The organism is Candidatus Binatia bacterium, assembly GCA_036504975.1.
In the GTDB taxonomy this organism is placed as follows: Bacteria; Desulfobacterota; Binatia; order UBA9968; family UBA9968; genus JAJPJQ01.
In genome coordinates this window covers 1-57104 of sequence record DASXUF010000012.1, presented here as the reverse complement: position 1 = coordinate 57104, position 57104 = coordinate 1, and the positions used below count along the sequence as shown (strand labels likewise).

Below are 57104 nucleotides of genomic sequence, written 5' to 3'. Positions count from 1 at the left end.
CGAGCACGTCGGGCCGGTTGGTCGCGGCGATAAGAATGACCCCTTCGTTGGCCTCGAAGCCGTCCATCTCGACAAGCAACTGGTTCAGCGTCTGCTCGCGCTCGTCGTGGCCGCCGCCGAGGCCTGCGCCTCTGTGGCGCCCGACCGCGTCGATCTCGTCGATGAAGATGATGCAAGGCGCGTTCTTCTTTCCCTGGACGAACAGGTCGCGCACCCGCGAGGCGCCGACGCCGACGAACATCTCGACGAAGTCCGAGCCGCTGATGCTGAAGAAGGGCACGCCCGCCTCGCCGGCGATGGCGCGCGCCAGCAGCGTCTTGCCGGTGCCCGGCGGGCCGACGAGGATGCAGCCCTTGGGAATTCTGCCGCCGAGCTTGGTGAACTTCTTCGGATCTTTCAAAAACGCGATGATCTCTTGCAGCTCTTCCTTCGCTTCTTCGACTCCGGCAACGTCGTTGAACGTCACCCGATGCTGGTTTTCCGTGAGGAGCTTCGCCCGGCTCTTGCCGAAGGACATCGCCTTGCCGCCGCCCACCTGCATCTGGCGCATGAAAAAGATCCACACGCCGATCAAGAGCAGCATCGGAAACCAGTTGACTAACAGCACCATGTACCAGGGAGATTCGTCCTCGGGCTTGGCGGCAATTTTGATTTTTTTGTCGCGCAGCATCTTGACGAGGTCAGGATCGTTGGGCGCAAACGACCTGAAGCGCTCGCCGTTGCGGTACTTTCCCTGGATATTGTGCCCCTGAATGGTCACTTCCTGAATCTCGCCCCGATCGACCGCGGCGATAAACTCGCTGAAAATGATCTCCGGCTCGCGTCCGTGCTGCTTGCTGAAAATGTTGAAGAGAAAAAGGAAAATCAGCACCAGGACCAGCCACAGGGCCAGGTTTTTAGACATCTGATTCAAACTTAGGCCTCCTTAGAAGACAAAGCAAAAAAAGTGTAACATACACAATACCTTAGTTCAATCTTTAGCCGTCAGCCTTTAGCTCTCCGCTTGCAGCGAAGTTCTTGTCGGATTTACCGGGCGCTGATCGCTGAAAGTTTTACTTTTACGACCTCTTTCGTCGCCGCTCCGACCTTGGCGATCTCGCTCCGGCCGTAGCCGGGAATCCAGAGAATGTCTTCGCCGGCGATGAGCAGCGGCAGTGTTGCGCGTACCTCCAGGGGAACTTTCTTTTCAATGAATAGCTCTTTGACTTTCTTGTGGCCGCGCATCCCCAGCGGCTGGAAACGATCGCCGTCGCGAAAATTGCGCACGGTCAGCGTTTGCCGCAGAGCGCTCGAATCGAACACGGCTTCGAGATCGTCATTCGGCCGCGCTTCGGATAAGACGCCGCGCGCGCTTGCCATCTTTACGCCGGCCTCCGAGATGGCTAACTCTCCTTCGAACGGCAGCTCATAGCTGTAGCACGCAGCGCGGCGCCCTCGACTTTTTTTCTCCAGGCGTAGCTTATCGTAGTTGCGGACGGCTTCCCGTCCTCTCGGAATCGCCACGCGCCCTTGCGGCGGGCCGTCGCAGATCAAACTCAAGATCGCTTCGACGTGATCGAACTCGACGGCTCTAAGACTCCCCAAATTTTCTTCGAGCCAGAGACGGACCAAGCGGCGCTGCATCGCCACGGGTTGCCCGAGCAGCGGCGCGCGCAGCAAGTCACCCTTTTGCGCAACCTGCGGCAGGAGCTCTTGCGCAAGTTCCTGCAAAAAGTTCTCCTCGTCGCGCATCACGTCGGCCGTGCATGCCAACCGCTCGTCGAGGCGGGCATCGATTCTTTCTTTGAGCCTTGGAAGCAGATCCAGGCGGACCCAGTTGCGCAGGAGCGCTGCGTCGCGATTCGTGCGGTCCGTCCGGTACTCCAGCTTCTCGGCCGCGAGATAGTTTTCGATCTCGCGTCTTGAATTTTCGATGAGGGGCCGAACCAACACCGGGCTTCCTTCGACTTCTTTCAGCTTTGTAACCGGGTCCATGCCGCTCAAACCCTTTCTTCCGCTCCCCCGGAGAAGCCGCATCAAAAACGTCTCCGCTTGATCGTCGCGCGTGTGACCCAGAGCGATTTTCTGAATGCCCCGTTCACGGGCGAGCGCAGCAAAATAATCACGCCTCGCTTCTCTGGCCATCTCTTCGAGATTGCCTTTTCCGCGCTCGACTTTGACTTTCGGCAGGTCTACTTGCCTCAGATGAAACGGAAGAGCGAGGCCGTCAGCCATCTCGGCGACAAAGCGCGCGTCTTCATGCGCCTCCTCGCCGCGAATGCCGTGCTCGAGGTGGGCGACCTCTAAGCGGAGGCGGAACTCATCCTTCAACTTCCACAATACGTGCAGCAACGCGACCGAATCCGGCCCGCCCGAAACGGCGGCCAACACGCCGTCTCCGGGAGACAGCATGCGGTATTTTTGGCAGGTTTGTTTGACTTTAGCTGCAAGACGCACAGGAGAGATTCTGTGCGTTTTAGAGTGACAAATCAAGGAGCGAAAATAGCGTCGAGAACTACCAAAGCAGGAGCGGCGTTAACGCGATTTTCCCTTGTTGCCTTTGACAAGCGACAGGGATCTGCCTTTTCTGCTCTTAGCTTCGTCCGAAAGGCATTCCCAGTCGATGAGCGTGAGGTAATCCTCGGGCGGGCTGGACTCGCAGTCATAAGTTTTCAAGAACCTGGAATAGCTGCCGTATTTCTTCTCGTAGGCCTTGATTCTTTTCTGGATCTCCTTGAGGGACAGAGAGGAATAGTCCACTTCCCTTTCTCCCTCCGTCCCTCTTATAGCCAGTATGCGACTCACTGCGTGATCTCCTTTAACTCCGGTAATACTTCGTCGATTATCCGCCTCAGTTCCTCTTCGCCCCGCTTTGGATCTTTAATCGGCGTAGCGAGTTTGACATGCAGGTGCGGCGCAAGAATTTTCCTTCCCCTTTTGATCTCATGGCTGTCATACCGAACCTCATCGTACCATCCGTTTGTCTTGCGATAAAAGTGGACTTTGTATTCGATGACCGCCTTGGATTCCTTGTTGCTAACGGTAACATTCAGACATTTCCAATCTTCATATCCCGTTGTGACCACGGCGGCAGTATCTCAAACTTCGCTGAAACCCACAACTTGGCACGTCATACCCTCAACTTTCCCGCATATCCCGTCATCTCGACGTATCCCAGTCCCTGCACTGGCTGCTTTTGAAAAGTTCCGCGCGCATGGACGCCGCCTTCCCAGTAAGTAACCTTGGTGCTTTTGCGCGTGTCGAGCTCCTGGTCGGGGAAGAAAGGAATGATGTCGAGCTCGATTCCTTCGGCAGGAATAGTGACTTTCCACCGCATGGGGTAGTTCCCGCCGCTCTTGGGGCTTTTCCATTTCTCCAGCGCCTGGAGCTGAAAGTCGCGCAGCGCGAGATGCCGCGTCGCGCCATTTGCCGAGACCAGCGTGCCGCTGGAATACGGATCGATCGAGCCGTCTTTCCGCCGCATGAGATACAGCATCAACTCCGTATTGTTGTCGAGCTGAATGCTGAACCAATCCCAGCCGAGCTGATCCTCCGCCAACTGATTGCTGCCGAACTCATGGTCCATCCAGCTCTGGCCGCGGATCTTTTCGGTTTTTCCCGCGATCTCCAGCTCGCCCTCCGTCTTGAGCCGCGTCAACGAATAGTAGTAGGAGGCCCTGCCTCTTCCCTCGGCCTTTTGACTGAGGCCATTGTCACCATGGAGAACCGGCGTTTTGAGCCACGTCAGTCTCAGCTTCAAGGTCACATCCTTATCTTTCACCTCGATGACGTGGCCTTCGCCTTGTCCTTCTACTTTCCAATCCTCGTTCCAGACGAGATACCTGTCCGTGGCGGCGCCGGCCTTGTCGTTGTAGCCGCGATTGGCGCGCTCGGCGACGCGGAATTTTTTCTTCTGCTTATCCGAGAGCGCGAAATGCGCCATGTAGAGATCGGTGAACAATGGCGGCGCTTTTTCCTCTTTCTGCCGGTCGCGCAGCCCGAAGCGAAAAAAAGTCACCTGATAGCCATAGCTCTTCCCGGACTCCGTCTCGAAATGGCCGGTGTAGTACCACCACTCGGTTTTAAAGTCGGGATGAGAGAAGTGATCTTGAGGAAATCGCAGCGCCCGTCCGGGAACGGCGAGCTGATAGGTAAACGACGAAGCTAGCAGACCCAACGCCAGAATTGTGATGGCGCGAAGGCCTGATTTGAGCGATCGGTTGAGCGGTGTTATATAGCCTTCCATGGAAAAGAAAAAATACACCCGCCAGGAGCTGCTCACAACCCCGGAAGAGTTGAGAGCGAAATCAGGCGACGCCGACCTGCGTCTGATCGACGTGCGCCAGGCGGAGGTCTACGCTCAAGGACACATTCCGGGCGCGATCCATTTCGATTTGTTCGGCGTGAGCCTGATCGACACGAGCCCCGCGCCGCTGAAGGCGTTTCTGTCGATGATCGCGCACCTGTTCGAGCTCCGCGGCGTGAGCCTCGACACCGAAGTCGTTTTCTACGAGGAAAATTCCGGCATGCGCGCGGCGCGCGGCCTGTGGTTTCTGGAATACTTCGGCCACCGGCGCGTCGCCGTCCTCGACGGCGGCATCCTGGCGTGGAAAAAAGCCGGATATCCCGTAACGACCGAAGCCGTGCCGCCGAAGAACACGCGCTTCGACGTCGCGGAGCAAAGAGATCTCCTGGCGACGTACGAAGATGTTCTGAACTCTTTGGACGACAAGCGGGCGCGCATCGTCGATACCCGGAGCGACGACGAATACATGGGACGGAACATCCGCGCGGCGCGCGGCGGCGCAATTCCAGGCGCCGTCCATCTCGAATGGACCCACAACCTCGACGCAGAGGGAAGATACAAATCGGAGAGCGAGCTCAGGCAAATGTACGGGAAGCTCGGCGTCACGCCGGACAAAGAGGCCATCCCTTACTGTCAGGGCGGCTACCGCTCGGCGCACACCTATCTAGCCTTGAGGCTCATCGGCTTCCCGCAGGTCCGCAACTACATCGGCTCGTGGAAGGAATGGGGCGACCGCCTGGAGCTGCCGATCGAGAAGCCGTGGGAGAAAAGCGGCGGATCAAGCTGACGCGCCGCGAATAGCCCCGCGCAATGCCGCCAACGCCAAGAGCGCGCATTTAACGCGCGCGCTGCCGATCGAGAGCCAAGGGAGAGAATGCGTCATGGATATCACCGGACAAGCTGCCGTAGTCACGGGCGCGGGAAGCGGCTTGGGCCGCGCCATCGCGCTCGGCTTGGCGCGCGAGGGAGCGAAGGTTCTGGTCGCCGACGTCCGAGCCGTCGAGGGACAGACCGTTCTACGGGAAATTCGCTCGTCGGGAGGCGCGGGGGAGTTTTTCGCCGGCGACCTCAGCCAGGAGACCGCCGCGCGTGCGATGATCCAATTCTGCATCGACCGCCTCGGCGGCCTGGATATTCTGGTGAACAACGCGGGGCTCCGAATGGAACAACACGACGACGGCTTCTACGAGCCGTGGCGCTGCATCCAGATGTGCCCCGCGCACGAGCTTTCCGTGGCGACCTGGGACCTGGTTCTCGGCGTGAACCTGAGAGCGGTGTTTCTTTGCACGCATTTCGCCCTGCCGCACATGATGCAAAGGCGGAGAGGCGTGATCATCAGCCTGTCGTCCAACGCCGGAAGCCACGGAGTTCCGGGCAAGAGCCCCTATTGCGCGTCGAAGCACGCCGTCGAAGGCTTGATGAAAACGGTGGCGGAAGAAATGCGCGAGCACGGTATCAGCGCCAACGCGATTCACCCGGGCGGCCGAGTCGACGTCGATGGGCGCGGCGGAAATTCGCCGGAGATCGTCGTCCCGCTGGTGCTGTCCCTCTGCCGCCAGGAAGAGCCGCTCGTCACGGGTCAAACGATCAAAGCCAAAGACTGGAATGAGAAAACATCCAACGCATCGACCGGGATCGCTCGCTGAGACCAATCGGCGCTTCGGTCACGCTCCTTTCATCGCGATCCTGTCGCTGTGCGTCGCGGTTGCCCTGACGGCGACGACCGAAGCGGCGGCGCCGGCGCCGAGAAAGATCACCCTGTCTTACTCGGCCGTGAGCATGACCTGGCTGCCGGTGAAGGTCGCAGTGGACAAAGCCTTCTTTCGCCAGCAAGGGCTCGAGCCGGAGTTGATTCAGATGCGCGGGAATATCGCCACGGCGGCGCTCGCCACCGGCGATCTGGATTTCTCGCTGAACATTTCTCCCGTCCTTAACGGCGCCATTCAAGGCTTGGGATTGAAGCTCGTCGCGGGTCTCAACACGCGCCCGCTTTTCTCTCTCGTCGTCCGGCCCGAGATCAAAACCGCCGCCGACCTCAAGGGCAAGGTGTTGGCCGTCAGCTCCTTCGGCAACACGCAGGCGATCCTCACGGAGAAGCACCTCCAGCACCTGGGCCTTAAAAAAGGCGAGTATCAATTGCTCGCGATGGGCGCGACCGGGGCGCGCATCGCCGCGCTGGAAAAAAATCTTGTGCAGGGTAGTTTGATGCCGCCGCCTGCCAACGTCGTCTTGGAAAATCAGGGCTATCGTCTTTTGGGCAACACGGCGGAGATCATTGCCCATCCTATCGCCGGGCTCGGCACGCATGAGAGCAAAATCAAAAGCCAGCCGGAAATGATCAAACGCGTGCTGCGCGCGACCTTGAGGGGTCTTCAATTTGTCCGGAGCAACCGGAGCGACACGGTCAAAATCATCATGGCCCTGGCGCACATCGGCGAAAGAGACGCCGCCCAGGTCTACGATCTCTCGAAAGCGGGATTCAGTCCCAACGGGCTGCTCACCGACGACGACCTCGGCATCGAGTGGGGCTTCATCCAGCAGGAGACCAGGAAAACCAACGTACCCGTCTCAGTGGCTTACGACATGGCGCTGCTGAGAGAAGTTCAGAGGGAGTTGGGGATACAATAAAAACGCGCCGCCGCGAGGCGGCTTGACTCCTTTTTCCCGCCACAATCTTTTTTACGTTGTGCCATTATGATATGGGCACCTCGACGCTATTGCTGGAACCTGTGCTATGGCCCTTCGACTGTATCTAGATACCAACGTCCTTTGCCGGCCGTTCGACGATCAGACAATCGGGAGGATTCGTCGGGAGACGGAAGCCTTTGAAAGAATCTTGGACAAGATAATCCAGGATGAGGTTGCCTTAGTCGTTTCCGAAATCCTGGTTTTCGAGCTTCGAGGGATCGTATCGCCGGATAAAAGAGCGAAGGCATCCGGCTATCTCCATTTAGCCAAGGACCATCACGACATGACGGAAGAAACACTTGGTCTAGCCAGACGCGTTGTGGAGAGATTCAAGCTACAACCGCGCGACGCATTGCACGTGGCAAGTGCGCTACTTGCAGAGAGCAGTTATTTTCTGACGTGTGACGATGGAATAACAAAGAGGTTTAAGAAGCGGTCCCTTTCTGCTAGTATTGGAATCCAACGCCGCACCTTAAGGGTTCTGAATCCAGTGGACTTCATCGGCGAAATGCAGTGGTGATTTATGAGTAAACCCGCCAGGAAAGTCGAAGAAGCAGTGATTCGAGAAGGCTGGAACACCCTTGTGAAAAAAATGGGTGCCGCTAAAGCGACCCGCTTCCTCGTAGCCTTCGAGCGCGGCGAAGGAGACTCGGTCAAAGAGATCAAACGCTTTTGGCGCGGAAAATCGCTCGACGAGATCTACCGCTTGGTCAAGCGCGCGAAGATCATCCCCTAGGTTTCCCGCCATCAATGGCCAGCGAATCTGGCAAACTGTTTCCGTTCCACAATTCAGGCCTCTTTTCTGAATATTACCTTTCGAACATTCTCAAGGAGCAGGAAGATTGGAAAGCCGATGTTTCCAAATTATTCCTCAAGCTGAAGGATGTTTACGATTCGCAGAAGAAGGAACTACCGCTCCTCAACGAAAACTCACTCGAAGATAACTTTATCCGGCCGATCCTGAAAGAACTTGGCTATGTTCTAGAACCTCAGCCCTCCCTTCCTCCCGCTATGGAACAAAGAAGCCCGATCTGGCTCTTTTCCCTGACTCGGCTTCCAGAAAAACCGCTCTCCCATACCAAGGAAAGGAAAAGTTTTTCAAACTAACTTCCGCCATCTGTGAGTGTCACCGGATTCGTAGACCAGTGTTTAAAGGAGAAACCAGAGCAGGCAGATGTGGTGCACGATTTGCTCGCATTTCTCGCTGAGCGAATGATTGAGATGAATAGGGAGAAGCAAGGTGAGACAAAAGGATTCTTAGAGTGGCTGGAATTCGCTATCGGGGCAAAGATAGAAAATCTGAAGAACAAAACAAGAATCAGGGCTTATGACGAAGACAGTTTCAAAGAGTTGCTGGAGGTTCTGAAGGAAAATAGCAAGGCTCTCAAACAAAATCCCAGCAGTAAGGATTTTTATGAAGTCCTCAAAGACGCCTTTCAAAAGAGCGTCACCAAACTCTCACCGCTTAAGAGCCAACTCGCCATTACCGACCGCCTCATCGATCTCATCGTGTACCACCTCTATGGATTGAATGAAGAGGAGATCAAGGTCGTTGAGCGCAGCTAAGAACCTGCACCCCTCCGTGACTTGCGTCCAGCCGCCGGTATAATAGAATCGGTCTTGCCGCGCGACATCCGGACAAGAAAGGCATCTATGCTTCGAACTCTAGAGCTTCTCGCCAGCGACTCGTCCCACCTGCCGCTGCTCACGGTTTTCAAGGAATCGCGGGTGATGGAAAAATACGGCTTCGAGCTGGAACTGGAAGTCGTGGGCGGCGCCAAAGCGCCGACGATGGCGCATCGCGCCAAGCTCGTTCTGTCCGGAGAGATCGACTTCGTCAGCGGGCTGCACCACGATACCTACCGCGAGCGAGCGCGCGGGGAGAAGCGGCTCGTCTATCTGGCGCAGGCGCAGAACAATTGGGACGACCGCCTCATGGCCGATCCGAAGTTTGGCGGCGTCCAGGACTTGAAAGGCAAGAAGATTATCTGTCACACCAAGGCGCCTTGCGTCGCCGGCAATCTGCACGCGGTCTTGGAAACTTGCGGCCTCAAACCGGATGAGATTCATATCGAAGCCACCGAAACCATGTCGGGAAAACATTTGCAGTTCGTCGATCGCGTCATTTCCGGCGAGGCGGCCGCGGCCCTGGTGGATATGCCGTTCGATCTTTACGGTGAGAAAAAAGGACTGCATCAGGTTGAGCTGCCGGACCGGCCGGTTATCCACAATACGACGCTGCTTGCTACGAGCGACTACATCAAGGCCAACGACGACACGGTCACGAGCTTCCTCAAGGGCTTCATCGAGGCGATTCATTTCTTCAAGACAAAGCCGGAGGAAGTAGCGCGGATTCTGAAAAAGAACTTATCCCGCCGCTACGGCCTCGGCGAGGACGAATACTACGTTCATCTCCAGCGCGAATGGGCCAAGCTGCTTTCGAAAAAGCCCTATCCGCTGCCGAGCGCGATCCAGAACGTCTACGACTTGGACGTGGGAAAAGACCCCGCGATGAAATCGGTCGGACCGATGGAGACCTGGGATCTGCACCACCTGCGCGCCATCGACGACAGCGGCTTTATCGACCGCCTCTACGCAGCCCGGCCATAAAGGCTCAGCGCAAAAAAGATGAAGGGTGAAGGCGGAAGGATGAATCCTCCTCTTTTTATCCTTCAACCCTCAGCCCTCATCCTTTTGACACACGCCTTAAGTTTGTATCTTTCGCAGCACCGGCACGCGCCATGAGATCAACAGCGCGAGCACGATCACGACTCCGCCCATAGCCGCCACGGTCGCCGGCGCGCCGATGACGTGGGCGGCGACTCCGGCCGCGAGCGCCCCGGCCGGCATCAGCCCGCGGTCCAGCATGTAGAGACTCATCACCCTCCCGCGCAATGCGTCGGGCACGAGCAGTTGCAACAGCGTGTTGGTCGTCGCCATAAAGGCGATCTGAAAGCTTCCCACGCCGACCAGCATGAAGAGCGCCAGGAGAAACGAGGTCATGCGGGAGAACAGGATCAAAAAAGTTCCGAGGAAAATCAGGCTCCACAACAGCAACAGCCCTTTGCGCCTCGTTCGGTTGCCGGCCGAGGCCAGCAGCAGAACCGCGAGCACGGCGCCCGCGCCCGGCGCGGCCATCAGGAGACCCAGTCCTTCCGGCCCGACGCCGAGCACGTCTTTTTGAAAGACCGGCATCAGCGTCTGGTAAGGAACCGCAAAGACGCGCGGCACATAGGCCAGCGCCATGATCGCCAGGACCGTGGGATTGGACCAGACGTAGGCGAATCCTTCCTTGAGATTGGCCAGCGCGGATGACTTCCGCGCTTCCCCCGACGCCGGCGGGACGCGCATCCAGTAGATCATCAACAGCACGCCCGCGTAGGCGGCGCTCTGAACGAAGAAATTGCCGGCGGCGCCGAACGCGGCGATGAGCACGCCGCCGAGAGCCGGGCCGAGGACCTTGTTGAGATTGAAGCCGATCGAATTGAGCGCCACCGCGTTCATCAATTCATGCTTGGGCACCATGGCGGGGACGAGACTCTGGCGCACCGGCTCGTTGAAGGCCCAGGCCATGCCGGTCAACAGCGTGAAGACAAACAGATGCCAGGACTCGAGATATCCGGAAGCGACCAGGGTTCCCATGCCGATCGCGGTCGCGATCAAGACGTATTGCGTGTTGAGCATCAGCTTCTTCCGCTCCAGGCGGTCGGCGGCCACCCCGGCGATCGGCCCCGCCACCAGGAAAGGCAGCGCGCGCACGCCGTTCAGCGCGCCGAGCAGCACCGCAGACCCGGTGAGATCGTAGAGCAGCCATCCCAGAGTCACCTGCTGGATCCACTGGCCGGCGCTCATCAACACCGTGCTGGTCCAAAGATAGCGGTAATTGAGGTGACGGAGTGAGGAGAAGGTGCCGTGTCTGAATCGCGAAGCGGCGGCTTTCTCCGCCGCTTCTTCCCGGGTCGTGTGACGCGCTTCCAAAGATTGCTTTCTTAGCGATACGTAGATGAGCGCAACAAAACCAGTATTAGCAGGAAGGGATTTTCCTTTCTAGAAAATATTCGCGCAGCGAAGGCGGTTAAACGCTTATGCGCAACCGCACGCACGGGGGTTTCTCGAAGGGCCGATGCGTGGGACGAGGAGCATCAAGCGTACTTCTGAATTTTTCTTAAAACTCTCGTGCCGCGTAACACAGACGTATCGCAACGGCCCGGAGAGAGACTCGCGGGCGGGCGGTTGCGCATATCAGCCTTTATGGCCTGCTGATTATTTTGGCTTTTCGAACTTAAGCACAAACCGGTCGGTCTTCCCCCGCGCCTCTTTGAGCGAGTTTCCCGTGCGCGGGTCGTCCGGATTCCTCAGCATCTCCCCTTCTTTGCCGGATTTGAAACCCGCCGCCGTCACTTCCTTCACGACCAGCGCTTTTTCGATGCGGTGAAGCGTCTTCGCCGCCGTATCCCCCGCGCCGTCCTGCGCCGAATGGTCCACGACTCCGTAGGCTCCGCCGGGCTTTAGCGCGGCAAAAACTCTCTTGTTCATCGCCTCGCGGTCGGCCCGGTCCACCTCGTGATAGTCGAGGTTGATGAGAACAAAATCGAGCGAGCCGTCCGCAGGCAAAGCGACCGTTCCCATGCCGCCTTCGACGAGCTTCACGTTGGCGTAGAGCGGATTTTTGAAACGCTCCTTGGTTTCGTCGCGAAACGTGGGCGTCGCCGAATGGACGATGCCCTTCGGGCCGACCGCCTGCGAGAGAATAGCGGTGTAGTAGCCGCGGCTCGCCATGAGATCGGCCACCTTGTCGCCCGGCTTGACGCCGTAGAACTTGAGCATCTCTTCGGGCTTGCGGATCGCGTCCAACGCCCGCTCGTTCTCCGGCCGCTCCGGATTGGCGAGGATCGCCTTATAGTCTTGAGCCGCAGCGGGGGCCGCCAAAAACAACAGACCGCCCAGAATGCCGTAAATCACGGATAGTTTTTTCATCGCTGTTCCTCCTTTGATGGTCTGGTGATGGTTTGGGTCATCTGATAACTTCCCCCCGCGCCTGCCTGAACATGGCGTCCTCGCGGCGGATATACCCGGGCGGCTTGCCGTGCTTGGAGCGCACTTCGAGCCATTCCCCCTGCGACCCGACGACGTTCACCGTCGTCCCTTGTTGGATCAGCGCCACTTCGCGCGAAGAGATCGACGGTTTTTCCAGAACGGCGGTGTCGCGGATGACTTCGTACGTGCCCGCCTCCGCCGGCCGCCTCGCGCTCGGCGGCGGCGCCGGCGCCGCGCTCTTCGCCGCGGTTCTCTCTCTCGCCTGAGACGGGACGGGCTCGACGCTGCGGGCCGCGCTTCGCGTCGAAGACGGAGCCGCGGCGACGCGCTCGGCTTGCTTCTGCGCCAGTTTGAGTTTTTGCTGCGCCGCGACAAGCGCCTTCTTGGTTTCGTCGAGCTTGGCCTCCAATTCTTTCGCCTTCTTGGCATTCGCCTCCGCCTCTTTGCGCAACCCGGCGATTTCGCTTCTGAGCTCCCGAACTTGCCCTTCCTTGCCGGACAAATCTTTATCGCCTGAAGTCTTCGCGCTCTGCTCCGCCGGCGGCTCGACGACGGCGGCGCTTTTTTTCCGGACGACGGCCCTAGCGGCCAGCACAACGACGATAATCAGCAGCGCGAAGATGACGACGTAGGTCCACCTTGGATATTTATCTCCCATACCGCCTCTTTCGACGGTTCTCCCGCTCACACTTAAAATCTGCAACGTATTATGCACTTCCTTCCGCCGCTTTCCAAGATAGGTGGGCTGTGTTAAGTGAGTTATCGCGAGGAAAAGAAGGAAATGGCTGCGATCATCGGTGAGAAGGAAACTCGACAACTGATCGACATGCGGCAGGCGATCAAAGCCGTCGAGGAGATTTTTCGACATCGCGCGGCGGGCAAAGTGCAAAGCCTGCCGCGCCGCCGGCTGAAGGGCAGCCAAAAGCAGCTCAACATTATGGCGGCGTGGCACGCCGGCGCGGACCTGCTTTGTCTCCGCGCCTACGCCGGCGCGTCGAATACGATCTCTCTTTACAGCGGCCGCACGGGCGAGATTCGCGCGATCTTGAACGCCAAGTATCTCAGCAGTCTCCGCACCGGCGCCGCCAGCGGCGTCGCGGCAAAATATCTCGCGCCGCCGAAGACCGACGTGGTGGGAATCGCCGGCCCGGGATGGCAGGCGACTTTTCAAGTCGAAGCGATCGTGCATGCGTGCCGCGTCCGGCACGTTCTGATCTACGGGCGCAATCCAAACAAGACTCGGGCGTTCATCAAGGAGATGAGAAGGAAGATTTCCGTCGAACTCCGGGAGTCTTCGTCGCTCGAAGAGCTGGAGGCGGAATCGGACGTTCTCGTCCTGGCCACCGACGCGGCCTCGCCTCTCATCGACGGCGACCGCCTCAAGCCGGAAGTCCTGGTAATCTCGATGGGCGCGAATCAGCCGGTGAAGCACGAGGTCTCCGGCGCGCTGATCAAGCGGATGGATTTGATCGTCACCGACGATCTTCCCACGGCGCAGACGGACAGCGGCGACTTGATCGCCGCATGCGCGAAAGGAATTATTCAGTGGGAGAATGTGATCCCGCTGGAAAAACTCGTCGCCGACGGCTGCCCCGCGCCGCGTCCGGCTAGGATACTCTTTCAATCCAACGGCATCGCCGACGAAGACCTGGCGGTAGGGCGGTACGTTCTACAGCGGGCGCAGAAGAAAAAGGCCAAGGTAAAAAAAGTTTCAGAGATCTGAGCATGATCCCTTCCAGGTTTAGTATGGATAATAATATCTTGATCACCCCTTCGACCCCGTTCGTCCTGAGCCCGTCGAAGGACGAACACCTCTAGCGTTAGGCTCTACCGCTCGCGAAGGGCGAACTCGGTGAGCTAATCGAGATATCTCGTTCCAATCTCCCCGCATCGGTGCTTCCTTTTTCTTCCGACTCCAACCTTTAATCTGCCGCTCACAGGCTAAGGCTTCTTCCCGTGTCTCGAATTGCTCTGAAAACAGCAACCTTACGAGAAGTCTAGCCGAGGTATAACCCTCAATTTCACCAGCCTGATGTTTTGCCAGGCGCTGCTCAAGATTATCCGTATGCCCAGTATAGTAGGAATTATCGGCACAGCGCAGAATGTAAACGCTAAAACTCATGACTCTCGTTGCTCTAGCTTTGCAGTTAATTTGTGCCAGCCCTACCTTTCCTACACTGAGGTTCGCGAAGGACGCCCTTCGACAAGCTCAGGGCGAACGGAATTTAACTGCCGCTGAGAACTAAAAAATAAAAGAAACTTATCTCACCGCCACACGGGACAACTAAGATCGCCCTCTTTACAAGTCGCTAATCTTTGAAGCTGTTTTGTTCGTTCCTTTGTCATACGAGTTAGACAACCTGATATAGCGACCCATACGCACTGCCGCCCTCTACCCCAGAACTCTCAAACCTACACGTCAGGTCACAGAATCTCATCCACGCATGTTGCACTTCCTGAATGCCCTCCTTCTGTTCTTTGTTAAGTCGATCTCGGTATTTATTATAGATTTCGTTGAGTTCTCTCGTCGCTGCCTCGTGATCTTTAGTCGCACACTGATTCATCTCGGCTTGCGTCTGCGGGTTATTACAATCTTGAGCATGAACGAGCGCCACCACCACAAAGAAAGCGGCGACCAAGGCAAAGACCGTGAATCTCATCATACACCTCACTGGATCTGCTTTCTGATGATGATGTCCTCGATGAGTTTGTAGCCTTTGTCTTTGACCACCGGCATCTTGTCGGGACCGATCAGGATCATGCGGATTCCCTTCTCATCCAAGTTGGAAACTTCTTCGTACGCCCCTTTCACGCCCTTTCTCGCGGGCAGACCGCCGTTCTTCGCCAAAGCCGAGGCGCCCTCCGCGCTCAAAATATAGTCGAGATAAAGCGCGGCGGCATGCGGGTGCGCGGCGCCCTTGGCGATTCCCGAATGACTTCCTAAAGAGCCCGGCGTCGGATCGGGAAAGACCATTTCGAGCGGGCATCCCTTCTCGTGCTTCATCTGGGCGATCCTCGCGGGATAGACTTCGACCGCGATCTTGGTCTCGCCGCTGCACAGGAGCTGCACTTGCAGCGTGTGGCCCCGGCGCGGCACGGCGCCGTTTCGCATCAGCGCTTTCATATACTCGACGGTCTTGGCCTCGCCCCAATCGAGCAGCCAGGCGAAGACCGCCTGTTCGGGCTCGGTGTCGATCGAGATGTCGTTCTTCCACTTCGGGTTCAACAGATCGGCGTAACTCTTCGGCGCCTCGCTCGGCTTCACGAGCTTGCTGTTGTAACCGATCACCACGAGCGTGTAATCCGTCACATACCAGCGTCCGTCCTTGTCCCAAAACTGGCCCGCGTAAGCCTTTTTCTCCGGCGAATCGTAACGTCCGAGAACCCCGCCTTTGAGCAACTCGGTGATGTTGTCGAAATCCACGCCGGCGACGTCGGCCTGAAACTTGCCGATCCTGTGCTCCAGCAGCATCCGCTCCATCCCTTTGGCGCCCTGAAGACGGGTCGAGTCGACTTTGATGAAGGGATATTTCTTGCCGAAGCCCTCCGAGTAGGCCCGGATCGTATCTAGTCCCTGGTTGGAATAGACCGTGAGAGTCCCTTCTTTTTTCGCACCCTCCTCCAGCCGTTTTTGTCTCTCGCTCGCGGGAAGCTTATTGATCTCGGCGAGCAGATCCTCGGCGCTCGCGGCGAAAACCGGTGAAAAGGACAGCGCGATCAAACATGCCGTGGTTAAAATCACGGCTGTACCGTAGTTTATTTTCATAACGAGACTCCTTTGGTTGATGTTCGTGAATCTTCAATCCGACGTCGGGCTCTGATGCGCGAGAAAAATCTCGCGTCGCTCGCGCGCCGACTGCATGATCGCCAAGCAGACCTCCAGCGTCGCCATGCCCCACCGTCCGTCGTGATAAACCGGACGGTCCTGAGTCACGGCCTCGTAAAGCTCGTTCAACTCGGAAAACCGCGACGCGCTCCGTCCGGTGACGGGAATCTCTCTCCGGCCTTCGTCGCCGTAGAGATAAATCCCGTCGGGCGATTGGCGGATGTCGCCGCGCTCGCAGGTGGCCAAAGTGATGCCGAAAAAATGGCCGCCGCCTTGAATCCCGTGCGTCGCCCGATCCGCCTGAACCGCAGCGTCGTGCGAAAACTCGCCTTCCCTCTTGCCGCCGAAGCGCATCGCCTCCTTGGCCTTTTCTTCGTCCAGCGTTTTGTTTCTGAGCTGGCTTCTGACGCGCGCTCTTTCTTCCTGGTTGTAGTGGCGTTCGCCGATTCCCCACGTCAGCTCGGAGGTATCGAAATAGCCGTAACCGTTATAGACGACGCTGGCCGGCGTGCCGTCTTCAAACTCGAGAAACGCGGAGTAATATCCCGGCGCCGGCCGCTCGCTCATCCACTGCCCCGTCACGGCGCGCACGCTCCTGACCATGCCGGCACCGAGAAGGCGGATCGTGTCGATCTGGTGCGGTCCCTGCCGGTAAACGACGCCGCCGCCGAGCTTGTGATCGAGCTCGGCCGGCATGCGCGGACGCAGCATCCAGTCGGTGTACATCCAGGTATGCAGCGCGCGAAGACCGCCCAGCTCGCCGGAGGCGATGGCCTTCCTCATGGCGCGGATGGCGGGATTGAAGCTCTGCGTGTGGCCGCAGAGGAGCTTCACTTTGTTCTTCTCCACCGCGGCGACCATGCTCTCGCACTCTTCGATCGTGAGCGCCATCGGCTTTTCGACGACAGCGTGCTTGCCGCGCTCGGCGGCCGCGATCACGTGCTCGCAATGAAATTGATTCGGCGTCGAGATCCAAACGGCCTCGACTTTCGGGTCGGCGCAGAGTTTTTCCACGCTGTCGTAAACCCGGCCGCCGTACTTTTGCTTGAACGCCTCGAGCGCATCCTTGCGCAAATCCGCCGCGGCGACGAGCTTCATGCCGGGCATCTTCTCCAACGCAGGAATAATCTGCGTGCTGCCGACGCCGAGGCCGGCGACGCCGACTTTCAGGGTTCTAAAAGTGTCCGCCATTTTTTCATCTCCCGGTTCATTCACGAGCAATCCGTACGAAGTACAAAAAGTTTGTTGGGTTCATTGGGTTATTTGGGTTCATTGAGTTCTTTGGGTTCATTGAGTTCATTGGGTAACTCAATAAACCCAAGAAACACAAAAAACTCTTCGTCTTTCTTCTCAATGTTTACCACCACCAATCGTGCTTTTTCTTCGGGGCCGGCGGCTGCTCGGCTTTCGACGGGTGGTTTTCCCTCATCGCGCGATCGACTTCGTTGCGCAGCAATTCCCAAATCTTTTCCATACAGCGGATGAAGTCCGGGTCGCTCATGCTCTTGATGCCGCGCGGGCGCTTGACGTCGATCGGGACCACGCTCTTGATCACACCCGGCGAAGCGCTCATCACCGCGACGCGGTCGCAGAGCATCACCGCCTCTTCGAGGTTGTGCGTGACCAGGATCACGGTCTTCTTGTGCTTTTCCCAGATGCTTATCAGCTCTTCGCGCAGCAGCAGCCGCGTCTGGGCGTCGAGGTTGGCGAAGGGCTCGTCCATGACGATCACTTCCGGATCGTTGGCTAGCGCGCGCGCGATCGCCACTTTCTGTTTCATGCCGCCGGACAGCTCGAGCGGGTTGGTGCCGCTGAAATCGACCATGCGCACCATTTCGAGGAAGAACTGCGTCACCCTTCTATATATGGGAACCGGCTGCTTGCGGAACTCCGGCCCCAACGGGACGTTGTTCGCCACCGTTCGCCAGGGCATCAGCGCCGCGTCCTGAAACACCATCGAGACCATCGCTTCGGTGCGCTTCTCGCCGACAAACTCCACCGTGCCGTCCGTCGGCTTTTCCAGTCCTGCGAGTATGTGCAGCAGCGTCGTCTTGCCGCAGCCCGTCGGACCGATGACGCCGAAAAATTCACGGTCTTTCACTTCGAGATCGACGCCGCCGAGCGCGCGCACTTTTTTCTCGCCCTTCGGCCCGCTGACAAAAGTTTTGGTCAGCCCGTGAATGACGACGCGCATAAGAGCTATTTTGCGAACTTGAAAGTCTCGCCGAAGAGCCGGATGTAGCGATCGAAGTCGTCGTAGACCTCGGCCGAAGTGACCGCGGGGCGGATGCCTTCGATCAGGCGCGGCGGATCGGGCGGCGTGTCGGTTCGGTCGGGAATCCGCCTTAGAGAGCGGATAATCTCCTGGCCTTTCTTGGACAGGAGGTAGTCCATCAGCAGGCGCGCCGCGTTCGGGTTCGGCGCTTTCGCCGCGATGCCCGTCGGATGAACGCTCGCGTAGACCGGATCGAGCGCCACCCATTCCACCGGCGCGCCGCTGCCCTTGAGAATCTCATAGCTCTGCGAGTAGACCGTGACGGAGGCTTTGAATTCGCCGGCGGCCACGAGCTGGGCGATGAGCGTCCTCCCGGTGCGCGCCTGCGGCTGCTGCTGGGCGAAGCGGCGCATGAAGTCGAGTCCCTTTTCTTCGCCGCCCATATTTTTCATCGTGGTGGCGAACCACTCGTAAGGACGCGCCTCCATCCCGACCTGCCCTTTCCATTCGGGCTTCAGCAGATCCTGATAAGACTTTGAAATGCTTGTCTTCGGCACCAGCTTGGTGTTGTAGCCGACGACCGAATACGTCGTGTAGGTGGAAGTCCAGAACGCCTGCGGGTCCTTATAGACGTCGCGAAAGTATTTTCTCTCCGGCGAGTCGTAGGCTTCGAGCATCCCCCGCTTCTTGAGGAAGTGGCCGTAGAAGCCCGTCGTCGCGATCACGTCCCAGAGCGGCTTGCCCGCTCGCGCTTCGGTCATCACTTTTTCCATGAGCGGCGCGTCGCTCGCGCGATAGAACTGGATGTCGATCTTGGGATAGAGCTGCTTGAATCCGTCGGCGAGCGCTTTCACGTCGGCGTTGTTCATCGAGGCGTAAAGAACGACCTTGCCCTCCGCCTCCGCCTTTTGTTGCACTTCGGCGGCTGTCGCCGTAAAAGCGAAAAAGCCGGAGACGATGAGCGCAGAAATGAGTCTTATCTTCATCCTTCCGCCTTCATCCTTCATCCCTCATCCTTTCCCAATACCCTTCCGGGAAGCGCGCCGCTATGCTTGCCGTTTTCAGTGAGCACTTGGCCGTTCACGATCGTCATTTGCACTCCCGTGGATTTCTGGACGAGCCGCTTTTCCCCTCCGGGCAAGTCGCTTACCATCTCCGGCTCGGAGTCGCCCACCGTTTCGGGATCGAAGAGAACGAGGTCCGCCGCCATGCCCGCGCGGATCAGACCGCGGTCTTGAAGGCCGAAGATTGAAGCGACCATGGAAGTGAGCTTGCGCACGCCTTCTTCGAGGCCCATGACGTTTCGCTCCCTGATCCAATATCCGAGAAAGCGCGTCGCGTAGCCGTAACCGCTGTCGTAGATGAGATGCGCCCCCGCGTCGGACTGGCCGACCAGAGTGTAAGGGCTTCGGAGAATCTCCGCCACGGCGCTCTCGTCCCCGTTGGTGCTGGAAGTCTGAAACTGCGTCTCCAGACCTTCTTCCAGAGAGAGATCGAGAAACGCGTCGATCACTTCTTTTCCCTGCATGGCGGCAATCTCGGCAACGCTTTTTTTCTCCAGCGATTTATTTTTCGCGCTCGCCGCTTTGATCATGTAGACGAGATCCCAGCGCCGGGAAAAGCGCGAACGAAAGCGATTTTCCACCGCCTCCTCGCGGAGTTTTTTTCGCAGCTCGGGATCGCGGAAGCGCTCGATTCTCGCGTCGAGAGGCGTGAATAGAGTTTCCTTCCACGTCGGCAGATCGTCGAAGACCTGGGCGTTTTTCAGATTGAAGCGATTGTTGAACAGGCGCGCGTTGCAGAGCGGATACGATGGAACGCCTTCGGCCTGACTCTCTTTGGCCAAATCGAGAAGCTGGCGCCAGAGATCGGGCTGGTCCCAACGGTGAGCGATGCTTTGCCAGACGACGGGGCGGCTCGCGCGCGCGGCGATGCGATTGAACCATCCTACCGCCTTGTCGGCGGGAACCGCTATGCCGGGAGTTCCTACCGAGATCTGAACCGATCCGCGATTCAGATCGCCCAAGACCCCCGCAAGCTCCAGAATCTCCTTTTCCGCGGCGAGGCGGCTGGGAATCGGCCTGCCGTCGGTGCGCATGTGCACCGGATTCTGGTTGGTGGAAAATCCGATCGCGCCGGCGCGCACGCTCTCCTTGAGAATGTTTTTCATCCTCCCGATCTCGTCGTCTGTCGCCTCCCGCTCGCATGCCGCGTCGCCCATGACGTACTGGCGCAGCGCGCAGTGGCCGAGAAGAGCCGCGACGTTGACGCCGAGCCTGCCGTCGAGACGATTCAGATACTCGGGAAAAGTTTCCCACTCCCAATTGACCGCAGACCTGAGGACCTGGAGGGGCATGGCCTCGACGCGCACGAAGCTTCCGAGCGTGCTCTCTCTGTCTTGCGGACGGCACGGCGCAAGCGTGAGGCCGCAGTTTCCCGGAATAACCGTCGTGATTCCGTGCCAGCACGACGAAGTCGCAATCGGATCCCAGAGAAGCTGGGCGTCTAGGTGCGTGTGGAAGTCGATGAAGCCCGGCGATAGGGCGAGACCGCCGGCGTCGATTACGCGCCAAGCGCCGCCGTTAATGCGGCCCACTTCCGCGATCCTCCCCCGTTGCACCGCGACGTCGCCCGTGTGGGAAGGCGTCCCGCTGCCGTCGATCACCCGCGCCCCTTTGATGAGGATATCGTAAGGCATGTTGGATTGGTCCGCTGAAACCAACCCTCACATACACCCGTTGGAAAAGACGATCAAGCTGGAACCGAAGAGGGATTTCCTGTCACCGAGCCGCGCTTCGTTGACAAGCCACGAGGCTCTATGCAACAAACCCGACATGAGGAACGGCAAGCCGGGACGGCGCTCTCGGACTCGCTCGGCGACGCCGGCCCACGTCATCGACTCGGACGGACACGTCCGCGAGACCGACAAAGAGATCATCGAATATATGTCTCCGGGCTACAGGTCGCGGCGCGACGCGATGCTGTACTTTCCGCTGGTGCCGCATCACGGCTGGCACCGCTCGATCCCTCAGAACGACTACCGGCGCCAGGATTTCCGCGTGCCGGATTGGCGCGAGTGGGCGGAGAAGCTCGACGAGGGAAAGATCGAGTTAACCGTCCTCTATCCCACCCGCTTCATGCACATCGGCCAGATCGGCAACCCCGAGTACGCGGCCGAGCTCTGCCGCGCCTACAACGACTTCCTCCATGATCGGTTCTTGAGCCGCGACGAAAGATTCCGCGGCATGGCGCTGCTGCCGCTGCAGGATATCCAAAGCGCGGTCAAAGAATTGCGCCGGGCGGTGAAGCGCTACGGCATGGTGGGAGGGATCTTGCCGGCCGAAGGCCTGCCGCTTCCGCTGGGCCATTCTCAGTACCGGCCGATCTTCGAGGAAGCCGACCGGCTCGGCTGCGCGCTTTCCGTTCATTCATGCACGTCGCTCAGAGACAACGATCGCTTTTTGCAACCCAACGAGGTGGCCGCTCTGGCGCACGTCATTCCGCAGATGCGCCAGTTCACGAACATCATGTTCTCGGGCCTGATGGACAAGCTCAAAAGGCTAAGACTCGGCTTTCTCGAGGCCGGCTGCGGCTGGGTTCCTTATATGATCGGCAAAATCGAGGAGCGGCTGGAGCGCGTGCCGCGGAAAGAGCGGCCGGTCTTGCCGAGCGACCTTCTCGCCCGCAAGCGGCTTTTCTTTCAATGCGGCGAAGAGATGACGACGCGCCGCGACATCGAGCTGTTGGGCGACGGCTGCCTGCTCTGGGCCTCCGACTTCCCGCACGAAGCGACCAAAACCGACCTCGGGAAGCTGGTGAAAGAGTTCTGTGAGCGCAAAGATCTCGCGCGCGTTTCGAAGAAAAAAATCCTCTACGACAATCCGAGAAAATTTTACGCGCTTTGAGCGTCGCTCCTCGGATCAGGGCAGCAGCGATTTGATAAAGCCGCTCTGATCCAGTTCCCTGACGAGGCGGCTGTCCGAGAACTCTTCCGGTTTCGCGCCCTTGGCCTTGGGATTTTGTTTTTCCAGCCCTTGCAGCAAGCTCGCTATCCCCTGGAGCGATGGATAGGGCGGGATAGAGAAGGATTTGATGACCGTTTCATAAGTCTCTTCGAGTATTTCCTGGTCGTCGGTCCTGAAATACTTTCCCATCGCCTTCACCGCAAAGCTCTTGTCCTTCCGGCCGCGCGCCGCGCCCTCGATGTAGGCCCTGAGAAAGCGCCGCACGACATCCTCATGGCTCTTCAGATATCTCCGGCTCGTCACGACGCCGTTGACGTGATACTCCGCGTCCAGCTTGGACAAATCCAGCAGCTCCTTCAGCTTGAGCCGCCGCGCCTGCAAGGTCGCCGGCGGACTTATCGCTGCCGCATGGACCTTTCCTGCAGCCATAGCCGTTACCGTTTCAGCCGGGCCACCGGTCTGCACCATCGTGATATCTCTATCCGGATCGATGCCATGGGCCCGTAGAGCAAACCTGGAGGCGAGGTCCGAGAGCGTGCCGAAGCGGGTTGCGCCGAACACCTTGCCGCGCAAATCCTCCATGCGCTCGATGCCCGGCCGGGCGAAGATCGAAAATAGAAACTTGCGCACGATCGTGGCTATGATGACGGTGTCGGCGCCGGAAAAATTAGCTTGAATCGACGCGGCGCCGCCAAGCTGGATGATGGGCACTTCACCGGCAAGCATCGCCTGGAGAGCGAGCGAGCTGCCCGGAATACTGATCGCCTCGATGGCGAGCCCGTTCTTCTCGTAAAAGCCTCCCTCTTTGGCGAGCCACATCGACATTTGCGTCGCCGACGCCGAGCCGCCGCCGACGCGGATCTTGTCGAGTTTCTTTTCCTGGGCGGGAGTCGATGCCAGTGAGGCCGCGACGAGAAGCAGCGCGAGAAGGCACGCGCGGAAGATTTTCTTCATCGGTCCTCCGGATGGTACGGCCGCAATCCTAAAGAGAAAGAGGGTTGAGTGTCAAGGAGGATTGCTGGGCGAGAGATCGATTCCCCATTTAGTATAGATCCCCGGCTTCTATCCCGATGTAGCCCGCCACATCGCGGGCGAATTTTCCCTCGGCGCCCTCGAGCTTGCCGTACATCGCCGTCAGTCGAGCGAGACTCATCTCAGTGCCGCGCTTCTAGCAGGGACGGGAGCACTTTCTCGTAAAACTCCCGGTCTCCCTCAAAGATCTTCAGCGAAGCGATCTCTTCGACCGTGCACCATCGGGCGGCGGCTGCCTCCCTTTCATCCAGCAGCAATTCTCCGCCCACATAGTCAGCCAGCCACCAGTGCAACCGGTAATGTCCGCCCGTGGAAATGTTCTCCCACACCTTGCGCACCGGCCGAACCGTCAGCCCGACTTCTTCCATCGACTCGCGAATGACGGCAGCATCCTGACTTTCTCCAGGCTCGACCTTGCCGCTGAGGGGCCCCCAATATCCCGTGAACGGCACGGCGGGCCCTCGTTCGATCAGGAGAATCTTGTCGCCATTGACGATGACGGCAACGATGGCGTTAAGCATTAAATTTGCTGTGAATCAGAACGCTAAAAATGTCAGTTTGAGCTTCCGCAACAGTTGTTTCTAGACCGCTCCTACGTGCGGCTAAAGGTAGGGCGCTATATGCAAACAGATTAGTTTGATTCGCCGGCTACCCGAGAAAGAGTTGGTTCGCGAAGGAGCTTTTGAAAAAGCCGGTGGATCGAACGAGGTGCAGTGGACTCAACGATCTGAAATCGCAGATGCTTCCCCTGTGCATCTTTCGACTCGTCCTTTTGCATGACGATGATTGATTGATCAGGTAAACTCTCGGTTAGACCTTTTATCAACTCTAAAGCATTTATGTTTGGAAGTACGATATCCATTATAATCAAGTCGTACCGCGAACCGCTCCGACTTAACATCTGGAGAGCATCGATGCTGGATGCTACCGTGCGCACATTCCACCCTTGATGCTCCCAAAATGCTGAAAAGGTCGCACGCAACTGCTCTTCCTGTTCGACGATAAGAACTGATTTCAGTCTAGAAGATGTTTCGCGGCGAATATGTGACCAAGCTAGGCCTGACATAGTCAACAACATTGATAGGCCGAAGACACCATAGTAGAAAAGTGTCTCGGGTACCCCTAACGTACGAGTAAACCCGGCCGCCAGCATTACAGAAACAAGTACAGCCAGTCCAAGGAAAAGCCTACTGACATACTCCGGATAAGTTCTTGTGTCTCTAGTCATTGCGGCTAGATCTTTCCCTGTGCTCACTCCGCTTCAATGTAATAATATCCCAAATTAGAAACCCTGCCAAGATGCCAAACACTGCGACAACGCCAGCGGAGTGAATGTCAGTGATGACTTCTGCGGCTTTTCCCTTTATTGGTATCAGGGTCGTGACCCACTTGAAACCAGCTAGAAGTAGCCAAAGGGCGGTTACTACTAAAAGGTCCCCGATAATTGCGCGCACATAGGGGCGGAAGTCCTGCCAAATCTCTTTGTATAACGGCTCTGTCATTGTCGCCCGAAGATAGTTCAGAGGGTCTTGAGCCAAATTTGAAGTAATATCGCTCATCTACAAAAACTTTGTCAAGAACGTTTTTGTTTGCGCGGAGCATCGAAAAGCAAGGAATATCCGTGCGCGAGAGTGTCATCAAAATCGAACACAACAGCAATTCGTGTCCTGCATGTGCTCCTCCTAGAACTCTCTGTGCCAATCGCTCGCGGTGAACTATTATCAATCGCGACACCTTTAAAGGCAACGGGAGGCGCTACAGTATCCCAGCGCCTCCCGTCCAGATCGCCAAATGGCTCTATGCCGTTAAATACGCGACCTGACTGGCCTGATAACATGCCTGCCAAACCAGGGGAGATTTTCCCGTTTTGGATGGGTTCCTCGCGTCGAGGGCAAAATTACCAATAGTATCAGCCAGTCGTTCTCCGAGGCCGTTTTCCAAAAGCTCGAACGGGTCCAGGTTTTTCCCCCAGATATACCGTCCACTCTTTTCCTCCAACAAAGCTCTAAAGGCTCCCAAAATGGGATAGACAAAACCAGCCGGGACTCCATATTTCGATTCTTTGTTGACGAAGTACAACGTCGCTTTCCGCTTACCTTTGTACGTTGTGACGCCGGTAAGTCGACCGAATTTGCCTCCTGCGACTCCGCCCTCGCTTTTGGCGCGAACTTTATTGTAAAGATCAGGAAGGTGCAGCTGAATGTAATCATAGAGCTGCAGGATGTCATGTGCCAGCGGGTAAATCTTTTCATATGATTTTTTGTTTTCAGAAAAATGCTGGAGACATGCCGCCTTTGACCTGTACGCGTTGATCGGATGGGCCTTGTCATCGAAGTGGTCGCGGTCAAAGGTCGTGAGAATCGCTATAATGTCGCGGACATCGATCGGTTTCGAACTTCCGTCCTCGAGAACTTCGTGCTCCTTGTATGCGATCAGCTCTGAATACCGATATTTTACAATTGCCTGCTTGAGCTTCTCGAACTCTCCGCTAAGATTCATCAGGCTCTGATCACGGACCTGCGTGGAAGAATTTCGGGCGTCAACGAGATTTGGAATTTCTTCCGACCGAAAGCCCTCAAGGATCTCCAATTTGACGTACTGGGATTCTTCCAGGCCCTCGCGTTCCTCAAGCAGGATGTTATAGCTATGTCCTCCGTCTAACAGTCCATGCAAGTTCGGATCTCTTACCGTAATTGTGAGTTTCGAACTTTTGTTGTCAAATGAGACAGACTCCGCTGATAACACAATGCCGCGATTCATGAATAGAAACATTTCCGGATTCTCACGAACACTACCGCGGATTTTCTCGGGGAGAGAGCCCGTGAGCTTCGGGTCGCGAACGTTGATCTTCCGCCAACCGCTCAGGTCGGGTAACTGCTGTACCTCCACAACAGCAAAATAATCCCGATAACCCTGTTTCTGGAACGGGGTCTCGAGATGGCGGAAAGAAATAACGGGAAAAGTGAAACGGGTGGGTGAGTCCATAAAACCTCCTCTAGTAAAGGGCACGCCTTTAACTCCGCCTTGAGGGGAGGACCCCTACAATAGCGTGCTCGCCACCATGGCAAAGCTGATCTTCTTTTTATGCCCGTCGAAAGCGGAAGTCAACATAAATCTTTTTTACTGTCCCACCCTTAACCTGTCTCATTGAACCTCCTTTCGAATAATGTTACGTGAACCTCACCATGGCCAAGTAGCGCGTCACCGTGGACACCGGCGGGACGTTTTCGGATTTTGTTTTTTTCAACGAAGAGTCCGGCGAAATTTCTCGCATTTGACAGGCCAAGACCGCCAAGCTAACCTTGAGACTGAAGGAGAAACGAAATGGCCAAGCGTGTCCCTATCGACGATGCGTCGGCTCAGGTGAAAGACTTCCTAAAACGGTTCGATCCTGAAAACGGCGAATACGTTCTTGAGATGGCTGGTAAACCTTTAGTTGGCGTTGTCCCAGCCTGGCAGGTCGAGAAGCTTTCTCAGAAGCGAGCAGAAGTCCTTGCCCTTCTTGACCAGAGCTGGGAACGAAACCGGGCGGTCGATGAAGATGAGGCCCGTCAAGTCGTGAGTGAAGCAATTAAGGAGGTCCGCCATCGGAACACGCCTGACTAACACACCCCGATTCTTTCCACCCGCCGCCTTTCTTGCCCTCTTAAAGTCATCTTGATTTCTCCAGCAAGCCAACAGCCGCCGACTCTTGGTTGAAGCTCCTTCCGAATAATGTTACGCCAGACTCACGATGGCAAAGTACCGCGTCACCGTAGACACGGGCGGGACGTTTTCGGATTTTGTTTAAGGCTGGAGACGCTTCGCGTCGAGAGTTTCTAGAGGCGAGACTTTTTTCGTTTTTTCCCCTGCCGCCGTTTTAAAATACTTTCCAAATCGCGCAGGATATCCGGCATTCCCAGCGCGGCCGAAAATTCCCGCACCCAGCGGCGGACTCTTCTTAGGTTCAGCTTGGGATGAACGTCAAGCAGGGCCTCGATGTCCGCGATGTCACGCGGTCGGCGAGCGACTGCCTTCATGATAATCAAATCTTCGGGAACGACCAGAGGAATGCGCAAACCGCCCAAGTTCAGTGACTCGGCGCGAGCCACCGCTTCTTTTTCGAATGGCAAGCCGGCAAAAACAATATCTACGTCGATGCCGCTTGCGTGATGACGGACCAATAGAACGCGCGTGCTTCGTGCAAACGGGAGCACGTCAGGACGCCTTGGGACAAACCCGAACCCTGCCCCTGCGCTGAGGAATTTTTCCCACTGTTGTTCATCTAACACCGCGAGAGCGTCCACGTCCCGCGTGACTCGCGGGCGGCCAAGCAGGGAAGCGGCCACGCCGCCTATGACTGCGCCACGAATGTCCGCGTTTTCAAACCACAAGACGAGATCGCGTAAAGCTGCTAAGAGAGGAGCCAAGGCCTCTTCCGGCTTACCCACCTAATGCCTTTCTGAGCCGGCTCCAGCGGTCTCGCACCTCGGCCTCTTCGGCCGCCAGCGCCTCAGTCCACCCCATGGGTTTTACTGAAGCCATGAGAGCAGCGAGTTGAAGCAGTTTGCGCATGACTGGAGTCTTGAGTAGTTCCTCCCGCTCGGCGGCGTTGACAGTTTTCCACCGCTCCCTAAAACTCTTAGCTTCCGCGCTTGTGATGCGATTTTTCATTCGATCCCTTTTGTCCCAGGACATCCACCGCTTAGTTGCCCCGTTGAACGGAAAATCTCAGGGCTAAATATACCAGGGATGGCCGGCTAAAACCAAGCGACCCGAGGGACCTTCGAAGCCAATGTTACGCCCATAGTTGAACGGCCATGTGAATAATGTTACGCCAGACTCACGATGGCCAAGTACCGCGTGACGGTGGACACGGGCGGGACGTTTTCGGATTTTGTTTTTTTCAACGAAGAGTCCGGTGAGATCAGCATCACAAAACTTCCTTCGACGCCGAAGGAACCGTTTCAAGCGGTGCTCAACGGCGTCAAAGAGCTGCTCGACCGCGGCGGCGCGGCGAAAGACATCTCTTTTTTCTCTCACGGCACCACCGTCGGCACCAACGCGCTGCTCGAAGAGAAGGGCGCGCGCACCGGTTTGCTCGTGACAGAAGGATTTCGCGGCATTTACGAAGTCATGGAGCAGTCGCGCGGCTACGGGCCAGCGACGTACGATTTGTTTTTTGAGAAGCCAAGGCTGCTCGCCGAACCGTACTATACCGAAGAAATTGCCGAGCGGGTGGATTTTCGCGGCGCGGTGCTGAAACCGATCGACGTCGAATCTTCGTTACAGGCGGTCCGCAGGCTGAAGCGGAAAAAAGTCGAGTCGATCGCCGCCTGCTTTCTCTTTTCATTCTTGAATCCCGGCCATGAGCTCGCGATCAAGGAAATCGTCGAACGCGAGTTTCCCGAAGCGAGCCTGTCGCTCTCGTGCGAAGTGCTGCCGCAGATCCGCGAGTTCTACCGGCTGAGCACGACGGTGATCAACGCCTACATCGCCCCGGTGATGAGCCGCTACCTCGGCCGGTTGGAGCAAAGATTGCGGGAGATCGGCGTGGCGACGCCGAGACTCTATATCATGCAGTCGAACGGCGGCGTGGCGACGTTTAAGAGCGCGGCAAAAAAACCCGTCGCGACCGTTCTCTCGGGCCCGGCCGGCGGCGTCATCGCTTCGCTCGGCATCAGCCGGCTCGCGGGAATCAAAAACGTCATCACCTTCGACATGGGCGGCACGAGCTGCGACGTGGCGCTCATCCACGAAGGAAATCCGGGCGTCACGACCCAAGGCAGGATTAACCAGCGCCCGATCAGCCTTCCCATGCTCGACATCCATACGGTCAGCGCCGGAGGCGGAACGATCGCGCGCATCGACGCCGTCGGCGGCGTCCATGTCGGACCGGACAGCGCCGGCGCCGATCCCGGGCCGATCGGCTATGACCAGGGAGGAGAAGAGGTCACCATCACCGACGCGAATCTCGTTCTCGGCGTGCTCCACCCGGAGAAATTTCTCGGCGGCCGGTTGAAGCTCAACCGCGCGAAAGCCGAAAAGCTCCTCGAAGAAAAGATCGCGAAGCCGCTCGGCCTGAACGTGCTCGAATCCGCGGACGGCATTCTCAAGATCATCAACGTCAAAATGGAAGAAGCGATCAAGGCGGTCTCGTCCCAGCGCGGCTACGACATCCGCGACTTCACGCTGATCGCCTTCGGCGGCGGCGGCCCGATGCACGCCGGAAGGATCGCCCTCGACCTCGGAATCCCGACGCTGCTCATCCCATTGACTCCCGGCGTGACTTCAGCGCTTGGACTATTGCTTGCCGACGTCAAGCACGATTACGTGAGATCGAAGCTCGCGCCGCTGAAAGAATTGGATCTCGATGAGATCAACGGCCTTTTCTCCCAGCTTACCGACCAGGCAAAGAACGATCTCCGCGGTGAAGGCTTCGGCGACGGCGAGATCGCGTGGCAAGCTTTTCTCGATCTGCGCTATGCGGGACAGGGATACGAGCTGACCGTGACCTCGCCGCTGCCGCCGCTGAAGAAAGCGGATTTGGATCTCATGCGCCGGCGCTTTGACGCTCAGCATGAACAAGCCCACGGACACAAGGCGGAATCCGAGCCGGTCGAATTGGTGAGCCTGCGCCTGGTTTCGCACGGAATGGTTCCCCCGGCGAAGCTTTCTCCGGCGAAACCGACGGGAAGAAAAATCGAGGGCGCTAGAACCGGAGAGCGAAAAATCTTCTTCGGCAAAGAGCACGGCCTGCTCGATTGCGTGATTTACCGCCGCGACCTGTTGGAGCCGGGCCACCAGATCGCCGGGCCGGCGGTGATCGAGCAACTTGACACGACGACGGTGATCCACCCGGAGCAGACGGCGGTGGTTGATCATTACTGTAACCTCATCGTCACGGCCAAGCGGTAGGGAGAAAATCAACCGCAAAGAACACAAAGCACTCAAAAGGGTCTGAAGGACTTCCCTTTGCGTTCTTTGTGGTTAAAACTCAAGGTATTCATGGCTTCGGTCGATGCGATAACTCTCCAAGTGATCCAAGCGCGCCTCGCCGGCATCGTCCAGGAGATGCAGAACTCCCTCTTTCGCACCGGCTACTCCACGATCATCCGCGAATCGCAGGACGCTAGCTGCGCGATTTTAAATTGTCGCGGAGAAGTCGTCGCGCAGCACGTCGTCCTGCCGCTCCACATGGGCGCCTTTCCCGCGTGCGCTGCTGGCGTGCTCAAGCACTACGCGCCTTCCGAGATTCACGAAGGCGACGCTTTCATCACCAACCATCCCTACTTGGGCGGGAGCCCGCACGCGCCGGACATGGCGGTGCTGACGCCGATTTTTTACGAGGGCGAGTGGGTCGGCTTCGCCGCCAACATGGCGCACAAAAGCGACATCGGCGGGCCGGTTCCGGGAAGCTGCTGGAGCCAGGCGCGGGAGATTTTTCAGGAAGGGCTTCATCTTCCGCCGATCAAGTACGTCGCGCGCTTCGAGCCGAGCGGCGACATCGAGAACATCATCGGCGCCAACAGCCGCACGCCCGAGCTGGTGATCGGCGACATGCGCGGCCAGGTAGGGGCCGACCGCCTGGGCGAAAGACGCTTTCAGGAGCTGATGGAAAGATATGGCCGCGAGACCGTGCTCGATTCTTACGATGCGCTGTTTGCGCTGACCGAGTCGAAAGTGCGGCGCGAGATCGCCTCGTGGCCGGACGGCAACGGCGAAGGCGAACGCTTCGTCGACAGCGACGGCATCGAGCTGGACAAACCCGTGCGCATCCACGTGAAGCTCGAGAAAAGAGGCGACCGCCTATTCTTCGACTTCACCGGCTCGGCGGCGCAGACCAAAGGACCGGCCAACATCCGGCCTACCGTCGTACGCGCCGCGTGCGCCTACTGTCTGATCGCGCTGGTCGATCCGGCGCTCGCGATCAACCACGGCATGGCGCGGGTGATCGAAATCAAAGTCGGCGACGGCAGCGTCGTCAACCCGCGCTTCCCCGCGCCGGTGAACACGTATAACCCCACGGTGCACGCCCTGGTCGAAGCGCTCTTCGAGGGCTTGAGCCGGATCACGCCGCACAAAAAAGTGGCGGACGGGTGCAGCAGCCGCTCGATCATCGTGGGCGGCCGCAGCAACAAGACCGGCCGGAGCTACGTGCAGTACGAGATTTTCGGCGGCGGCTCCGGCGGACGCAGCGGCAAGGACGGCGTCTCCGGCACCAACGTCAATCAGTCGAACGCCCGCATCGCTCCGGTGGAGATCGTCGAATCCGAATTCTCCACGCGCATCCGGCGCTTCGAGCTGATCTCCGACTCCGGCGGCGCCGGCAAGTTTCGCGGCGGTTTGGGGTTCGTGCGCGAATATGAATTTCTCGACCAGGAGGCGCGCTTCGCGCTCCGATCCACCAAGCATGCCGTAGCGCCAAAAGGAATCGAGGGCGGCTTTTCCGGAAAACCGGGAAAGTGCACTCTCAATCCCAACACCGAAAAAGAAAAAATCATTCCTTCGCGCTACTCCGATCATCTGCTCCATCCCGGCGACGTCGTATGCCTGGATACTCCGGGAGGCGGCGGCCTGGGAAATCCGCTGGAGCGTGAGCCGTTGAAAGTTTTGGCCGACGTGAAGAACGGCTACGTCTCGATGGAGAAAGCGCGCGAGCTATACGGCGTGGCGATCGAATCCGGAAACGGCGATTTTTCCATCGACGAGAAGCAGACGAGCGAAGCGCGAAGAACACTTGCAGACCGCTGAAAGACTCCTATGTCATTCTGAGGAGCCGAAGGCGACGAAGAATCTCGCATGAGGAATGGGACTTCGGTCGAGATCCTTCGCTGACGCTCAGGATGACAAAAATGACTCGGCTCCTCAACCGAAGCCGCGCCTGCATATCCGTTCACGGTCTGCGTCGTCCGAAAAACAGGCGCAGTCAATGAAAGATTCGTGAACTTCCTTAGAGCGCTTAAGGACGCGTGGGAATGGCTTGCAAACGTGGCGGATCGCTCCAGAGCCGTGGATATTTTGAGTCGCGCAACGGAAACGCCGCCGGCTCAGGCGGAGCAGACCTACGATCTCTATCTGAATCCATCCTCGCCGCCGAGCCTCGCGCCCACGGAGACCGGAGTGCTCGCTGTGCTTGAGCTGCTCGCAGAGAGCGGGCGTATTTCGCTGCCGCTCCCGGCGGCGCGACGCTACATTGATGATCGCTACTATCAAGCGCTCGGTGCATCAGCATGACGGTTGATGCAATAACCCTTCAGATCATTCAGGCGCGTCTCGCCGGCATCGTCCAGGAGATGCAGAACTCGCTCTTCCGCACCGGCTTCTCCACGATCATCCGCGAATCCCAGGACGCAAGCTGCGCGATTCTAAACTGCCGCGGCGAGGTGATCGCCCAGCACGTCGTACTGCCGCTTCATATGGGCGCGTTTCCCGCCTGCGCCGAAGGACTGCTCACACACTTCAAGCGCTCTGAGCTTCACGACGGCGATGCGTTCATCATGAACCATCCGTATCTGGGCGGGAGCCCGCACGCGCCGGACATGGCGGTCCTGACGCCCATCTTTTTTCACGATGACTGGGTCGGCTTTGCCGCCAACATGGCGCACAAGAGCGATATCGGCGGCATGGTGCCCGGAAGCGGCTCGGGCCAGGCACGGGAAATTTTTCAGGAAGGTCTGCACCTGCCGCCGGTGAAATTCGCCGCGCGACATCAAACCGTGAGAGAGATCGAGGCTCTCATCAGCGCCAACAGCCGCACGCCCGAGCTTGTGATCGGCGATATTCGCGGGCAGGTCGGCGCGGACCGTCTCGGCGAAAAAAGGCTCGCGGAGTTGATGAACCGCTACGGCAAAGAAATTATTCTCACGGCGACGACGCTGCTCTCTTCCTATACGGAAGCGCGGGTCAGGCAAGCGATCGCCTCGTGGCCGGACGGCGCGTCTGAGGGAGAGAGCTTCGTGGATCATGACGGCATCGATCTCGATCGTCCCATCCGAATTCACGTGAAAGTGGAAAAGCGGGGCGATCGAATCGATTTCGATTTCAGCGGGTCGAGCGATCAGACGCACGGCCCGGCGAATATCCGGCCGTCGCTGGTACGGGCCTGTTGCTCTTACTGCCTCATCTCTCTGGTCGATCCATGCTTGCCGATCAATCAGGGTCTCGCCGCGGTGAGCCGGACAACATTCCGCGAAGGCAGCGTGCTCCATCCGCGCTTTCCGGGCGCAGTCAACACGTATATGCCGACGGCGCTGGCCGTGGTGGAAGCGCTCTTCAGAGCGCTGGCCCGTTTCGCGCCGGAGAAGAGAGTCGCCGGTAGCTCCGGCAGCGCGGCCATGGTGCTGGGAGGACGAAGCGGCGGCGGGAGAGACTACGTCCACTACGAGATATTCAGCGGCGGCACCGGCGCGAGATCCGGCCAAGACGGCGTCTCGGCAATGGCTTTTCACTTGAGCAACTGCCGCACCGCGCCGGTGGAGATCATCGAGTCGGAGTTTCCCACCCGGGTCGAGCGCTTCGAGCTGATCGCCGATTCCGGCGGCGCGGGCAAGTTCCGCGGCGGGCTCGGCTTCGTCCGCGAATGCCGCATCCTCCAGGATGAAGTCCGTTTCTCCATGCGCACGGACAAACACTTGATCGCGCCCCAGGGCGCCGAGGGAGGAAAACCGGGAATAAAAGGAGCGTGCATCGTCAATCCCGGCACGAAAGACGAAAAACGGCTCCCCTCCCGCTTCGGCGATTACATTCTCCGCAAGGGTGACCTCCTGCGCCTGGATCGCCCCGGAGGCGGCGGCATGGCCGATGCTCTGGAGCGGCCGGCGGAAAAGGTTCTCGAGGACGTCCGCCAGGGCTACGTCACCGCCGCCAGCGCGTGGGCGGATTATAGGGTGGCGCTCGGGGTGGAAAACGGCGATTGGACGGTGGACAGGGATGCGACCCGCGCCCTACGAAAAAATGAAAAAAAAGCTGGTAAACAAAACTTTCCTTTGCTATAAACTCCAACTAGTAAATAACTCCAAGGAGGAGAAAATGGCGAAACGCAAACCGAATGCTGCATTCATGAAACCGATGCAACCGTCCGCGGCTTTGGCAGAGGTTGTGGGGAGCAAGGCTCTTCCGCGCACCGAGGTCACCAAGAAGCTCTGGCAGTATATCAAGCGCAGAGGGCTCCAGGACAAAACGAAGCGGACGATGATCAACGCCGACGACAGCCTCAAAGCGGTCTTCGGCGGCAAGAAAAAGGTCACGATGTTTGAGATGACCAAGCTGGTCAGTCGTCATCTCAAGTAGCAAAACCCTTCCCCAAATTTTCTGAGAGCGGCCAGGGCAAACGACATCTCGTTTGTCATGGCCGTTCTTTGTCTTAATTCAGGTCTTACAAACGGCCATTCCTAGGTGCAGCTTGTCAATCACTGGGGACTTGTCAACGACGCGGAGAGATTCTTCGCTTCGCTCAGAATGACGTTATGGCTATATAGGCGTTCTTCACTCCAACGTCTAGAGCTGGTCAGAAACGCTCCAGCTACGAGGCGCACGAAGAATCGGCGAGCGCAGGCGCATTCTTCTAGTACGTCGAGCGAGACGCGATCGAGCGCAACAATCTTAACGCCCGCCTGGGGGTTTCTCGAAGCTGATTTGAAGTCTTCCAAAAAGTTTGAGGACGGTCAGAAAGGCCCAAATCCGAGGCGTGCGAAGGTCCGCGAGCGGAGGCGTACTCTTTTAGTACGTTGACGCGAAGCGGGCCGAGCACAACGAAGGAGTTGGGTCTTTATGGCCGTCCTCCTATCGCTGCTGGAGAGCGTCGAAGAGGTGCAGCTGGCGGGTGTGGCCCTCGTCGTCGAAGTGGACCGGATAATCGCCGCTGAAGCAGGCGTCGCAGAAGCCTTGCTTCTCGCCGTTCTTCAGAAACGTATACATCCCGTCGCGGCTGAGATAAGCGAGGGTGTCTGCTTCGATGAACTTGCGGATCTCCTCGGTGGAATTCGTGGAGGCGATCAGCTCGGCGCGCGTCGGCGTGTCGATCCCGTAGTAGCAGGGGCTGATCGTCGGCGGCGAGCTGATACGCATGTGCACTTCCTTGGCGCCGGCGTCGCGCAGCATGCGAATGATCTTCCGGCTCGTCGTGCCGCGCACGATCGAATCGTCCACCACGACGACCCGCTTTCCTTGCAGCACCTCGCGCTGGGCGTTGAGCTTGATCTTGACGCCGAAGTGGCGGATCGACTGCTGTGGCTCGATGAAGGTCCGGCCCACGTAATGGTTGCGGATCAGCCCGAACTCCAGCGGGATGCCCGACTCCTCGGCGAAGCCGATCGCCGCCGGCACGCCCGAGTCCGGCACCGGCGTTACGAGGTCGGCCTCGATCGCGCTCTCGCGCGCAAGCTGGCGCCCCAGCTCTTTTCTCACCTGATAGACGTTGCGGCCGTAGAGATTGCTGTCGGGCCGCGAGAAATAAATGTATTCAAAGATGCATTTCGCGTGCGGCGAGGGCGGAAACGGCTTCAGCGACTCCATCCCGCGCGCGCCGAAGGTGATGATCTCGCCCGGCTCGACTTCCCTCAGATAGTCGGCCTCGATCAGGTCCAACGCGCAGGTCTCCGAGGCGACGACAAAGCCGCCGCGCGGCGTCGACGACTTGAGCTTGCCGAGGACGAGCGGGCGGAACCCGCTCGGATCGCGCGCGGCGATCATCCGCTCCGGCGTGAGAAAGAGCAGTGAGTACGCGCCGCGGACGCGGCTGAGCGCCTCGACGATGCGGCTCATCAGGCTCTGTTCTTTGGAGGTCGCGATCAGATGGATGATCACCTCGGTGTCTGAGGTGGACTGGAAGATCGAGCCGGAGATTTCCAGCTCCTCGCGGAGCACGTGCGCGTTGACGAGATTGCCGTTATGCGAGATGGCGATCGGGCCCTGGGAGTATTCGACAACGAACGGCTGCGCGTTGCGCAGGTGGCTCTGCCCGGTGGTGGAGTAGCGATTGTGGCCGATCGCGCTCGGCCCTTCGAGCCGCCGCATCACGTCTTCTTTGTAAATGTCCGCGACCAGTCCCATCTGCCGGTGCGAGATCAGGATCTTGCCGTCGGACGAGACGATGCCGGAAGATTCCTGGCCGCGGTGCTGCAGCGCGTAGAGGCCGAGATAGACCAGGTTGGCCGCCTCGGGATGGCCGTAGACGCCCATCACCGCGCATTCTTCGTGGAACTTATCGAACATTGATCCCTTACCTCTTTACCTTATCCCCACTTTGATTTCATCCTCATCCTTCATCCTTTCCCTTCAGCCGCCGCTCCAGGCTGTGCACCCATATAGACCGCATCTCTTCTACCGGCAACTGCACGAGCGACTGAATCGACAGCCTCGACCCTCCGACCTCGCCGAGCACCTGCATCGGCGCTCCCTCCTCGGCGGCGATTTGCCGGAGCCGCGCCAGATCTTTTTCCCGGACCGAAACGACGATGCGCGACTGAGACTCGCCGAAGAGCAACGCGTCCCCCCGCATCATCTCGCGCAGCTCGATCCGCGCGCCGAGCGGCTTGTCCGGCCCGGAGATCGAGCATTCCGCGAGCGCGACCGCCAGGCCGCCGTCGGAAACGTCGTGCGCGGAGCGAACGATCCCCTTCTCGATCGCGTTGATGCACGCCTGCTGCACGGCCCGCTCCAGCCGCAAATCGATCCACGGCGGCGTCCCTTTGACCAACCCGTGAACGATCTTCAGATACTCGCTGCCGCCGAGCTCCTCGCGCGTCCGGCCGAGAAGCACGATAACGTCCCCTACCGTCTTGAACCAGGGCGTGACGTGCCGCTCGACCCTGGGCAGGAGACCGACCATCGCGATCGTCGGCGTGGGGTAAATCGGCACTCCATCGGTTTCATTATAGAAGCTCACGTTGCCGCTCACAACCGGCACTCCGAGGGCGGCGCAGGCGGCGCGCATGCCCTCGATGACCTGGGAAAACTGCCACATCACCTCCGGCCGCTCCGGGCTGCCGAAGTTGAGGCAGTCGCTCAAGCCGATCGGGCGCGCGCCGACCGCGGCGAGATTGCGCGCCGCTTCCGACACGGCAAGAATTCCGCCGACGTAGGGATCGAGGAAGCAATAGCGCCCGTTGCCGTCCACGGTGAGGGCCAACCCCTGCTTCACGCCTTTGATCCGGATCACCGCCGCGTCGGCCGAAGGCCCGACGACCGTGTTGCTCCGCACCAGGTGGTCGTACTGCCGGTAAACCCATTCCTTCGACGCGATGTTGGGCGAATCGAGCAAGAGCTTCAGCGCCGTCTCCAGATTCGCCGGCGCCGGAATCTCGTCTAGGTTGAGCCTTTGAATCTCGTCGAGAGCCACCGGGCGCTCCGCCGGTCGCTGGTAAACCGGCGCTGCGGACGTCAGCGCCGCTACCGGAATCCGCGCGACCTCGACGCCGTTGAAGAGGGCGCGGAAGGTCCGGTCCTTCGTCACCTTGCCGATCACGACCGCGTCCAGGTCCCAGCGTTGAAAAATTTTCTTGACCTCCGCCTCGCGGCCTTTTTTCGCCACCAGGAGCATCCGTTCTTGGGATTCCGAGAGCAGGATCTCGTAAGGGCTCATGCCGGTTTCTCTCAGCGGCACGCGCGACAGCTCGAGTTCGACGCCGGTCCCGGCCCGGTCCGCCATCTCCACCGACGAGCTGGTGAGGCCGGCGGCGCCCATGTCCTGAATGCCCACAATGAGATCACCCAGATCGCCTTTCATCAGCTCCAGGCAGGCTTCCAGCAGGAGCTTCTCCGTAAACGGATCGCCGACCTGGACCGTCGGCCTTTTTTTCTCGGACTCGTCCGAGAACGATTCGGACGCCATCGTCGCCCCGTGAATGCCGTCGCGTCCGGTTTTGGCGCCGACGTAGATCACCGGGTTGCCGACTCCGGTCGCACGGCCCTTGAAGATGCGCTGCTTCTTGGCGATGCCGAGCGTGAAGGCGTTGACCAGAATGTTGGCGTTGTAGGATTCGTCGAAGAAAACTTCGCCGCCGACGGTCGGCACGCCGATGCAGTTGCCGTAGCCGCCGATGCCCGCGACGACGCCGCCGAGGAGATAGCGCGTGCGCGGATGATCGAAGCTGCCGAAGCGGAGCGAGTTGAGAGAAGCGACGGGCCGCGCCCCCATCGTGAAGACGTCGCGCAGGATGCCGCCGACGCCGGTCGCCGCGCCCTGGTACGGCTCGATGAACGACGGATGGTTGTGGCTCTCCATCTTGAAGACCGCGGCAAGACCGCTGCCGATGTCGACGACGCCGGCGTTCTCTCCCGGCCCCTGGATCACGGCTTTGCCTTCGGTGGGAAGTCGTTTGAGGAACAGACGGGAGCTTTTATAGCTGCAATGCTCCGACCACATGACCGAGAAGACGCCGAGCTCGGTGTAGTTCGGCTCGCGTCCGAGAAGATCGACGATCTTCCGGTACTCCTCGTCCGTGAGACCATGGGCGGCGATGACCTCGGGAGTGAGCGCGGTCTGGGACAAAGCTTTTTCGGCTACCCGGCCCATGCCTTCTTCTCGCGCTTGCCGCCCGCGGCGGCGATCGAAGAAAAGATTTTGAGTCCATCCTCGCTGCCGAGGATTTTCTCGCTCGCGTCCTCCGGATGCGGCATCAGTCCGAATACGTTTCGTCCCTCGTTGCAGACGCCGGCAATATTATCGATGGATCCGTTGGGGTTCGCGGCGGGCGTCGGCCGGCCTTTGGCATCCACGTAACGAACCAGGACCTGGCGGTTTTTATTGAGGCGCTTGAGCGTGACATCGTCCGCGTAGTAGCAGCCCTCGCCGTGCTTCACGGGAAGCTTCAAGAGCTGTCCTTTTTTCGCCGCCGAGGTAAACGGCGTGTCGGTCTCTTCGACGCGGAGATAAACCGGCCGGCAGACAAATTGGAGCGACGCGTTGCGCACGAGCGCTCCGGGAAGGAGGCCGGCCTCGCAGAGGGTTTGAAAGCCGTTACAGATGCCGAGCACGAGTCCGCCGCGGCCGGCGAACTCGATCACGTCCCGCATGATCGGCGAGAAGCGGCCCATCGCGCCGCAGCGGAGATAATCGCCGTAGGAAAACCCGCCCGGCAACACGACGCAGTCGATGTTGCGGTTGAGACGGTCCTTGTGCCAGAGAAACTCGACCTTTTGCTTGAGCACGCGCTTCAGGCAGTCGTAGACGTCGTGGTCGTCGCACGATCCGGGAAACACGATCACTCCCCAGCGCATAGCATTACTCCTGAATTTCGAATCTATAATCCTCGATCACGGGATTGGCGAGCAGCTTGTCGCACATCTCGCGCACGCGCGCCTCCGCCGTCTCGCGCGCAGCGGCCTCCAGCTCGATCTCGAGATATTTTCCCATCCTCACGTCCCGGACCTCGCCGTAGCCGAGCGTGTGCAGCGATCTTTCGACCGCCTTGCCCTGCGGGTCCAGCACGCCGTCCTTGAACGAGATAAAAATTTTAACACGCATGATCGGTTAAAACACCCGTTTGAAGATCGTATCGACGTTCTTGAGATAGTGCTTCAAGTCCAGGCTGTCCTCGATCTCGCGGGCGGAGAGATAGCGCCGGATCTCCGGATCGCCCATTAACTCACGCTTCAGATCGCCGCCCTCTTTGCCGACTTTGAGCGCGTGGCGCTGGACCATGCGGTAGGCCCGGTCGCGCGCGATGCCTTTATCGACCAATCGAAGCAAGACCCGCTCGGAAAAAATCGCGCCGCCGCTCTTCTGGAGGTTGCGCCTCATGTTTTCCGGATAGACGGCGAGATCGCCGAGCACGTAGGCGATCCGGCCGAGCATGTAGTCGAGCAGGATCGTGGCGTCGGGCGCGATCACGCGCTCGACCGAGGAATGGCTGATGTCGCGCTCGTGCCACAGCGCTATGTCTTCGAGCGCGGCCATGGCGTAGGAGCGCATGAGCCGTGCAAGGCCGGAAATATTTTCCGACAGCACCGGGTTTCTCTTGTGCGGCATGGCCGACGAGCCTTTTTGCCCGGCCGTGAATGGCTCCTCCGCCTCTTGGACCTCGGTCCGCTGCAGGTGGCGAATTTCGACGGCGAATTTTTCGAGGGAGCCGGCGATGACGGCCAATGTGGCGAAGAAAACCGCGTGGCGGTCGCGCTGGATGATCTGATTCGAGACCGGCGCGGCCTTGAGACCGCTCTTCCGGCAGACGTAAGCTTCGACCTTGGGCGAGATCTGGGCGAAAGTTCCCACCGCGCCGGAAATCTTGCCGACGCTGACCTCGGCGGCGGCGCTCTGCAAGCGCTCCAGGTTGCGCTTCATCTCCTCGTGCCACAGCGCGAGCTTGAGTCCGAACGTGATGGGCTCGGCGTGGACGCCGTGCGTGCGGCCGATCATCGGAACGTTTTTGTATTTGAATGCCTGGCGCCGCAGTATTTTGATCAGATCTTTGACGTCCTCGATGAGAATGGCGGACGCTTCCTTGAGCTGCAACGCAAACGCCGTGTCGATCACGTCCGAGGAAGTCATCCCGACGTGGATGTAGCGCGCGTCGCCGCCGACGTACTCCGCCACCGAGCTTAGAAACGCGATCGTCTCGTGCTTGACCTCCGCCTCGATCTTGCGGATGCGCGCGACGTTGAAGCGGGCCTTTTTTCGGATGCGTGCGGCGGCGCTCTTTGGCACCTGTCCAAGCTCGGCCAGCGCTTCTGTAGCTAGCACCTCAACTTCGAGCCATTTCTGAAACTGGTTTTCCTCGGTCCAGATCCGGCCCATCTCAGGTCGAGTATAACGTGCAATCATCTGGTTCAAACCCGAATTTCGAATTATGAATTTTGAGTTTTGACTTATCGGAGTTCTTTTTTGAAATTTAACATTCAAAATATTCAAAATCAAAAACTCAACATTATTTTTTATCCGTGTGGCCGAACCCGCCTCCTTGTCTCTCCGAGGCCGGCAGTTCCTCGACCTCCTGCCACTTCACTCTGCAGACGCGCTGCACGATCATCTGCGCGACCCGCTGGCCGCGGCGAATGACGACCGGCTCTTTTCCCAGATTGATGGCGATCAACTGAATCTCGCCGCGATAGTCGGAATCGATCGTTCCCGGACTATTGACGAGAGTGACCCCGTCACGCAGCGCCAAGCCGCTGCGCGGCCGAATCTGGGCCTCGAAGCCGAGCGGCAAGGCTACCGCAATGCCGGTCGGGATCAACGCGCGCGCCAGCGGCTGAAGGATCAAATCCTCATCCAGGTCCGCCCCGAGGTCCATTCCTACCGAGCCTTCGGTCATATAGGCCGGAAGGGAAAACTCTTCCTCCCGCGTGCGCACACGCTTGATTTGAATCCGGACCTCCTCCATATGAAAGAAAATGAAATCGGAAAGCGAGAGATGATGTCCATCTCCCGCTATTATCCTAATGGAATGCGCTGCTCAGGTCCAGTTTTTTCTTATCGATGTCGCCCAGGAGCGTGAGCGCCATAGCCTCGGGCCGTAAAATAGATGCGGCGAGCCCGACGACCTCCTCGCGCGACACGGAGCGAACTCCCTGGATGATGTCCTCCAAAGAGTTGGCTTTGCCGAAATAGATCTCGTCCTTGGCGATATGGCTCATCCAGGAGTCTGAGCTCTCGAGTCCCAGGATCATGTTGCCGACCAATTGGCTTTTCGTCCGCTCGATTTCTTCGTTGCGGATATTGCCCGCGCCCATCCGCTTCATCTCGCTGAGAATCAGCTCGACGACTTCTTCCGTCCAGTCGAGGCTCGTGCCGGCGTAAATCCCCAGATACCCGACGTCCCGATATGAGGAAAGAAAGGAGTAAACCGAGTATGCTTTGCCGCGCTTCTCGCGGATCTCCTGGAACAAACGGGAGCTCATGCCGCCGCCGAGAATGGTGTTGAGGACATAGGCGGCGTAGCGCTTCGGATGCGACTGGTGGATCGCGCCGACGCCGAAGCATAGATGGACCTGTTCCAAGGCCTTTGCGTGCTGGAAAATACCGGCCTGAAGCTTGGGAGAGCCCTCGATTTTAGATTTTAGATTTTCGATTTTGGATTCGGCACTTTGGACCACCCCTAACCTCCGGCTCATCTCCGCCGCGAGATATTCATGGCTCAGGTGGCCGGCGGCCGCGACGATCACCCGGCCGGGAAGATAACGCTCGCGGACGAAGTTTAGAAAATCGTCCCGATGCATGTTGCCGACGGTGGCCGCGTCGCCGCAGATCGGCCGCCCCAACGGGTGATCGGGAAAAAAATCCAGGCTGAAAAGATCGTGCACGTAATCGTCGGGCGTGTCTTCGGACTGCGAGATCTCCTGCAGGATCACCGTTCTCTCGCGCTCGATCTCCTCCGGGTCGAAAACCGAGTGGAGAAAAATATCGGCGAGCAGATCGACGGCCAGGGACAGGTTCTCGTCCAGCACCTTGACGTAGTAGCAGGTGTACTCCTTGGCGGTAAAGGCGTTGAGCACGCCGCCGACGGAGTCCATCTCCTCGGCGATTTGGGTCGCGTTGCGCCGCTCCGTGCCCTTGAAATAGAGGTGCTCGAGAAAGTGCGAGATGCCGTTCTGCTGGCGCGATTCGTGGCGCGAGCCGTTCTCTACCCAGATTCCCAAGCTGACGGAGCGCGCATCCGGCATCTCGCGGGTGAGGATGCGAATGCCGTTGTCGAGAACGGTCTTTTTAAACATTTAAAAGAAAATACGTCGGTTCTATCAAGACTGGGACCCGGCCTCCGCCAGCGCTTCCTTCCGGCTGAGCTTGATTTTGCCTTGCTTGTCGATTTCCAAAACCTTGACCATGACCTCGTCGCCTTCGTTCAGCACGTCGGTGACCCGGCGCACGCGCTCCGGAGCGAGCTGAGAGATGTGCACGAGCCCGTCGGTCCCGGGAAGGATTTCCACAAAGGCGCCGAAGTCCATGATCTTTCTCACCGTGCCGCGATAGATTTTCCCGATCTCCGGCTCGGCCGTGATCCTCTGCACCATCTCCACCGCTCTCCGGCTGGCGGCCTCGTCGTTGGACGCGATCATGACGGTGCCGTCGTCCTCCACGTCCATCTTGACGCCGGTCTCTTCCACGATCCCGCGGATGACCTTGCCGCCGGGGCCGATGATCTCGCGGATCTTCTCCGGCCTGACTTTCAGCGTGATGATTCTCGGCGCATGGCCGGAGAGCTCTTTGCGCGGCGCGGCGATCGTCTTGTCCATCACTCCAAGAATATGCAGCCGTCCGTCCCTGGCTTGATAGAGCGCCTCGCGCATGATCTCGCGCGTGACGCCGGATATCTTGATGTCCATTTGCAGCGACGTAACGCCTTCGCGGGTACCGGCGACTTTGAAGTCCATGTCGCCGAGATGGTCCTCGTCGCCGAGAATGTCGGAGAGCACGCGGACCTGATCGCCCTCTTTGATGAGTCCCATGGCGATGCCCGCCACCGGCGCGGTGATCGGGACGCCGGCGTCCATGAGCGAGAGAGAGCCGCCGCAAACTGTCGCCATCGAAGTGGAGCCGTTCGATTCCAGCACCTCGGAGACGATGCGAATGGTGTAGGGAAAGTCTTCTTCCGGCGGCAATACGTGCAGCAGCGCGCGCTCGGCCAGATTGCCGTGGCCGATGTCCCGCCGGCTGGGTCCGCGCAAAAACTTGACTTCGCCGACGCTGAAAGGCGGGAAGTTGTAATGGAGCATGAATTTCTTGTAATGCTCGCCGATCAGCGCGTCGATCTTTTGCTCGTCGGAAGTCGTTCCCAGGGTCGTGATGACCAGCGCCTGGGTCTCGCCGCGGGTGAAGAGCGCCGAGCCGTGGGTGCGCGGCAGGATTTCGACCTCGCAGGTGATCGGCCGGATATCTTTAAGTCCCCGGCCGTCGATGCGCCGGCCCTCTTTGACGATCTGCTGGCGGAAATAATTCTTTTTGAGCTCGTCGAAGGTTGTCTTGATGTCCTTTTCCCTGTCGGGATCCTCCATCAGGGCCTCGGCGACGGCCACCTTCTTGACCTCGTCAAGTCTTTTATATCGTTCAAGCTTCTCCGCAATGGAAATGGCTTCAAGCAGATTGGTCTTGGCCGCCGCCTCGATGCGCTGCCGGAGAGCCTGGTCGGGCTCGATCAACGGCACGAGACGCTTCGGTTTTCCCACTTCCCGCTTGAGCTGCTCCTGATAATCCAGCAACGGCTGGATCGCCTCGTGGCCCTTGAATAACGCTTCGAGAATCTCGTCTTCCGGCACGATCCGCGCGCCGCCCTCGACCATGACGATGGCGTCGCGGCTGCCGGAGAGGAAGATATCGACGGAGCTCTCATGCAACTGGCTCTGCGTCGGATTTATCACCCATTTTCCGTCCACCCGTCCGATCCGAACACCGGCCAGCGGCCCGTTGAAAGGAATATCGGAAACTTCCAGAGCCACCGAGGCGCCCAGCATCGCTACGACGTCGGGATCGTTTTCCCGATCCGCCGAAAGCACCGTGGCGATGATCTGGGTCTCGCACCGGAGCCCGCCGGCGAAGAGCGGCCGGATCGAGCGGTCTATCAGCCGGCAGGTTAGAATTTCTTTTTCCGAAGGCCGGCCCTCGCGCTTGAAAAAGCCGCCGGGAATTTTTCCCGCCGCGAAAGTTCTCTCTTGATAATCGACCGTCAGGGGAAAGAAGTCGGTGTCGGCCCTGACCTCTTTGGCCGCCACCGCGGTCACGAGGACGACCGTCTCGCCGTATTGCACGAGCGCCGCGCCGTCGGCCTGCTTGGCCATTCTGCCGACCTCGATGGATAGAGGACGGCCGTGGAAGTCAACGGAGATTTTTTTTGCCATGATTGGACCCTTCTAGGTGAACGGGAGGAGCTTTAAGGGCGACCGGACGGGAGGAGGGATCTCAGCCTGAGCCACTACTTCCTGATGCCCAACCGTTGGATCAAACTTCGATATCTCTCGTAGTCGTTCTTCCTGAGATAATCGAGAAGGCGTCTCCTCTGCCCTACCAGCTTGAGGAGACCACGGCGGGAGTGGTGATCCTTGACGTGGAGCTTGAAATGCTCCGTAAGGTGATCGATCCGCTGGCTCAACAGTGCAACCTGGACTTCAGGGGAGCCAGTGTCGGTCTGATGGAGTCTGAACTGCTCAATAACTTCTTTTCGCTGCGGCTGAGCAATCCCCATCTGTCCTCCGTTCATCATCTCTCTTTCTTGATTTAGTTGTTATTGATCTACCATACTCACATATCCTTGTAAAGCAGTAGAATCGCCGGTAGTGGTTCAATTTAACGCCACGACATGTCTATGTAGGGGCAGGCCTCTGTGCCTGCCCTTTTTGCGGGCGACCACGGCGGGTCGCCCCGACAAAATTTTGTGAAAGGCGGCGCTGCACAAAGACGTTTTTTATGGGCGGTGCTCTGTGCTAAATTCATCCAGACATGAAACGGCTGTGCGGACTCTTTGTTATCATGATCGCGGCGTTATTTCTCTCGGCCGGCGCTTCAAGGGCCGCGGAGATCATCCGCTGGATGGACGAGAAGGGAGTCGTCCATTTCACCGACAGCCTGAAAAACGTGCCGCAGAAATTCCGCGCCACAGCGACGCGAATCCCAACCGGCAGCCGGCCCCTTCCCGCGCCGACCTCCGCCGACAAGGCCTCGGTAAAGTTCCACAAGCAGGGCGAGCTGATGGTCGTGCAGGCGATGCTCAACGAGAAGGCGGCGGCGAAGTTCGTCGTCGATACCGGCGCCAGCTATACGACGATCTCACAGGCGACTGCGAAGCAGTTGGAATTAAATCTGGATAACGCTTCCGGGGTGATCGCGCTTCAGACGGCCAACGGCGTCATCGAAGCGCCGCTGGTCAACGTCGGCTCATTGGATCTCGGCGGGCTGGGGTTAAAAGATCTCAAGGTCGCGGTCCACGACGTCTTCCCCGATCCCGGCATCGCCGGCCTGCTCGGACTCAATTTCTTAAGCCAGTTCCGCGTCGAGATCGACAATAAGAACGGCGTGATCTATCTGGAAAAGAAATAACCCGCCTAGCAGGCTGCTCACAAAGTCTCACCTGCCATCAGCCCGACCGAGAGTCTCCCTCCAGGCCGATGCGATACGTCTGTGCAACGCGGCACGAGAATGCTACGAGAAATCTTGAATTACGCCTGATCCACTTCGTCCCACGCATCGGCCCTTCGAGAAACTCCCGGTCGGCCGGTTACGATAGTTGCGCGGCGAACCGCCTCGCTGGACGGAGCGAAGGGGCGAGCCTGGAGACCGCAGACGCAGAGACGTGCACGTTCCGTCAGGCGCAAACCGTAGGAGCAGGCAGCATAAGGGGTCGGCGCGGGTGGCCCTCGAGGCAGCGAACTATCGGCTGCGGTCAGAAAGGTTCGCCTCGAGCGACGCTCTCTTCGAAAATCCGCCCTAGGGAGCTATCGTCGCGATCCGGGAAGATCCATGATGGACGGCCGGGTGCCGACAAGCTGCCTGATCTCCACGAGGTATCTTCTGACGTCGGTGATGACGCGGCGCCGGTTGGCATCGAGCGGGAGAAGCGCATAGTTCAGGTAGTCGCCCTTGAGCGCTTGGCACTCCTTGCAGGAGGCGACGATATTCTCCGGGACATCGATCCCGCCTCTCGAAAGAGGCACCAGATAATCCCGGACTTTCGAATCGAACCGGCCGCCGAAAAAAGAGAGCCGGCGGCCGCAGTAGCTGCAGAGCTTGGCGGCGGCGAAGGCTTTGGCGCAAAAAGATTTAACCTCTCCCATCCCACCCCATGTGAAACGAGTTGTAAAGCTCAGGTCACGAGCAGCCGCTGACGGCACCGCAGTTCATGCACTTGTAACAGGCGCCGCTCCGAATCATGATCGCGCCGCAGTCCGGGCATGGCGGAGCGTCCTGCTGATAAAGGCTCGTGACGCTGCTGATCGTCGTCACCGGCGCGCCGCCGCGCGGCGCCGCCGTGAGCGGCACAACTTTTTTCTCCGGAACCGCTTCCTCTTCCACGCTTTCCTTGACGACGCCGACTTCCTGCTGCGCGTCGCCGTCGAGAAACTTCGTCGCCAACCAGCGGAAGATGTAGTCCATGATCGACTTGGCGATCGGGATGTTCGGATTCTTGGTGAACCCGGACGGCTCGAAGCGCATGTGGCTGAACTTGTCCACCAGGACTCTCAGCGGCACGCCGTATTGCAGGGCCATGGAGATCGCGGTCGCGAAGGAATCCATCAGGCCCGAGATCGTCGAGCCCTCCTTCGACATCGTGATGAAGATCTCGCCCGGCTGGCCGTCTTCGTACATGCCGACGGTGATGTAACCCTCGTGGCCGGCGATGTCGAATTTGTGGGTGTACGATCTGCGCTCGTCGGGAAGCTTCCGTCTCAAGGGGCGGGACTCTTTCGCCTCGGCCTTGGCTGCCTTGCTTTCCTCTTTAGAGGTATTAAGCGGCTGCGTCCGTTTGGAGCCGTCGCGGTAGATCGCCACCGCCTTGACTCCGAGCCTCCATCCCTCGATGTAGGCTTGCGTGATCTCATCCACCGTGACGTCGCTCGGCATGTTGATGGTCTTCGAGATCGCACCCGAGATGAACGGCTGGACTGCGCCCATCATTCTCAGGTGGCCCATGTAGTGAATCGTGCGGCTCCCGTTGGCCGGCTTGAAGGCGCAGTCGAACACCGGCAGGTCTTCGTCCTTCAAGTGCGGTGCGCCTTCGATCGTCTCGTGCTCTTCGATATACTCCATGATCTCCTGGATCTGCTTGACGTCATAGCCGAGTCTCTTGAGCGCGCGCGGTACAGTATTGTTGACGATTTTGAAGAGCCCGCCGCCGACAAGTTTCTTGTACTTCACCAGCGCGATGTCCGGCTCGACGCCGGTGGTGTCGCAGTCCATCATGAAAGCGATGGTCCCGGTCGGCGCGAGCACGGAGATCTGGGAATTTTTGACCCCGTGCGCCTCGGCCTCTTTGCAGGTCTGATCCCACACCTCGCGCGCCGCGGTCAAAAGATCCAACGGCACGTGCGAGGTCGAAATTTTGTAGGCGCTCGAACGGTGTTTATTGAGCACGCGAAGCACCGGCTGCCGGTTCTCCGCATAACCTTCGAAAGGCTCCAGGCTCCCGGCGGCGCGGGCGGATTGCAGATAGCCTTCCCCGGACATTAGAGCAGTAATGGCCGCGGCATACGACCGCCCCGCATCGGAGTCGTACGGAAGACCGAGCGACATGAGCAGCGCGCCGAGATTGGCATAGCCCATTCCCAGCTCGCGGAACTTATGAGCGTTCTTGCCGATCTCCGGCGTCGGATAAGAGGCGTTGTCGACCAGGATGTCCTGGGCGAGAATGATGATATCCACGGTCCGCCGGAACGATTCGACATCGAAGCCGCCGTCGTCGCGCAAGAACTTGAGCAGGTTGAGGGACGCGAGATTGCAAGCGGAATTGTCCAGGTGCATGTACTCCGAGCACGGGTTGGACGCGTTGATCCGTCCCGTGTTGGAGCAGGTATGCCAATCGTTGATGGTCGTGTCGAACTGCATACCCGGATCGCCGCAGAGGTACGTTCCCTCGGCGATCATGCGCAAGAGGTCGCGCGCCTTGTAAGTGTCGCAGGTCTCGCCGTTCTTGACGAAACGCGTCTTCCATTCGCGGTCCTCCAGCACGGCCCGCATGAAGTCGTCCGTCACGCGCACCGAGTTGTTGGCGTTCTGGAAAAAGACGCTGCCGTAGGCAGGACCGTCGAGGCTCGAATCGTAGCCGGCCTCGATCAGCGCCCAGGCCTTCTTCTCTTCCTCGACCTTGCACTTTATGAATTCTTCGATGTCGGGGTGGTCGGCGTTGAGAATCACCATCTTCGCCGCCCGGCGCGTCTTGCCGCCGGACTTGATGACGCCGGCGGAAGCGTCCGCGGCTTTCATAAAGGAAACCGGACCGGAGGCGGTCCCGCCGCCGGCAAGCTGTTCCTTCGCGGAGCGGATTCGAGAAAGGTTCACGCCCGAGCCGGAACCACCTTTGAAGATGATCCCCTCTTTACGGTACCAGTCCAAAATAGATTCCATGGTGTCGTCGACGGAAAGGATGAAGCAGGCGGAGCACTGCGGCTTTTCCTCGATGCCGCAGTTGAACCAAACCGGGCTATTGAAGCAGGCTTTTTGCTGCACCAGGATGTGCGTGAGCTCGTCGGCGAAAGTCTCGGCGTCGTCATCCGTCGCAAAGTAGCCGTCGGCCTTCCCCCACGCGGTCACGGTGTTGACCACGCGGCCGATCAACTGCCGGACGCTCTGCTCGCGCTGCGGGCTGCCCAGCGGGCCGCGGAAATATTTGGAGACCACGACGTTAGTCGCCATCTGCGACCAGAACTTGGGGATCTCGACGTTGGCCTGTTCGAAGACAACCTTGCCCTTTTCATTGAGGATGGTCGCGGAGCGCGCCTCCCACTCGATCTCGTCGTAAGGATCGACCCCCGCGCGTGTAAAATAACGCTCCATCTTGAGCCCGGTCCTTACCTTTGTTTCGGTCCCGGCGACCCTCTCTTCCGCCTGCTGTGGCGCTGCTTTAGCCATGTGCCCGATTCTCCCTTTCACGGGGTACTTTCCCAGGTCTTGTGGGCTACTCTCTCAATATACCCCTATATGTTGTTGTGTAAAAGCTCTTATGAGACTTTTAAAAATATTTGTCAAGAAAAATTTTTGGTTGCGAGAAAAAATTTGGATTGCCGTGTGCGCGCTCCTCGGGGGATGAATCTTACGGCCGCGGCCGATAGGTCAGTGCCTCGATGAGGACATCCACCTTATTGTGGATCGAGTGCGCTTCGCAAGATATCGGCCCATAGCCAAGCACCCAACAAGCCATTGCATCTTCGCGCTCCTGCGTCCGCGGCCTACAGACTCACCCCCCTCGTACCCCTCCCGCACGTGGTCCAGGGAGTGCCTGTCTGAAGCGACGAGACGTCCGACACTTTGGTGGTTGTGAATGTGACATCAAACTCAGGTTGGTACTTCGGAGCAGACGCGTAGAGACCCATCGGCTCGCGCTGAGGGCAGGCCTCCCTGGTCCGCGAAGGTGTAGAGTCGCACGCCTAGTTTTGATAAATATGGTTCGACGAGAATATGGAAAAACACGATCCCATCGAAAAGCTCGGCCAAGTGCTGGACAAGTCGCTCAAGCGTCTGGACCCGACCGGCAGGCTCGGAGAATACGGCGTGTGGCCGATATGGAATGAGGCGGTCGGCGATACCATCGCGCGCAACGCCCAGCCGGAAAAGATCCGCCAGGGGACTCTCTTTGTAAAGGTCTCGAGCCCGGTATGGATGCAGCAGCTTCAGTATCTCAAGGATACGATCGCCGATAAAATCAATCAGACGCTCGGAAAAGAAGTCGTCAAGAATATCTTTTTCGTGACCGGCAAAGTGGAAGCGAAAGCCGCCGCACAAACCAACGAAGCACCCGAACCGTCTCCTCCGTCCGCTTCGCCATCGAAGCTCGACGAGGAGATGCTGGGTTCGATCAAGGATCCGGAGATCCGCCGCGCGCTGAAAAAACTCTTCACCGCCAGCTCGCGCAAACGGCGAGACTAAACGGTTTTCAGAGCGCAGAAAAATTTTGCGGCCGATCAAAAAGGTCCACGTTGAACCGCCTGGCCGGGGGTTTCTCGAAGGGCCGACATGTCCTCGCGTCGCTCGGAATCTCTCCGCCAAAGTACTGTGGCGGACAGATGTCAGATTTTGCGATTTGAGATTTGCCATTTGAGATCGCGAAGCGCTTGCATCGGCCCCGCGAGAGACTCCCGGCCAGGCTGATGACAGATGCGCCTTTTTCAAACTGCCTACCGCCCCGCCAAAATCGCGCTCATTTCCGGAGTATATTCTCGCTCTTTTGTGTATACGACCAGGGGAGGCAGGATCTTCATCTCGCTGCCGCCGCCTTTGACGCCTTCCGCCAGGACGAGAGACGCGTCGCCCCCTGCAAAGGAATGAACCAGCCTCATGCGCTTGGGCTCCAATTTTTCTTCGCGCATGGCTTGAATGAGATCCGCCGTCCGGAATGCCGGGTATACCACCGACATTTTTCCGCCGCGGCGGAGCAAGTAAACGGCGGCACGGAGAAAGTCGCGTAGATTCGCCTCTATCTCGTGCCGCGCGACTCGCTTTTCGCCGTTGGGATTGATCCTGCCGCTCGCCAGCCGGCGGTAGGGCGGATTGGCGACCGCGACGTCAAAACTCCCCGCGGGAAACAGCCGCTCCACCGCGCGCACGTCGCCGTGGACGATTGAAACGCGGTCACCCAACCGGTTGAGCGCCGCGCTCCGCGCCGCCCGCTCAGCCATCTCCGGCTGAACCTCCACGCCGACGACCTTGAGAGACGGCTCGAGGGCGGCGAGAATCAACGCGACGACGCCGTTTCCCGTTCCGAGATCGACGACCCGTTCTTTTTTGCGCACGGGCGTGAAATACGCCAGTAGCAAAGCATCGAGGGAAAATCGGTATCCCGTCTTGCTCTGAAGAACGGTAAGCTTGCCGTCAAAGAGCGTATCGAGCGTTTCGTCCGCCGAGGTTTTTTTCTCCATCGCTTGCAAATTGACGCGCTTTTTTATATGAGCGTGGTGCTACCTGCTCCTCTTCTTTAACGCACAAAATGCTTTTCCTCTTGCCTCAAATCGGCGCCTATACCCTGCGCCAGCTTTCCGAAATGGGGAGAATGTTTCTCTTTCTCCTCTCGGCCTTTATCCTGGCGTTCCGGCCGCCGGGCAAGTTTCGCCTCATCATCTATCACCTCAAAACCATCGGCGTCGACTCCCTTTCGGTCGTCCTTCTGTCCGGCTTTTTTACCGGAATGGTGATGGGTTTCCAAGGTTATTATAGTCTTAGAAAGTTCAACGCCGAAAGTTGGCTTGGTTCAGCCGCAGCCTTGGGCCTTTTGCGCGAGCTTGGGCCGGTGCTGTCGGCCTTTATGGTTACGGGACGGACCGGCTCGGCCATGGCCGCCGAGCTCGGCACGATGAGAGCGACGGAGCAGATCGACGCGCTCTATTCCATGGCGATCAACCCGGTCAAGTATCTGGTATCGCCGCGCATCATCGCGAGCTTGATCGCCATGCCTCTGCTCACCGCCATCTTCGACGTCGTCGGAATCTACGGCGCCTATCTGATCGGCGTCGGGCTCCTCGGAGTAAGCTCCGGAAGCTACATCGCGGGGATGGAGAACGCCGTCGTCTTTCAAGACGTGTACAGCGGCTTTATCAAGTCGGTGAGCTTCGGCCTGATCATCACCTGGGTTTGCTGTTACAAGGGGTTTCACGCTCCGCCCATGGCGACCGGCGTAAGCCAGGCGACCACGGAGTCGGTGGTGCTCTCGTTCGTGCTGGTGCTCGTCTGGGATTATTTTCTGACTTCGATTATGCTTTGATTCGACGGACTCCGATGATACGCGTTGACGACCTGCATAAAAGTTTCGGCAGCCAAAAAGTCCTCAACGGCGTCAATTTGGAGTTCGTCAAGGGAAAGATCACGACGATCGTCGGAACCAGCGGCTGTGGCAAGACGGTGCTGCTGAAGCACCTGAACGCACTTCTCCTGCCCGATCGAGGCGCGGTGCTCGTGGACGGAGTGGACATCACCAAGCTCCGGCAGAAAGAGCTCTACGACATGCGCGGCCGCTTCGGCGTCCTTTTCCAGGGGGCGGCGCTGCTCGATTCCATGACGATTTTCGACAACGTCGCTTTTCCGTTGAGAGAAAAGACCGAGATGAGCGAACCCGAGATCAGAAAAAAAGTCGACGAGCGGTTGGACCAGGTCGGACTCGAAGGCATGGGCTATAAATTTCCGGCGGAATTGAGCGGAGGAATGAGAAAACGCGCGGGGCTGGCCCGGGCGTTGGTGACCGACCCGGAGATCGTGCTTTTCGACGAGCCGACCACCGGCCTCGATCCGATCCTGGCGGCGAGCATCCACCAGCTCATCGCCAGAACGCAGAAGACCTTCGGCTTCACGGGCGTCGTCGTCAGCCACACGATTCCCCAGGTCTTCGACATTTCCGACTATGTCGCCATTCTGGCGAACGGCGTGATCGAGGAGGCCAAACCGGCCAAAGAGTTCCAGGCTTCGCAAAATCCGGTCGTGCAACAATTCATCCGTGGCGAGACGGAAGGGCCTATTCAAGTCTTGTAGGAGAGCTCAACAGTGAATCAGACACGCACAGAGATCTTCGTCGGTATTTTTGTTCTTCTAGGCATCGTCTGCCTCGGCTACCTGGCCATCCGCTTAGGCAAGCTGGAGGTGATGGGCAATACCGGCTACGTCGTCTACGCCGATTTCTCGTCGGTAGCGGGATTGAAACCGGGCGATCCGGTCGAAATCGCCGGAGTCAAAGTCGGCCGCGTCGAGGGCCTTAAGCTCGTCGACGATCGCGCGCGTCTTACCCTCAGGATCGAAGAAAGCGTCAAACTCCCGGAAGATACGATCGCTTCGGTGCGCTCGCGCGGCCTGATCGGCGACAAGTTCGTCCTTCTGAGCCCGGGCGCCTCCGACAAAATGATCGCTCAGGGAGGCAGAATCCGCGAGACCGAATCTCCGCCGGATCTTACCGACGTCATCGGCAAATATATCGGAGGAGATCTGACCTCCAAGGGAGGCGAGAATAAGGGAGGCGAGAATAAAGGAGGCGAGACCAAGGGGGGCGAGAAGAAATGAGGCGGAAGCTTGGCTTGATCACCTCTCCCATCATCCTGCTTTCCTGCCTAGTCTTCGTGCTTCCCGCGAGCGCCGGAGCGCCGACCGACCAGGTGCGCGGCACAGTTGACAACATCACGGCGATCCTTAAAAATCCCGCTTTCAAGACAGATGCCAAGAAAAACGAGAGACGTGACCAACTGCGGCAAGCGATTTTCTCGCGTTTCGACTTTACCGAGATGGCCAAACGATCTCTGGGAACCCAATGGCGGAAGCTGAGCGCCCAGGAACAGGAAGAATTCGTGCGGCTGTTTACCGATCTTCTCGAACGCGCCTACATCGATCAGATCGAAGCTTACAACGACGAGAAATTCGTCTATGTAAAGGAGACCGTCGACCAGGATTTCGCCGAGGTGCAGAGCCGGATCGTGACCCCCAAAGGGGAATATTCCCTGAATTATCGGCTTCACCTGGTGGGGTCGGAGTGGAAAGTTTACGACGTCGTCGTCGAGAACATCAGCCTGGTCAACAACTATCGCTCTCAGTTCAGCCGGATCATCGCGAACCAATCGTACGAAGAGCTCGTGCGCCGGATGAAAAGTAAGCAGATCCAGTCGCCTACTCCGGCGGATAAAAAATAACTCGAATACTCCGGTCTCGGCATGCTTGCCGCCCTGCTGGATCTTCCCAAGCCCGTAGAAGAAAACCCTCTCAAGCTCACCCGCCTGCCCGACCCGGCGCCCGGCGCCGGAGAGATTCTGATCCGCGTACGTGCTTGCGCCATCTGTCACACCGATTTGCATACGGTCGAAGCAGATATCGCCTTGCCGAGGTTGCCGTTGGTGCCCGGCCATCAGGTCGTCGGCGTGGTCGAGGCGCGCGGACCTGGCGCCAACCGATTTAAAGAAGGCGATCGCATCGGCGTGGCGTGGCTCCACCGAGCCTGCGGTCGATGTGTTTATTGCAGCAAGGGCGATGAGAACTTGTGCGAGCGGGCGGAGTTCACGGGCTTGCAGGCGAACGGGGGTTACGCCGAGCTGACCATCGCCGATGAATCCTTCGCTTATCGACTGCCGGGCGGATTCTCCGATTTGCAGGCCGCGCCGCTGCTCTGCGCCGGCGTCATCGGCTATCGCGCGCTCAAAATAAGCGGGCTCGGCCGCGGCGAGCGGCTGGGACTCTACGGGTTCGGCGCCTCGGCCCACATTGTCATCCAAATCGCGCGCTATTGGAGCTCGGAAGTCTATGTCTTCACGCGCAGCGCCGAACACCAGCGGCTCGCGCGGGAGCTGGGCGCCGCCTGGGTCGGGCGCGCCGAGGAGACGCCGCCTGAAAATATCCACGCCGCGATCATCTTTGCGCCCGCGGGCCGTCTCGTTCTCGACGCGCTTCGCGTGCTCGACAAAGGCGGCACGGTGGCGCTGGCGGGAATCACGATGACGCCGATTCCGGAAATCGATTACGCCAAATTGCTGTATCACGAGCGCAAGCTCGCGAGCGTCGCCAACGCCACGCGGCGCGACGCCGAAGAGCTGCTCGCGCTCGCCGCGGAGATCCCGATCCGCACTGAAGTGGAAATCTTTGCGCTCGCCGAGATCAACCAGGCGTTGCGGAAATTGAAAGAGGGGCGAATCCGCGGCGCCGGAGTGATCGAAATGAAAAAGGCGGGGGGCTGATGGCGCGACCCTCACCCCTTTCCCTCTCCCGCAAGCGCAAGCGGGAGAGGGTGAGGGAAAGGGCGACTCGCGCAAAGGCGCAAAGCCGCCAAGGGAAGCAGTGAATAATCCGGGCTAGAGACAGTCATGGCGGCAAGTTCATACGACGTCACCGTCATCGGCGCCGGCATCGTGGGCCTCGCGTCCGCGATGAAAATGGCGGAGCGCTTTCCAAAGCTCCGCCTGCTGGTGCTGGAGAAGGAATCTCAGATCGCCAAACATCAAACCGGCCACAACAGCGGCGTCATTCACGGCGGGATCTATTACAAGCCAGGATCTCTGAAAGCCGCGACCTGCGTGACCGGGCGGCAGGCGCTTCTGGACTTCTGCGATAAGAACGGCGTCGCCTATGACCTGTGCGGCAAAGTCATCGTCGCGACGGAAGAGGAGGAGCTGCCGCGCCTGGAAGAATTATTCAGGCGCGGACAGGCGAACAAGGTTCCGGGACTGGAGAGGATCGGCCCGGAGCGGCTTCGCGAGATCGAGCCTCACGCCCGCGGCATTCGCGCCGTATACTCGCCGGCCACGGGGATCATCGATTTCATTCAGGTGGCGGAAGCCTACGCGAGAAAATTACGCGAGCTGGGCGGAGAGGTCCTCACGTCCACGCAGGTGAAAAATATTTTGCAGCGGGACGGTGAATTAATCGTGCAAACCAACCGGGAAGAATTCCGCTCGCGCTACCTGATAAACTGCGGCGGCCTCTTCTCCGACCGAATCGCGCGAATGGCGTCGGCGCGTGGAGCTTCCGCGAGCGACGACATCTCGGCGCGAGGAGTTTTCGCGAGCGACGACGACATCGACGTTCAGATCGTTCCCTTTCGCGGCGAGTACTACAAAGTAGCGCCGGAGAGGGGCTCTTTGATCAAAGGGCTCATCTATCCGGTTCCGGATCCACGCTTCCCGTTCCTGGGCGTCCACTTTACGCGCAGCATTCACGGCTACGTGGAAGCCGGACCCAACGCCGTATTGGCCTTCGCGCGCGAAGGTTACCGGTGGACGGACATCAATCTTCGGGATTTGAGCGAGACGCTTTCGTTCAGCGGTTTTCACTCCGTGGCCAAAAAATACTGGAAGATGGGGCTCGAAGAAAATTATCGTTCGTTGAGCAAGCGCGCTTTCACCAGGGCGCTGCAGCGTTTGTTGCCGTCTATTACGATGAGCGACCTCCAGCCCGGCGGATCGGGAGTGCGCGCGCAAGCGGTCGCGTCCGACGGCGCCTTGCTCGACGATTTCGTCATCAAGCAAACCGGCCGCGCCATCCACGTGCTGAACGCACCCTCGCCAGGCGCCACGGCCTCGCTCGCCATCGGCGAAAGAATCGTCGCGAACGCGGCGCAGGCGTTTTCCCTGCAGGATTGATTTCTCGCCATCCTTCAACTAGCTTGAAGCGAATCGAAATCGGAGGTGACCTTCCATGATCATCGAATACAAAGGCCGGCGGCCGACAATTTCCCCCAAAGCGTTCATCGCGCCGACGGCAGTCCTCATCGGCGACGTGACCGTGGGAGACGATTCGAGCATCTGGTTCGGCGCGGTCCTGCGATCGGACCAGAACGCCAATCCTATCGTCGTGGGCGCGCGCACGAGCGTCCAGGACAACTGCGTGATTCACCAGGGCGAAGCGCCGACGATCATCGAAGACGACGTCACCGTCGGCCACGGCGCGATCATGGAAGGCTGCGTGATCCGGCGCGGCGCGATCATCGGCATGAACGCGACGCTTTTGGAGAACACCGAGATCGGCGAAGAGTCGCTGATCGCCGC

57 protein-coding genes (1 of these 57 running past the window's edge) are annotated in these 57104 nt (G+C 58.8%); 25 read left to right on the top strand and 32 right to left on the bottom strand.

Annotated features, from left to right (window positions below; all coding sequences use genetic code 11):
- The 5 genes from ftsH to VGL70_01890 all read right to left on the bottom strand — a co-directional run.
- A protein-coding gene (gene ftsH / locus VGL70_01910; GenBank protein HEY3302271.1) for an ATP-dependent zinc metalloprotease FtsH crosses the window boundary here: on the bottom strand, window positions 1–913 show its 5' portion. 929 nt of this gene lie to the left of the window's left edge; only the first 913 of its 1842 coding nucleotides appear in the window; it begins with the start codon at window positions 911–913; the stop codon falls past the left edge of the window.
- A 113-nt stretch (window positions 914–1026) separates the two neighbouring features.
- Window positions 1027–2370 (bottom strand): tRNA lysidine(34) synthetase TilS, encoded by a 1344-nt coding sequence (gene tilS, locus VGL70_01905; GenBank protein ID HEY3302270.1) that lies wholly within the window; start codon window positions 2368–2370, stop codon window positions 1027–1029.
- Window positions 2371–2514: 144 nt separating this feature from the next.
- Complete coding sequence (locus VGL70_01900) at window positions 2515–2784, bottom strand: hypothetical protein (GenBank protein ID HEY3302269.1); 270 nt, start codon at window positions 2782–2784, stop codon at window positions 2515–2517.
- A complete protein-coding gene (locus VGL70_01895; GenBank protein HEY3302268.1) occupies window positions 2781–3065 on the bottom strand; it encodes a hypothetical protein in 285 nt (94 codons plus the stop codon). Before VGL70_01895 ends, VGL70_01900 begins: the two co-directional genes overlap by 4 nt.
- A gap of 44 nt (window positions 3066–3109) precedes the next feature.
- Window positions 3110–4225, bottom strand: a complete 1116-nt coding sequence (locus tag VGL70_01890) for a lipocalin-like domain-containing protein (GenBank protein HEY3302267.1) — start codon at window positions 4223–4225, stop codon at window positions 3110–3112.
- Here VGL70_01890 and VGL70_01885 point away from each other — a divergent pair.
- The 8 genes from VGL70_01885 to VGL70_01850 all read left to right on the top strand — a co-directional run bounded on the left by VGL70_01885 (window position 4224) and on the right by VGL70_01850 (window position 9583).
- A complete protein-coding gene (locus VGL70_01885) occupies window positions 4224–5072 on the top strand; it encodes a sulfurtransferase (GenBank protein ID HEY3302266.1) in 849 nt (282 codons plus the stop codon). The genes VGL70_01890 and VGL70_01885 overlap by 2 nt on opposite strands.
- Window positions 5073–5166: 94 nt before the next feature.
- Window positions 5167–5931 carry an SDR family oxidoreductase gene (locus tag VGL70_01880; GenBank protein HEY3302265.1) on the top strand — a complete coding sequence of 255 codons (765 nt, stop codon included), beginning with the start codon at window positions 5167–5169 and terminating at the stop codon, window positions 5929–5931.
- A complete protein-coding gene (locus VGL70_01875) occupies window positions 5891–6913 on the top strand; it encodes an ABC transporter substrate-binding protein (GenBank protein ID HEY3302264.1) in 1023 nt (340 codons plus the stop codon). Before VGL70_01880 ends, VGL70_01875 begins: the two co-directional genes overlap by 41 nt.
- Window positions 6914–7019: 106 nt before the next feature.
- Window positions 7020–7493: a PIN domain-containing protein gene (locus VGL70_01870; protein HEY3302263.1), complete on the top strand. Its 474-nt coding sequence runs from the start codon at window positions 7020–7022 to the stop codon at window positions 7491–7493.
- A gap of 3 nt (window positions 7494–7496) precedes the next feature.
- A complete protein-coding gene (locus VGL70_01865) occupies window positions 7497–7709 on the top strand; it encodes a hypothetical protein (protein HEY3302262.1) in 213 nt (70 codons plus the stop codon).
- Window positions 7646–8080, top strand: coding sequence for a hypothetical protein (locus tag VGL70_01860; GenBank protein HEY3302261.1), 435 nt, complete (start codon window positions 7646–7648; stop codon window positions 8078–8080). Before VGL70_01865 ends, VGL70_01860 begins: the two co-directional genes overlap by 64 nt.
- 69 nt (window positions 8081–8149) lie before the next feature.
- Window positions 8150–8539: a hypothetical protein gene (locus tag VGL70_01855; GenBank protein ID HEY3302260.1), complete on the top strand. Its 390-nt coding sequence runs from the start codon at window positions 8150–8152 to the stop codon at window positions 8537–8539.
- An 87-nt stretch (window positions 8540–8626) separates the two neighbouring features.
- A complete protein-coding gene (locus VGL70_01850; GenBank protein ID HEY3302259.1) occupies window positions 8627–9583 on the top strand; it encodes an ABC transporter substrate-binding protein in 957 nt (318 codons plus the stop codon).
- 96 nt (window positions 9584–9679) lie between these two features.
- Here the strand turns inward: VGL70_01850 and VGL70_01845 are convergent, their stop codons facing one another.
- The 3 genes from VGL70_01845 to VGL70_01835 all read right to left on the bottom strand — a co-directional run bounded on the left by VGL70_01845 (window position 9680) and on the right by VGL70_01835 (window position 12668).
- Window positions 9680–10951 carry an MFS transporter gene (locus VGL70_01845; protein ID HEY3302258.1) on the bottom strand — a complete coding sequence of 424 codons (1272 nt, stop codon included), beginning with the start codon at window positions 10949–10951 and terminating at the stop codon, window positions 9680–9682.
- Window positions 10952–11236: 285 nt separating this feature from the next.
- Window positions 11237–11950 (bottom strand): methyltransferase domain-containing protein, encoded by a 714-nt coding sequence (locus VGL70_01840; GenBank protein HEY3302257.1) that lies wholly within the window; start codon window positions 11948–11950, stop codon window positions 11237–11239.
- Window positions 11951–11987: 37 nt separating this feature from the next.
- On the bottom strand, window positions 11988–12668 hold the full coding sequence (locus tag VGL70_01835) for an SH3 domain-containing protein (protein ID HEY3302256.1): 681 nt from the start codon (window positions 12666–12668) through the stop codon (window positions 11988–11990).
- 123 nt (window positions 12669–12791) lie between these two features.
- On the opposite strand from VGL70_01835, the gene VGL70_01830 reads away from it, so the two are divergent.
- Window positions 12792–13733, top strand: coding sequence for an ornithine cyclodeaminase family protein (locus VGL70_01830; GenBank protein HEY3302255.1), 942 nt, complete (start codon window positions 12792–12794; stop codon window positions 13731–13733).
- A gap of 42 nt (window positions 13734–13775) precedes the next feature.
- Here the strand turns inward: VGL70_01830 and VGL70_01825 are convergent, their stop codons facing one another.
- The 6 genes from VGL70_01825 to VGL70_01800 all read right to left on the bottom strand — a co-directional run bounded on the left by VGL70_01825 (window position 13776) and on the right by VGL70_01800 (window position 20749).
- Entirely contained in the window at window positions 13776–14132 is a 357-nt protein-coding gene (locus tag VGL70_01825) for a GIY-YIG nuclease family protein (protein HEY3302254.1), read from the bottom strand.
- A gap of 546 nt (window positions 14133–14678) precedes the next feature.
- Complete coding sequence (locus VGL70_01820) at window positions 14679–15776, bottom strand: ABC transporter substrate-binding protein (GenBank protein ID HEY3302253.1); 1098 nt, start codon at window positions 15774–15776, stop codon at window positions 14679–14681.
- A 33-nt stretch (window positions 15777–15809) separates the two neighbouring features.
- Entirely contained in the window at window positions 15810–17027 is a 1218-nt protein-coding gene (locus tag VGL70_01815; protein ID HEY3302252.1) for a Gfo/Idh/MocA family oxidoreductase, read from the bottom strand.
- A 166-nt stretch (window positions 17028–17193) separates the two neighbouring features.
- Window positions 17194–18030 carry an ABC transporter ATP-binding protein gene (locus VGL70_01810; protein HEY3302251.1) on the bottom strand — a complete coding sequence of 279 codons (837 nt, stop codon included), beginning with the start codon at window positions 18028–18030 and terminating at the stop codon, window positions 17194–17196.
- Between the two features lie 5 nt (window positions 18031–18035).
- Window positions 18036–19037: an extracellular solute-binding protein gene (locus tag VGL70_01805; protein HEY3302250.1), complete on the bottom strand. Its 1002-nt coding sequence runs from the start codon at window positions 19035–19037 to the stop codon at window positions 18036–18038.
- 17 nt (window positions 19038–19054) lie between these two features.
- Window positions 19055–20749 carry an amidohydrolase family protein gene (locus VGL70_01800; GenBank protein HEY3302249.1) on the bottom strand — a complete coding sequence of 565 codons (1695 nt, stop codon included), beginning with the start codon at window positions 20747–20749 and terminating at the stop codon, window positions 19055–19057.
- On the opposite strand from VGL70_01800, the gene VGL70_01795 reads away from it, so the two are divergent.
- Window positions 20748–21956, top strand: a complete 1209-nt coding sequence (locus VGL70_01795) for an amidohydrolase family protein (GenBank protein HEY3302248.1) — start codon at window positions 20748–20750, stop codon at window positions 21954–21956. The two genes, VGL70_01800 and VGL70_01795, sit on opposite strands and share 2 nt — an antisense overlap.
- A 15-nt stretch (window positions 21957–21971) precedes the next feature.
- Here the strand turns inward: VGL70_01795 and VGL70_01790 are convergent, their stop codons facing one another.
- The 4 genes from VGL70_01790 to VGL70_01775 form a co-directional block, all read right to left on the bottom strand.
- Window positions 21972–22970, bottom strand: coding sequence for an ABC transporter substrate-binding protein (locus tag VGL70_01790; GenBank protein HEY3302247.1), 999 nt, complete (start codon window positions 22968–22970; stop codon window positions 21972–21974).
- 200 nt (window positions 22971–23170) lie between these two features.
- The gene (locus VGL70_01785) at window positions 23171–23569 is read right to left on the bottom strand and encodes an NUDIX domain-containing protein (protein HEY3302246.1); all 399 of its coding nucleotides are present in this window, start codon (window positions 23567–23569) and stop codon (window positions 23171–23173) included.
- A gap of 110 nt (window positions 23570–23679) precedes the next feature.
- Window positions 23680–24303: a response regulator gene (locus VGL70_01780; GenBank protein ID HEY3302245.1), complete on the bottom strand. Its 624-nt coding sequence runs from the start codon at window positions 24301–24303 to the stop codon at window positions 23680–23682.
- A 542-nt stretch (window positions 24304–24845) separates the two neighbouring features.
- A complete protein-coding gene (locus VGL70_01775) occupies window positions 24846–26033 on the bottom strand; it encodes an AIPR family protein (GenBank protein ID HEY3302244.1) in 1188 nt (395 codons plus the stop codon).
- 339 nt (window positions 26034–26372) lie between these two features.
- On the opposite strand from VGL70_01775, the gene VGL70_01770 reads away from it, so the two are divergent.
- Window positions 26373–26654, top strand: a complete 282-nt coding sequence (locus VGL70_01770; protein HEY3302243.1) for a hypothetical protein — start codon at window positions 26373–26375, stop codon at window positions 26652–26654.
- Between the two features lie 212 nt (window positions 26655–26866).
- On the opposite strand, the gene VGL70_01765 is transcribed toward VGL70_01770, so the two are convergent.
- Both VGL70_01765 and VGL70_01760 read right to left on the bottom strand, forming a co-directional pair.
- Complete coding sequence (locus tag VGL70_01765; protein ID HEY3302242.1) at window positions 26867–27478, bottom strand: nucleotidyltransferase; 612 nt, start codon at window positions 27476–27478, stop codon at window positions 26867–26869.
- Complete coding sequence (locus VGL70_01760) at window positions 27471–27701, bottom strand: hypothetical protein (GenBank protein ID HEY3302241.1); 231 nt, start codon at window positions 27699–27701, stop codon at window positions 27471–27473. Before VGL70_01760 ends, VGL70_01765 begins: the two co-directional genes overlap by 8 nt.
- Window positions 27702–27875: 174 nt before the next feature.
- On the opposite strand from VGL70_01760, the gene VGL70_01755 reads away from it, so the two are divergent.
- The 5 genes from VGL70_01755 to VGL70_01735 all read left to right on the top strand — a co-directional run bounded on the left by VGL70_01755 (window position 27876) and on the right by VGL70_01735 (window position 34319).
- Window positions 27876–29945: a hydantoinase/oxoprolinase family protein gene (locus tag VGL70_01755; protein ID HEY3302240.1), complete on the top strand. Its 2070-nt coding sequence runs from the start codon at window positions 27876–27878 to the stop codon at window positions 29943–29945.
- Window positions 29946–30035: 90 nt separating this feature from the next.
- Window positions 30036–31781 carry a hydantoinase B/oxoprolinase family protein gene (locus VGL70_01750; protein ID HEY3302239.1) on the top strand — a complete coding sequence of 582 codons (1746 nt, stop codon included), beginning with the start codon at window positions 30036–30038 and terminating at the stop codon, window positions 31779–31781.
- Window positions 31782–31970: 189 nt separating this feature from the next.
- Window positions 31971–32264 carry a hypothetical protein gene (locus tag VGL70_01745; GenBank protein ID HEY3302238.1) on the top strand — a complete coding sequence of 98 codons (294 nt, stop codon included), beginning with the start codon at window positions 31971–31973 and terminating at the stop codon, window positions 32262–32264.
- Window positions 32261–34024: a hydantoinase B/oxoprolinase family protein gene (locus tag VGL70_01740; GenBank protein HEY3302237.1), complete on the top strand. Its 1764-nt coding sequence runs from the start codon at window positions 32261–32263 to the stop codon at window positions 34022–34024. The genes VGL70_01745 and VGL70_01740 overlap by 4 nt, the downstream gene beginning before the upstream one ends.
- Before the next feature lie 34 nt (window positions 34025–34058).
- Window positions 34059–34319: an SWIB/MDM2 domain-containing protein gene (locus tag VGL70_01735; GenBank protein HEY3302236.1), complete on the top strand. Its 261-nt coding sequence runs from the start codon at window positions 34059–34061 to the stop codon at window positions 34317–34319.
- Between the two features lie 492 nt (window positions 34320–34811).
- On the opposite strand, the gene purF is transcribed toward VGL70_01735, so the two are convergent.
- The 9 genes from purF to rpsO form a co-directional block, all read right to left on the bottom strand.
- Entirely contained in the window at window positions 34812–36242 is a 1431-nt protein-coding gene (gene purF / locus VGL70_01730; protein HEY3302235.1) for an amidophosphoribosyltransferase, read from the bottom strand.
- Window positions 36243–36285: 43 nt separating this feature from the next.
- Complete coding sequence (purL, locus tag VGL70_01725; GenBank protein ID HEY3302234.1) at window positions 36286–38544, bottom strand: phosphoribosylformylglycinamidine synthase subunit PurL; 2259 nt, start codon at window positions 38542–38544, stop codon at window positions 36286–36288.
- Window positions 38532–39248, bottom strand: coding sequence for a phosphoribosylformylglycinamidine synthase subunit PurQ (gene purQ, locus VGL70_01720; GenBank protein ID HEY3302233.1), 717 nt, complete (start codon window positions 39246–39248; stop codon window positions 38532–38534). Before purQ ends, purL begins: the two co-directional genes overlap by 13 nt.
- A 4-nt stretch (window positions 39249–39252) precedes the next feature.
- Window positions 39253–39495, bottom strand: coding sequence for a phosphoribosylformylglycinamidine synthase subunit PurS (gene purS / locus VGL70_01715; GenBank protein ID HEY3302232.1), 243 nt, complete (start codon window positions 39493–39495; stop codon window positions 39253–39255).
- Window positions 39496–39501: 6 nt separating this feature from the next.
- Complete coding sequence (purB, locus tag VGL70_01710) at window positions 39502–40791, bottom strand: adenylosuccinate lyase (protein HEY3302231.1); 1290 nt, start codon at window positions 40789–40791, stop codon at window positions 39502–39504.
- Window positions 40792–40894: 103 nt separating this feature from the next.
- Window positions 40895–41350: a dUTP diphosphatase gene (gene dut / locus VGL70_01705; GenBank protein HEY3302230.1), complete on the bottom strand. Its 456-nt coding sequence runs from the start codon at window positions 41348–41350 to the stop codon at window positions 40895–40897.
- 55 nt (window positions 41351–41405) lie between these two features.
- Window positions 41406–42680, bottom strand: coding sequence for a pitrilysin family protein (locus tag VGL70_01700; protein HEY3302229.1), 1275 nt, complete (start codon window positions 42678–42680; stop codon window positions 41406–41408).
- 24 nt (window positions 42681–42704) lie between these two features.
- Window positions 42705–44801, bottom strand: a complete 2097-nt coding sequence (gene pnp, locus VGL70_01695) for a polyribonucleotide nucleotidyltransferase (GenBank protein ID HEY3302228.1) — start codon at window positions 44799–44801, stop codon at window positions 42705–42707.
- Window positions 44802–44872: 71 nt separating this feature from the next.
- Entirely contained in the window at window positions 44873–45142 is a 270-nt protein-coding gene (gene rpsO, locus VGL70_01690) for a 30S ribosomal protein S15 (protein HEY3302227.1), read from the bottom strand.
- Between the two features lie 254 nt (window positions 45143–45396).
- On the opposite strand from rpsO, the gene VGL70_01685 reads away from it, so the two are divergent.
- Entirely contained in the window at window positions 45397–45993 is a 597-nt protein-coding gene (locus tag VGL70_01685; GenBank protein ID HEY3302226.1) for an aspartyl protease family protein, read from the top strand.
- Window positions 45994–46388: 395 nt separating this feature from the next.
- Here the strand turns inward: VGL70_01685 and VGL70_01680 are convergent, their stop codons facing one another.
- Both VGL70_01680 and VGL70_01675 read right to left on the bottom strand, forming a co-directional pair.
- On the bottom strand, window positions 46389–46727 hold the full coding sequence (locus VGL70_01680; protein ID HEY3302225.1) for an HNH endonuclease: 339 nt from the start codon (window positions 46725–46727) through the stop codon (window positions 46389–46391).
- A 34-nt stretch (window positions 46728–46761) separates the two neighbouring features.
- Window positions 46762–49518, bottom strand: a complete 2757-nt coding sequence (locus VGL70_01675; GenBank protein ID HEY3302224.1) for a vitamin B12-dependent ribonucleotide reductase — start codon at window positions 49516–49518, stop codon at window positions 46762–46764.
- A gap of 546 nt (window positions 49519–50064) precedes the next feature.
- On the opposite strand from VGL70_01675, the gene VGL70_01670 reads away from it, so the two are divergent.
- Window positions 50065–50532: a DUF721 domain-containing protein gene (locus VGL70_01670; GenBank protein HEY3302223.1), complete on the top strand. Its 468-nt coding sequence runs from the start codon at window positions 50065–50067 to the stop codon at window positions 50530–50532.
- Between the two features lie 248 nt (window positions 50533–50780).
- On the opposite strand, the gene VGL70_01665 is transcribed toward VGL70_01670, so the two are convergent.
- Window positions 50781–51521, bottom strand: a complete 741-nt coding sequence (locus VGL70_01665) for a tRNA1(Val) (adenine(37)-N6)-methyltransferase (protein ID HEY3302222.1) — start codon at window positions 51519–51521, stop codon at window positions 50781–50783.
- A gap of 68 nt (window positions 51522–51589) precedes the next feature.
- Between VGL70_01665 and VGL70_01660 the strand changes: the two genes are divergently transcribed.
- The 7 genes from VGL70_01660 to VGL70_01630 all read left to right on the top strand — a co-directional run.
- The gene (locus tag VGL70_01660) at window positions 51590–52360 is read left to right on the top strand and encodes an MlaE family lipid ABC transporter permease subunit (protein HEY3302221.1); all 771 of its coding nucleotides are present in this window, start codon (window positions 51590–51592) and stop codon (window positions 52358–52360) included.
- Window positions 52361–52374: 14 nt separating this feature from the next.
- A complete protein-coding gene (locus VGL70_01655; GenBank protein HEY3302220.1) occupies window positions 52375–53121 on the top strand; it encodes an ATP-binding cassette domain-containing protein in 747 nt (248 codons plus the stop codon).
- A 12-nt stretch (window positions 53122–53133) separates the two neighbouring features.
- A complete protein-coding gene (gene mlaD / locus VGL70_01650) occupies window positions 53134–53643 on the top strand; it encodes an outer membrane lipid asymmetry maintenance protein MlaD (GenBank protein ID HEY3302219.1) in 510 nt (169 codons plus the stop codon).
- Window positions 53640–54263 (top strand): ABC transporter substrate-binding protein, encoded by a 624-nt coding sequence (locus VGL70_01645; protein HEY3302218.1) that lies wholly within the window; start codon window positions 53640–53642, stop codon window positions 54261–54263. The genes mlaD and VGL70_01645 overlap by 4 nt, the downstream gene beginning before the upstream one ends.
- 21 nt (window positions 54264–54284) lie before the next feature.
- A complete protein-coding gene (locus VGL70_01640; protein ID HEY3302217.1) occupies window positions 54285–55298 on the top strand; it encodes a zinc-dependent alcohol dehydrogenase family protein in 1014 nt (337 codons plus the stop codon).
- Between the two features lie 126 nt (window positions 55299–55424).
- Window positions 55425–56699 (top strand): L-2-hydroxyglutarate oxidase, encoded by a 1275-nt coding sequence (lhgO, locus tag VGL70_01635; protein ID HEY3302216.1) that lies wholly within the window; start codon window positions 55425–55427, stop codon window positions 56697–56699.
- A gap of 55 nt (window positions 56700–56754) precedes the next feature.
- On the top strand, window positions 56755–57104 hold a 350-nt coding region (locus VGL70_01630; protein HEY3302215.1), incomplete at its 3' end, for a gamma carbonic anhydrase family protein.

Coding starts and splice junctions, on each gene's coding strand:
- VGL70_01665 (HEY3302222.1), bottom strand. CDS start 51,521: ATGGAGAAAAAAACCTCGGCGGACGAAACGCTCGATACGCTCTTTGAC.
- VGL70_01680 (HEY3302225.1), bottom strand. CDS start 46,727: ATGGGAGAGGTTAAATCTTTTTGCGCCAAAGCCTTCGCCGCCGCCAAG.
- VGL70_01850 (HEY3302259.1), top strand. CDS start 8,627: ATGCTTCGAACTCTAGAGCTTCTCGCCAGCGACTCGTCCCACCTGCCG.
- VGL70_01760 (HEY3302241.1), bottom strand. CDS start 27,701: ATGAAAAATCGCATCACAAGCGCGGAAGCTAAGAGTTTTAGGGAGCGG.
- VGL70_01835 (HEY3302256.1), bottom strand. CDS start 12,668: ATGGGAGATAAATATCCAAGGTGGACCTACGTCGTCATCTTCGCGCTG.
- VGL70_01770 (HEY3302243.1), top strand. CDS start 26,373: ATGGCCAAGCGTGTCCCTATCGACGATGCGTCGGCTCAGGTGAAAGAC.
- VGL70_01820 (HEY3302253.1), bottom strand. CDS start 15,776: ATGAAAATAAACTACGGTACAGCCGTGATTTTAACCACGGCATGTTTG.
- lhgO (HEY3302216.1), top strand. CDS start 55,425: ATGGCGGCAAGTTCATACGACGTCACCGTCATCGGCGCCGGCATCGTG.
- VGL70_01805 (HEY3302250.1), bottom strand. CDS start 19,037: ATGAAGATAAGACTCATTTCTGCGCTCATCGTCTCCGGCTTTTTCGCT.
- VGL70_01700 (HEY3302229.1), bottom strand. CDS start 42,680: ATGTTTAAAAAGACCGTTCTCGACAACGGCATTCGCATCCTCACCCGC.
- VGL70_01880 (HEY3302265.1), top strand. CDS start 5,167: ATGGATATCACCGGACAAGCTGCCGTAGTCACGGGCGCGGGAAGCGGC.
- VGL70_01670 (HEY3302223.1), top strand. CDS start 50,065: ATGGAAAAACACGATCCCATCGAAAAGCTCGGCCAAGTGCTGGACAAG.
- VGL70_01795 (HEY3302248.1), top strand. CDS start 20,748: ATGTTGGATTGGTCCGCTGAAACCAACCCTCACATACACCCGTTGGAA.
- VGL70_01740 (HEY3302237.1), top strand. CDS start 32,261: ATGACGGTTGATGCAATAACCCTTCAGATCATTCAGGCGCGTCTCGCC.
- purS (HEY3302232.1), bottom strand. CDS start 39,495: ATGCGTGTTAAAATTTTTATCTCGTTCAAGGACGGCGTGCTGGACCCG.
- VGL70_01890 (HEY3302267.1), bottom strand. CDS start 4,225: ATGGAAGGCTATATAACACCGCTCAACCGATCGCTCAAATCAGGCCTT.
- VGL70_01830 (HEY3302255.1), top strand. CDS start 12,792: ATGGCTGCGATCATCGGTGAGAAGGAAACTCGACAACTGATCGACATG.
- VGL70_01840 (HEY3302257.1), bottom strand. CDS start 11,950: ATGAAAAAACTATCCGTGATTTACGGCATTCTGGGCGGTCTGTTGTTT.
- VGL70_01750 (HEY3302239.1), top strand. CDS start 30,036: ATGGCTTCGGTCGATGCGATAACTCTCCAAGTGATCCAAGCGCGCCTC.
- VGL70_01800 (HEY3302249.1), bottom strand. CDS start 20,749: ATGCCTTACGATATCCTCATCAAAGGGGCGCGGGTGATCGACGGCAGC.
- VGL70_01645 (HEY3302218.1), top strand. CDS start 53,640: ATGAGGCGGAAGCTTGGCTTGATCACCTCTCCCATCATCCTGCTTTCC.
- VGL70_01875 (HEY3302264.1), top strand. CDS start 5,891: ATGAGAAAACATCCAACGCATCGACCGGGATCGCTCGCTGAGACCAAT.
- VGL70_01790 (HEY3302247.1), bottom strand. CDS start 22,970: ATGAAGAAAATCTTCCGCGCGTGCCTTCTCGCGCTGCTTCTCGTCGCG.
- VGL70_01640 (HEY3302217.1), top strand. CDS start 54,285: ATGCTTGCCGCCCTGCTGGATCTTCCCAAGCCCGTAGAAGAAAACCCT.
- purF (HEY3302235.1), bottom strand. CDS start 36,242: ATGTTCGATAAGTTCCACGAAGAATGCGCGGTGATGGGCGTCTACGGC.
- VGL70_01815 (HEY3302252.1), bottom strand. CDS start 17,027: ATGGCGGACACTTTTAGAACCCTGAAAGTCGGCGTCGCCGGCCTCGGC.
- purQ (HEY3302233.1), bottom strand. CDS start 39,248: ATGCGCTGGGGAGTGATCGTGTTTCCCGGATCGTGCGACGACCACGAC.
- VGL70_01785 (HEY3302246.1), bottom strand. CDS start 23,569: ATGCTTAACGCCATCGTTGCCGTCATCGTCAATGGCGACAAGATTCTC.
- purL (HEY3302234.1), bottom strand. CDS start 38,544: ATGGGCCGGGTAGCCGAAAAAGCTTTGTCCCAGACCGCGCTCACTCCC.
- VGL70_01655 (HEY3302220.1), top strand. CDS start 52,375: ATGATACGCGTTGACGACCTGCATAAAAGTTTCGGCAGCCAAAAAGTC.
- VGL70_01660 (HEY3302221.1), top strand. CDS start 51,590: ATGCTTTTCCTCTTGCCTCAAATCGGCGCCTATACCCTGCGCCAGCTT.
- VGL70_01825 (HEY3302254.1), bottom strand. CDS start 14,132: ATGAGTTTTAGCGTTTACATTCTGCGCTGTGCCGATAATTCCTACTAT.
- VGL70_01675 (HEY3302224.1), bottom strand. CDS start 49,518: ATGGCTAAAGCAGCGCCACAGCAGGCGGAAGAGAGGGTCGCCGGGACC.
- VGL70_01885 (HEY3302266.1), top strand. CDS start 4,224: ATGGAAAAGAAAAAATACACCCGCCAGGAGCTGCTCACAACCCCGGAA.
- rpsO (HEY3302227.1), bottom strand. CDS start 45,142: ATGGGGATTGCTCAGCCGCAGCGAAAAGAAGTTATTGAGCAGTTCAGA.
- VGL70_01735 (HEY3302236.1), top strand. CDS start 34,059: ATGGCGAAACGCAAACCGAATGCTGCATTCATGAAACCGATGCAACCG.
- VGL70_01810 (HEY3302251.1), bottom strand. CDS start 18,030: ATGCGCGTCGTCATTCACGGGCTGACCAAAACTTTTGTCAGCGGGCCG.
- VGL70_01865 (HEY3302262.1), top strand. CDS start 7,497: ATGAGTAAACCCGCCAGGAAAGTCGAAGAAGCAGTGATTCGAGAAGGC.
- VGL70_01870 (HEY3302263.1), top strand. CDS start 7,020: ATGGCCCTTCGACTGTATCTAGATACCAACGTCCTTTGCCGGCCGTTC.
- purB (HEY3302231.1), bottom strand. CDS start 40,791: ATGATTGCACGTTATACTCGACCTGAGATGGGCCGGATCTGGACCGAG.
- VGL70_01685 (HEY3302226.1), top strand. CDS start 45,397: ATGAAACGGCTGTGCGGACTCTTTGTTATCATGATCGCGGCGTTATTT.
- VGL70_01755 (HEY3302240.1), top strand. CDS start 27,876: ATGGCCAAGTACCGCGTGACGGTGGACACGGGCGGGACGTTTTCGGAT.
- dut (HEY3302230.1), bottom strand. CDS start 41,350: ATGGAGGAGGTCCGGATTCAAATCAAGCGTGTGCGCACGCGGGAGGAA.
- VGL70_01775 (HEY3302244.1), bottom strand. CDS start 26,033: ATGGACTCACCCACCCGTTTCACTTTTCCCGTTATTTCTTTCCGCCAT.